Annotated in this window: 47 protein-coding genes (1 of these 47 running past the window's edge); 22 read left to right on the top strand and 25 right to left on the bottom strand. The window is 71.3% G+C overall.

The window, feature by feature from the left end; translation table 11 throughout:
* Together AB0I32_RS14900 and AB0I32_RS14895 are read right to left on the bottom strand one after the other, a co-directional pair.
* A protein-coding gene (locus tag AB0I32_RS14900) for a DUF1972 domain-containing protein (protein WP_357507215.1) crosses the window boundary here: on the bottom strand, positions 1–441 show its 5' end (the start). Its footprint begins 768 nt before the window's first position; only the first 441 of its 1,209 coding nucleotides appear in the window; it begins with the start codon at positions 439–441; its stop codon lies off the left edge, out of view.
* 62 nt (positions 442–503) lie between these two features.
* Positions 504–1,676, bottom strand: coding sequence for a glycosyltransferase family 4 protein (locus AB0I32_RS14895; RefSeq protein ID WP_357507213.1), 1,173 nt, complete (start codon positions 1,674–1,676; stop codon positions 504–506).
* 398 nt (positions 1,677–2,074) lie between these two features.
* Between AB0I32_RS14895 and AB0I32_RS14890 the strand changes: the two genes are divergently transcribed.
* Positions 2,075–3,571, top strand: coding sequence for a sugar transferase (locus AB0I32_RS14890; RefSeq protein WP_357507211.1), 1,497 nt, complete (start codon positions 2,075–2,077; stop codon positions 3,569–3,571).
* 10 nt (positions 3,572–3,581) lie between these two features.
* On the opposite strand, the gene AB0I32_RS14885 is transcribed toward AB0I32_RS14890, so the two are convergent.
* Positions 3,582–4,055, bottom strand: a complete 474-nt coding sequence (locus tag AB0I32_RS14885) for a GNAT family N-acetyltransferase (protein WP_357507209.1) — start codon at positions 4,053–4,055, stop codon at positions 3,582–3,584.
* Between the two features lie 13 nt (positions 4,056–4,068).
* Entirely contained in the window at positions 4,069–6,141 is a 2,073-nt protein-coding gene (locus tag AB0I32_RS14880) for a S9 family peptidase (RefSeq protein ID WP_357507207.1), read from the bottom strand.
* A gap of 24 nt (positions 6,142–6,165) precedes the next feature.
* Here AB0I32_RS14880 and AB0I32_RS14875 point away from each other — a divergent pair, with 24 nt between their 5' ends.
* On the top strand, positions 6,166–6,714 hold the full coding sequence (locus AB0I32_RS14875) for a PaaI family thioesterase (RefSeq protein WP_357507205.1): 549 nt from the start codon (positions 6,166–6,168) through the stop codon (positions 6,712–6,714).
* Between the two features lie 110 nt (positions 6,715–6,824).
* On the opposite strand, the gene AB0I32_RS14870 is transcribed toward AB0I32_RS14875, so the two are convergent.
* A complete protein-coding gene (locus AB0I32_RS14870; RefSeq protein ID WP_357507203.1) occupies positions 6,825–7,307 on the bottom strand; it encodes a DUF456 domain-containing protein in 483 nt (160 codons plus the stop codon).
* Positions 7,308–7,399: 92 nt separating this feature from the next.
* Between AB0I32_RS14870 and AB0I32_RS14865 the strand changes: the two genes are divergently transcribed.
* Positions 7,400–8,251: an arylamine N-acetyltransferase gene (locus AB0I32_RS14865; RefSeq protein ID WP_357507202.1), complete on the top strand. Its 852-nt coding sequence runs from the start codon at positions 7,400–7,402 to the stop codon at positions 8,249–8,251.
* Positions 8,252–8,280: 29 nt separating this feature from the next.
* Here the strand turns inward: AB0I32_RS14865 and AB0I32_RS14860 are convergent, their stop codons facing one another.
* From AB0I32_RS14860 to AB0I32_RS14850, 3 genes are all read right to left on the bottom strand, one after another.
* On the bottom strand, positions 8,281–8,634 hold the full coding sequence (locus AB0I32_RS14860) for a hypothetical protein (protein ID WP_357507200.1): 354 nt from the start codon (positions 8,632–8,634) through the stop codon (positions 8,281–8,283).
* A gap of 227 nt (positions 8,635–8,861) precedes the next feature.
* Positions 8,862–9,353 (bottom strand): hypothetical protein, encoded by a 492-nt coding sequence (locus AB0I32_RS14855; protein ID WP_357507198.1) that lies wholly within the window; start codon positions 9,351–9,353, stop codon positions 8,862–8,864.
* Positions 9,354–9,932: 579 nt separating this feature from the next.
* The gene (locus tag AB0I32_RS14850) at positions 9,933–10,265 is read right to left on the bottom strand and encodes an immunity 53 family protein (RefSeq protein ID WP_357507196.1); all 333 of its coding nucleotides are present in this window, start codon (positions 10,263–10,265) and stop codon (positions 9,933–9,935) included.
* 473 nt (positions 10,266–10,738) lie between these two features.
* Between AB0I32_RS14850 and AB0I32_RS14845 the strand changes: the two genes are divergently transcribed.
* The 4 genes from AB0I32_RS14845 (at position 10,739) to AB0I32_RS14830 (ending at position 17,686) form a co-directional block, all read left to right on the top strand.
* Positions 10,739–12,454: a nitrite/sulfite reductase gene (locus AB0I32_RS14845; protein ID WP_357507194.1), complete on the top strand. Its 1,716-nt coding sequence runs from the start codon at positions 10,739–10,741 to the stop codon at positions 12,452–12,454.
* Positions 12,451–13,311 carry a phosphoadenylyl-sulfate reductase gene (locus tag AB0I32_RS14840; protein WP_357507192.1) on the top strand — a complete coding sequence of 287 codons (861 nt, stop codon included), beginning with the start codon at positions 12,451–12,453 and terminating at the stop codon, positions 13,309–13,311. Before AB0I32_RS14845 ends, AB0I32_RS14840 begins: the two co-directional genes overlap by 4 nt.
* Positions 13,304–14,590, top strand: a complete 1,287-nt coding sequence (gene cobA, locus AB0I32_RS14835; protein ID WP_357507190.1) for a uroporphyrinogen-III C-methyltransferase — start codon at positions 13,304–13,306, stop codon at positions 14,588–14,590. The genes AB0I32_RS14840 and cobA overlap by 8 nt, the downstream gene beginning before the upstream one ends.
* A 288-nt stretch (positions 14,591–14,878) precedes the next feature.
* On the top strand, positions 14,879–17,686 hold the full coding sequence (locus AB0I32_RS14830; protein ID WP_357507188.1) for an immune inhibitor A domain-containing protein: 2,808 nt from the start codon (positions 14,879–14,881) through the stop codon (positions 17,684–17,686).
* Between the two features lie 52 nt (positions 17,687–17,738).
* Here the strand turns inward: AB0I32_RS14830 and AB0I32_RS14825 are convergent, their stop codons facing one another.
* The 3 genes from AB0I32_RS14825 to AB0I32_RS14815 all read right to left on the bottom strand — a co-directional run bounded on the left by AB0I32_RS14825 (position 17,739) and on the right by AB0I32_RS14815 (position 20,822).
* Positions 17,739–18,515, bottom strand: a complete 777-nt coding sequence (locus AB0I32_RS14825) for a hypothetical protein (protein WP_357507186.1) — start codon at positions 18,513–18,515, stop codon at positions 17,739–17,741.
* Positions 18,516–18,720: 205 nt separating this feature from the next.
* Positions 18,721–19,416 carry a response regulator transcription factor gene (locus AB0I32_RS14820; protein WP_357443862.1) on the bottom strand — a complete coding sequence of 232 codons (696 nt, stop codon included), beginning with the start codon at positions 19,414–19,416 and terminating at the stop codon, positions 18,721–18,723.
* Positions 19,413–20,822 carry a PspC domain-containing protein gene (locus AB0I32_RS14815; RefSeq protein ID WP_357507185.1) on the bottom strand — a complete coding sequence of 470 codons (1,410 nt, stop codon included), beginning with the start codon at positions 20,820–20,822 and terminating at the stop codon, positions 19,413–19,415. Before AB0I32_RS14815 ends, AB0I32_RS14820 begins: the two co-directional genes overlap by 4 nt.
* 135 nt (positions 20,823–20,957) lie before the next feature.
* On the opposite strand from AB0I32_RS14815, the gene AB0I32_RS14810 reads away from it, so the two are divergent.
* Positions 20,958–22,694 carry a PspC domain-containing protein gene (locus AB0I32_RS14810; RefSeq protein ID WP_357507183.1) on the top strand — a complete coding sequence of 579 codons (1,737 nt, stop codon included), beginning with the start codon at positions 20,958–20,960 and terminating at the stop codon, positions 22,692–22,694.
* Between the two features lie 11 nt (positions 22,695–22,705).
* On the top strand, positions 22,706–23,335 hold the full coding sequence (locus tag AB0I32_RS14805) for a hypothetical protein (protein ID WP_357507181.1): 630 nt from the start codon (positions 22,706–22,708) through the stop codon (positions 23,333–23,335).
* On the opposite strand, the gene AB0I32_RS14800 is transcribed toward AB0I32_RS14805, so the two are convergent.
* Complete coding sequence (locus AB0I32_RS14800) at positions 23,332–23,781, bottom strand: aromatic ring-opening dioxygenase LigA (RefSeq protein ID WP_357507179.1); 450 nt, start codon at positions 23,779–23,781, stop codon at positions 23,332–23,334. The two genes, AB0I32_RS14805 and AB0I32_RS14800, sit on opposite strands and share 4 nt — an antisense overlap.
* Positions 23,782–23,862: 81 nt before the next feature.
* Here AB0I32_RS14800 and AB0I32_RS14795 point away from each other — a divergent pair, with 81 nt between their 5' ends.
* Complete coding sequence (locus AB0I32_RS14795) at positions 23,863–25,050, top strand: glycosyltransferase (RefSeq protein ID WP_357507177.1); 1,188 nt, start codon at positions 23,863–23,865, stop codon at positions 25,048–25,050.
* A gap of 129 nt (positions 25,051–25,179) precedes the next feature.
* Positions 25,180–25,806: an A24 family peptidase gene (locus AB0I32_RS14790; RefSeq protein WP_357507175.1), complete on the top strand. Its 627-nt coding sequence runs from the start codon at positions 25,180–25,182 to the stop codon at positions 25,804–25,806.
* A gap of 81 nt (positions 25,807–25,887) precedes the next feature.
* On the opposite strand, the gene guaA is transcribed toward AB0I32_RS14790, so the two are convergent.
* The 4 genes from guaA to AB0I32_RS14770 all read right to left on the bottom strand — a co-directional run bounded on the left by guaA (position 25,888) and on the right by AB0I32_RS14770 (position 30,455).
* Entirely contained in the window at positions 25,888–27,498 is a 1,611-nt protein-coding gene (gene guaA, locus AB0I32_RS14785; protein ID WP_357507173.1) for a glutamine-hydrolyzing GMP synthase, read from the bottom strand.
* 84 nt (positions 27,499–27,582) lie between these two features.
* Positions 27,583–28,731: a galactonate dehydratase gene (gene dgoD / locus AB0I32_RS14780; RefSeq protein ID WP_357507171.1), complete on the bottom strand. Its 1,149-nt coding sequence runs from the start codon at positions 28,729–28,731 to the stop codon at positions 27,583–27,585.
* A gap of 75 nt (positions 28,732–28,806) precedes the next feature.
* Entirely contained in the window at positions 28,807–29,421 is a 615-nt protein-coding gene (locus AB0I32_RS14775; protein WP_357507169.1) for a 2-dehydro-3-deoxy-6-phosphogalactonate aldolase, read from the bottom strand.
* Positions 29,418–30,455 (bottom strand): 2-dehydro-3-deoxygalactonokinase, encoded by a 1,038-nt coding sequence (locus tag AB0I32_RS14770; RefSeq protein WP_357507167.1) that lies wholly within the window; start codon positions 30,453–30,455, stop codon positions 29,418–29,420. Before AB0I32_RS14770 ends, AB0I32_RS14775 begins: the two co-directional genes overlap by 4 nt.
* Positions 30,456–30,524: 69 nt before the next feature.
* Here AB0I32_RS14770 and AB0I32_RS14765 point away from each other — a divergent pair, with 69 nt between their 5' ends.
* Positions 30,525–31,298, top strand: a complete 774-nt coding sequence (locus AB0I32_RS14765; RefSeq protein WP_357507165.1) for an IclR family transcriptional regulator — start codon at positions 30,525–30,527, stop codon at positions 31,296–31,298.
* Positions 31,299–31,420: 122 nt separating this feature from the next.
* Here the strand turns inward: AB0I32_RS14765 and AB0I32_RS14760 are convergent, their stop codons facing one another.
* On the bottom strand, positions 31,421–33,166 hold the full coding sequence (locus AB0I32_RS14760; RefSeq protein WP_357507163.1) for an ABC transporter ATP-binding protein: 1,746 nt from the start codon (positions 33,164–33,166) through the stop codon (positions 31,421–31,423).
* Complete coding sequence (locus AB0I32_RS14755) at positions 33,163–35,004, bottom strand: ABC transporter ATP-binding protein (protein WP_357507161.1); 1,842 nt, start codon at positions 35,002–35,004, stop codon at positions 33,163–33,165. Before AB0I32_RS14755 ends, AB0I32_RS14760 begins: the two co-directional genes overlap by 4 nt.
* A gap of 85 nt (positions 35,005–35,089) precedes the next feature.
* Between AB0I32_RS14755 and AB0I32_RS14750 the strand changes: the two genes are divergently transcribed.
* Positions 35,090–35,497, top strand: a complete 408-nt coding sequence (locus tag AB0I32_RS14750) for a DUF3817 domain-containing protein (protein WP_357507159.1) — start codon at positions 35,090–35,092, stop codon at positions 35,495–35,497.
* On the opposite strand, the gene AB0I32_RS14745 is transcribed toward AB0I32_RS14750, so the two are convergent.
* Complete coding sequence (locus AB0I32_RS14745; protein ID WP_357507157.1) at positions 35,485–36,303, bottom strand: hypothetical protein; 819 nt, start codon at positions 36,301–36,303, stop codon at positions 35,485–35,487. The two genes, AB0I32_RS14750 and AB0I32_RS14745, sit on opposite strands and share 13 nt — an antisense overlap.
* 97 nt (positions 36,304–36,400) lie before the next feature.
* Between AB0I32_RS14745 and AB0I32_RS14740 the strand changes: the two genes are divergently transcribed.
* Complete coding sequence (locus AB0I32_RS14740; RefSeq protein ID WP_357507155.1) at positions 36,401–37,570, top strand: aminotransferase class I/II-fold pyridoxal phosphate-dependent enzyme; 1,170 nt, start codon at positions 36,401–36,403, stop codon at positions 37,568–37,570.
* Between the two features lie 3 nt (positions 37,571–37,573).
* Here the strand turns inward: AB0I32_RS14740 and AB0I32_RS14735 are convergent, their stop codons facing one another.
* Positions 37,574–38,476, bottom strand: coding sequence for an SURF1 family protein (locus tag AB0I32_RS14735; RefSeq protein WP_357507153.1), 903 nt, complete (start codon positions 38,474–38,476; stop codon positions 37,574–37,576).
* 186 nt (positions 38,477–38,662) lie between these two features.
* Here AB0I32_RS14735 and AB0I32_RS14730 point away from each other — a divergent pair, with 186 nt between their 5' ends.
* The 6 genes from AB0I32_RS14730 to AB0I32_RS14705 all read left to right on the top strand — a co-directional run bounded on the left by AB0I32_RS14730 (position 38,663) and on the right by AB0I32_RS14705 (position 50,066).
* Positions 38,663–41,152, top strand: a complete 2,490-nt coding sequence (locus AB0I32_RS14730) for a phosphoketolase family protein (RefSeq protein WP_357507152.1) — start codon at positions 38,663–38,665, stop codon at positions 41,150–41,152.
* 66 nt (positions 41,153–41,218) lie between these two features.
* Positions 41,219–43,378 carry a phosphate acetyltransferase gene (gene pta / locus AB0I32_RS14725; protein ID WP_357507150.1) on the top strand — a complete coding sequence of 720 codons (2,160 nt, stop codon included), beginning with the start codon at positions 41,219–41,221 and terminating at the stop codon, positions 43,376–43,378.
* Positions 43,375–44,646, top strand: coding sequence for an acetate kinase (locus AB0I32_RS14720; protein ID WP_357507148.1), 1,272 nt, complete (start codon positions 43,375–43,377; stop codon positions 44,644–44,646). Before pta ends, AB0I32_RS14720 begins: the two co-directional genes overlap by 4 nt.
* A gap of 424 nt (positions 44,647–45,070) precedes the next feature.
* A complete protein-coding gene (locus AB0I32_RS14715; RefSeq protein ID WP_357507147.1) occupies positions 45,071–48,370 on the top strand; it encodes an Ig-like domain-containing protein in 3,300 nt (1,099 codons plus the stop codon).
* 105 nt (positions 48,371–48,475) lie between these two features.
* A complete protein-coding gene (locus AB0I32_RS14710) occupies positions 48,476–49,387 on the top strand; it encodes a DUF4031 domain-containing protein (protein WP_357507145.1) in 912 nt (303 codons plus the stop codon).
* A 55-nt stretch (positions 49,388–49,442) separates the two neighbouring features.
* Entirely contained in the window at positions 49,443–50,066 is a 624-nt protein-coding gene (locus AB0I32_RS14705; protein ID WP_357507143.1) for a YdcF family protein, read from the top strand.
* Between the two features lie 30 nt (positions 50,067–50,096).
* Here AB0I32_RS14705 and AB0I32_RS14700 read toward each other — a convergent pair whose 3' ends face one another.
* The 4 genes from AB0I32_RS14700 to AB0I32_RS14685 form a co-directional block, all read right to left on the bottom strand.
* Entirely contained in the window at positions 50,097–50,579 is a 483-nt protein-coding gene (locus AB0I32_RS14700; RefSeq protein WP_357507141.1) for a hotdog fold domain-containing protein, read from the bottom strand.
* 38 nt (positions 50,580–50,617) lie between these two features.
* The gene (locus tag AB0I32_RS14695; RefSeq protein ID WP_357507139.1) at positions 50,618–52,252 is read right to left on the bottom strand and encodes a succinic semialdehyde dehydrogenase; all 1,635 of its coding nucleotides are present in this window, start codon (positions 52,250–52,252) and stop codon (positions 50,618–50,620) included.
* A 105-nt stretch (positions 52,253–52,357) separates the two neighbouring features.
* Positions 52,358–52,837: a GNAT family acetyltransferase gene (locus AB0I32_RS14690; protein ID WP_357507137.1), complete on the bottom strand. Its 480-nt coding sequence runs from the start codon at positions 52,835–52,837 to the stop codon at positions 52,358–52,360.
* The gene (locus AB0I32_RS14685) at positions 52,834–53,958 is read right to left on the bottom strand and encodes a GuaB3 family IMP dehydrogenase-related protein (protein ID WP_116673649.1); all 1,125 of its coding nucleotides are present in this window, start codon (positions 53,956–53,958) and stop codon (positions 52,834–52,836) included. The genes AB0I32_RS14690 and AB0I32_RS14685 overlap by 4 nt, the downstream gene beginning before the upstream one ends.
* A 196-nt stretch (positions 53,959–54,154) precedes the next feature.
* On the opposite strand from AB0I32_RS14685, the gene AB0I32_RS14680 reads away from it, so the two are divergent.
* Positions 54,155–54,877 carry an exonuclease domain-containing protein gene (locus tag AB0I32_RS14680; protein WP_357507135.1) on the top strand — a complete coding sequence of 241 codons (723 nt, stop codon included), beginning with the start codon at positions 54,155–54,157 and terminating at the stop codon, positions 54,875–54,877.
* A 52-nt stretch (positions 54,878–54,929) separates the two neighbouring features.
* Here the strand turns inward: AB0I32_RS14680 and AB0I32_RS14675 are convergent, their stop codons facing one another.
* Complete coding sequence (locus AB0I32_RS14675; RefSeq protein ID WP_357507133.1) at positions 54,930–55,568, bottom strand: Rid family hydrolase; 639 nt, start codon at positions 55,566–55,568, stop codon at positions 54,930–54,932.
* A gap of 349 nt (positions 55,569–55,917) precedes the next feature.
* Between AB0I32_RS14675 and AB0I32_RS14670 the strand changes: the two genes are divergently transcribed.
* The gene (locus AB0I32_RS14670) at positions 55,918–57,531 is read left to right on the top strand and encodes an FAD-dependent oxidoreductase (protein WP_357507131.1); all 1,614 of its coding nucleotides are present in this window, start codon (positions 55,918–55,920) and stop codon (positions 57,529–57,531) included.
* The last annotated feature ends 140 nt before the right edge of the window (positions 57,532–57,671 follow it).

Genomic DNA, 57,671 nt, shown 5'->3' with positions numbered 1-57,671 from the left:
CGTCTCGGCCGCGCGGTAGTAGCGCTGACCGGTGGGGCCCCACTTGGCGCGCCGCCACTCCAGCCCGTCGACGTGCGTCGCGACCGGGATGCGGGCCGCGCGCAGCACGGGCAGCAGCGGCGCGTTGGCGGCGTTGAACACGAACGCCACGTCCGTGCGGTGCCGCGCCAGGTGCGCCACCGAGAGCGCGGTGTGGCTCAGCGTCTCCAGGGAGCGCCGGCGTGCCGCGGGCAGCGTGACGAGCTCCATGCCCAGGTACTCCGTGAGGGTGGGGCCGGCGTCGCCCTCCGTGTCGGGGCCGCGACGGCAGTAGGTCCTGACCCGGTGCCCGCGCGCGGCGAGGCGGGACCCGATCTCCTCGACGGCCGTCTCGAACCCCCCATAACGGGCCGGGACACCACGGGTGCCGACCATCGCGACGTGCAGGGGTTTGAGAGGCATGTCGGGAGCGTAGGTCGCGTCAGTTGCCTGGAACACCCTGGCGAGTGGGTGAACATGCCATTTCACCCCTCCGGTGCCATCCGGACTACAGCACGTCGGACAACCAGGAGACGCCCCATCTGCGCCCGGTACCGCTGCGCGCCGAACCGCTCGGCGGCGTCCTGCCGGCCTGCCTCCGCCAGCGCGGACGCGCGCGCCGGGTCGTCGAGCAGCTCGGCGATCGCGTCGGCGAGGGCCACCGGGTCGTCGGGCCGCACGAGCAGGCCGGTCTCCCCGTCCCGGACGATCTCCGCGAGCCCCTGCGTGCGGCTCACCACGACGGGCCGCCCGGCCAGCATCGCCTGCACCGCCACGTTCCCGAACGGCTCCACCCGGGACGGCACGACGACGACGTCGCCCCGGGCGAACCACTCCCACGGGTCCGCGTACCCCACGAGGTCGACGGCGCCGGCCAGGTCGTCCGCGGCGGCGCGGACCCGGAGCTGGTCCTCGAACCACTCGTAGCCCGCGAACACCGAGCCGCACAGCGTCAGCCGCACGTCCCGGCCGGTCCCCCGCAGGAGCGCCACCGCCTCGAGCGCCACGTCGGATCCCTTGCGCGGCGAGAGGCGCCCGACCAGCACCACGTGGGCCGATCCCGCACCGCCGTCCGCGCCGCTGTCCGCGCCGCTGTCCGCCACCGCGACCTCCGGCGGCCCTGGCACGCCGTTGTAGACCACCCGCGTGCGCCGCCTCAGCGCCGGGACGGCCGACACGACGACGTCGCGCGCCGCGGCCGAGTTCACGACGACGGCACGCGCGAGCAGGAGCGGAGCCGCGAGCCCCACCCGGACCACCCACCGCGCGTCGGCCTCTGCCTCGTGCACGTGGCACACGGGTGCGACCCCGGCGAGCCGGGCGGCGACCAGCCACGCGGGAATGGTCAGCGTGTTGACGAGGACGGTGTCCGGCCGCACGCGGCGGATCAGCCGCGTCATCGGACCGAGCGCCCGCAGCGTGGCGACTCCCAGCGCGGCGATGCCCCGCGGCGTCAGGTGCGCCTTGCGCAGCACCGGCACGTCGAGCGTCTCCACCCGTGCTCCGACGTCGCGCATCCGCTCGGCCAGCGGTCCGTCGCCGGGCAGCACGACGACGACGTCCGCGCCGGCGTCGACACATCCGGCCGCGGTCTCGACCAGCTGGAGGTCGGAGCCGTAGAGCTCCACGGACGCGTGCGCGAGAAGAACCGTCGTCATGATCGCCAACTGTGCCAGCCGGACACCAAACAGGAGATCCCGGACCGGGTGAACTCCGGATCGGAAGCAGGATGGGCGAAATGTTGTCGCTTCTGCCGGAATAGCCCGCCCGAGAGGTGAAATTTGAGAGCTACCGGGTGACTTCCGTCGGTTCACGCCGCGATGTCCGCCCTTTCGCCGTAACTTGTTCACAGCCACGGAGCGCGCACAGCAACCGACGGGCTACCACAAAACACCCCACGACGTCCTTGACGCCGCGAACCCATGTGTCCGGACGTCAGCCGCGCCAGCAGGAACCGAAGGGATCGGGAGTGACCGCACACTCGATTGACGGCGAGCCGCCGCTACTCTTTCCGGTACCGTCCGGACCGTCCGAGCCTGCCACGAGCCACGACCCGATGACCCGTGGCGTGCCGGTCGGTGCGCAGTCCGAGGGTGCCCGCGTCCGGCAGCTCCGGGCCGCAGCGCTGCCGCGTGCGCGGACCGGCTGGCAGGCCGGCTACCAGGCGCGGCTCCGCCTCACGGACGCCGTGGTGGTCGGCGCCACCCTGATCACTGCCTACGGTGTGCAGCTCGCGCTCAGCGGCACCTCGCAGTGGTCCGCCATCGGTCCGCTGCACGCAGGCGTCGGCCTACTGCTGGCCACTGCCTGGCTCGCCGCGCTCGCCACGAACCGCGCCTACGACGTGCGCTTCTTCGGCCGCGGCATGTCCGAGTACCAGCGCGTCCTCGACGCCACCTGGAAGTCGTTCAGCCTGATCGTCCTGATCGCGTGGGTGACCGCCTACTCCGAGGCGCGCACCCTGCTGCTGGTCGCCTTCCCGCTCGGCATGGTGGGCCTCGTCGCGTCGCGCTACCTCTGGCGGCAGCACCTGCTGCGGCAACGTCGCCGCGGTGACGGCGGCCTGACCATCCTCCTGGCGATCGGCGACCGCGAGCAGGCGACGCGGCTGATCCGGCTGCTGAACGGCGCCCCGGAGCAGGAGTTCGTGGTGGCAGGCGTCTGCCTCACGAACGGCGCCCAGCCGGGCGAGCGCCTGAGCGGCGTCCCGGTCCTCGGCGACCTCAGCGACGTCGGGCTGACCGCCCACGAGATGGGCGCGGGTGCCGTCGCCGTGTGCAGCTCGCACGAGATCACCGCCGACGTCGTGCGGCGGCTGGGCTGGGAGCTCGAGCGGTACGGCGTCGACCTGATGCTCACGGCCGAGCTGGCCGACGTCGCCGTCCCCCGGATCACCGTCTCGCCGGCCCCTGGAATGTCGCTGCTGCACGTGGACACGCCCCGGTTCGAGGGCCCCAAGTTCTCCGTGAAGCAGGTCATGGACTGGGGCCTGACCGCGGTGCTGACGGTCCTGGTCTCACCGATCCTGCTGGCCATCACGCTGGCCGTGGCCCTGACCAGCCGCGGCCCGGTGTTCTACCTCTCGCAGCGCGTGGGCCGCGGCGGGCGCCTCTTCCCGATGGTCAAGTTCCGCACCATGTACGTCGGCGCGGACCGGGACGTCGTCGCACTGGCCGCCGTCAACGATGCCGAGGGCCCGCTGTTCAAGATGCGCTCCGACCCCCGGGTCACGCGCGTCGGGCGGTTCCTGCGCCGTTACTCGCTCGACGAGCTGCCGCAGCTCTTCAACGTGCTGCGCGGACACATGAGCCTCGTCGGCCCGCGCCCGCCGCTGCCCCACGAGGTGGCGGCCTACGAGGAGCGGATGAAGCGCCGGCTGCTCGTCAAGCCCGGCATGACCGGCCTCTGGCAGGTCACCGGGCGTTCGGACCTGTCCTGGGAGGAGTCGGTCCGGCTCGACGTCTACTACGCCGAGAACTGGACGCCGTTCCTGGACCTGCTCATCCTGGCCCAGACGGCCCGCGCGGTGATCTCGGCCCGAGGCGCCTACTGACCTGGACGCGTCAGGCGCGGGTCAGGCGCATGGGGGTGTGCGGGATGCCGTCCTCCAGGAACTCCGCGCCGTCCTGCTCGAACCCGTGCTTGCCGTACCAGCGGGTCAGCGGGGACTGTGCGTCCAGCACGACGTCGCGGGTGTCGCCCGAGTCGTCGACGTACCGCAGCGCTGCACGCATCAGCTCGTCGGACAGCCCCTTGCCCCGCGCGCCCTTGACCAGGGCGACGCGGCCGATGCGCCAGACGTCGCCGTCGTCGAGCACGCGCGCGGTGCCGAGCACGCGGGTCCCGCCGTCGGACACCGAGTCGGGGGCCGCCTCCCCGAGTCCCACCAGGTGGACGGTGGTGGGCTCGAGGTCGCGCCCGTCCAGGTCCTCGTACGGGCAGTCCTGCTCGACGACGAACACGTCCTGGCGCAGCTTCCAGACCCCGTAGGCGATGGTCACGTCGAGCTGGTCAAGGGGGGCGGTGATGATCTGCACGGGGTCGATGCTCTCATCCCACCGGCAGGTGCCGCTTCCACCAGTCCAGGATCAGCTCGAAGCGCTGCTGCCGGTGCCGCGGGCGACCGGAGCGGGACAGCTCGTGGTTCTCGCCGGGGAAGACCACCAGCTCCGTCTCGACGCCGTGCAGCTTGAGCGTCGAGTAGTAGCGCTCCGCCTGGGACAGCGGGCAGCGCAGGTCGAGCTCGGAGTGCATGACGAGCGTGGGCGTACGCACCTGCCCTGCGACCGCCTGCGGCGACTGCGCGGCGATCTGCTCAGGGGTCTCACCCACGTACTCCGAGCCGAAGAACGAGCCGATGTCGCTCGTCCCGAAGAACACCTCCGGGTCGAGGAACCCGCGCTCCACTATCGCGCCGGCGAACCGGTGGTCGTGAGCGATGGTCCACGCCGTGAGGTACCCGCCGTACGAACCGCCGAGCACACCCACGCGCGACCCGTCGAGCCGCCCGTCCTCAGCCGCCGCGCCGTCGAGGAAGTCCAGCACGTCGTGCAGGTCGACGGTGCCCATCGCCTGGCGGATCGCCCGGCCGTGGGCCTGCCCGTAGCCCGCTGAGCCGCGCGGGTTGCAGTACACGACCGCGTAACCGGCGTCGACCAGCACCTGCACCTCGTCGAACAGGCCCACCCCGTAGGAGGCGTAGGGGCCGCCGTGGATCATCAGCAGGGTGGGGAACCGGCCGGTGCCCTCGGGAACCGCGATCCAGCCGTGCACCGGGTACCCGTCGCGGCCGGTGACCGTCAGCTCCTTCGGGGTCACGATGCCGGTCGCGCGCAGCGGCGCGGAGAAGTCCGTCCGACGCCGGGGCGCGCCGCCCTCGGCGTCCGCCAGGTCCACCACGCCCACCTCGCCGTAGGTGCCGGGGTCCCCGTACGAGACGGCGAGGGTGCCGCCCGCGGCGTCGAACTCCGAGACGACTACGTCGCCGCTGGTCAGCTGGGTTGTGACCCCGTCGTCGGAGATGCGGACGACCTGCTGGGTGCCGCGGCTCGCGAGGGCGAGCAGCACGCCGCCGTCGGGCAGGGGCAGGGGCTCGCCCCCGACCTCCTGGGTCTCCGGATCGGTGAGCCGGCGCGGCGCGGGGTCGACCCAGGCGGACAGCACGTACAGCGCGGCGTTCCGCGCGACGAAGTCCTTGCCGTCCGCGCCGACGTCCTGCGCGACGACGTACAGCTCGCCGCCGGAGCCGAACGCGATCGCCTGCGGGGCGAGCGTGCCGAGGTCGACCTCGGAGCCGCCACCGGTCGCGGGGGCGCCCAGCGGCAGCACGCGCAGGGTGCCCCTCGGTACCTGCCCCGCGCCCTGCTCGCGTTCGGCGATGACGGCGATCGAGCCGCCGTCCGGGGTGAAGGCGATACCGCTGTGGTCGACGTCGTCGGTGGTCAGCCGCCGCGGCTCCGGCACGGTGGGCCGCGGCTCGGGCTCGCCCTCAGCGGTCGGTACCGGCTGTACCACCGGCTCTGCGGCGACGTCGGGCACGTCGACCAGGAAGGCGTGCTGTGGGCGGTCCCTGTGGTAGCCGAGGCCGTTGCGGGTCCAGCTCCACTCGGTGATGCGGCGCGGCGGCTCGGCTCCCGGCGCGATGCCCTCGACGGAGCCGTACCGGCCCGGCTGGGGCTCACGGCTCAGGAAGGCGATGCGCGTGCCGTCCGGCGACCAGCGGAAGTCGGTGACGCCCAGCTTGCGGTCCGTGACCTGCACGGCCTCGCCGCCGCCGGTCGGCAGCACCCATAGCTGGGGCGCCGACTGCGGCTGGGCGCGCAGGAAGGCGATCAGGGCACCGTCGGGCGAGATGCGCGGGGCGGTGTCCCGGAAGCCGCGGGTGAGGCGCCGCGACTCGTCGCCGCTGACCGAGCCCTCAGCGTTGGCCGAGCCGGTCGAGACCCCGTTGGCCGAGCCTTCCGAGACCCCGCCCGCCGACCCCAGCGGCACCCGCCAGAGCTGCCCCACGGTGGCATCGGCGTCGAGATCGGGACGGGTCACCGACACGACTGCCCAGGTGCCGTCCGGATGGACGTCGGGCCGGGAGACGGTGCGGATCAGCGGGAGATCAGTGGCCTGCATGAGCCGGACATTACCCTTACCGACATGTCCGAAACACAGCAGACCGACGCCCCCGCGAGCGCTCACGAGGCCTGGGGCGAGCCGCGTACCCGCGAGCTGACCTGGTTCGACCCGATGCAGATCGCCGCGCAGGCGCCGCTGATGTCGGGTGTCGAGTTCCTGACCCGGATGCGCGAGGGCGTCATCCCGCCGCCGCCGATCGCCGCGCACTTCGGCCTCGACATCGACGTCGTGGAGGAGGGGCGGGTCACGTTCACGTGCACGCCCGACGAGTCCGGCTACAACCCGATCGGCACCATCCACGGCGGCGTCCTCTGCACGCTCCTTGACACCGTGTGCGGCTGCGCGATGCAGTCGGTGCTGCCCCAGGGCAAGGGCTACACGTCGGTCGAGATCAAGGTCAACTACCTCAAGGCCGTGCGCGGCAACAGCGGCCCGCTCACCGCGGAGGGCACGGTGGTCAAGGCGGGTTCGCGCGTCGGGTTCACCGAGGCGGTGGTGCGGGACGCGACCGGCGCGGTGGTGGCGACGGCGTCGAGCACACTGCTGGTCTTCGACCTCCCGACCCCCTGACCCGCCGCTGTCCTCAAAAGTCCGCCTCGAGAACGCGATCAGGCACGGTTTCGGCGTCGAAACCGTGCCTGATCGCGTTCTCGAGGCGGACTTTCCCGCACCCGGTCAGGTCATGTGATGAACAGACCGATCACCCAGGCGGCCGTCGCGACGAGCGAGCCCACGAGCTGCACGCCGATCGTGATCAGCGTGGCCTGGAGGGCAGCCTTGGTGGCGCCCCAGGCGGCTGACACGTCCTTGCGGCGCGCCCACTCCAGCAGGAAGATCGCGCCGACGAAGAACAGGAACAGGCCGAGCACGGGGATCACGAAGAACCCGATGATGCCCGCGATGCCGCCCACGGCAAGGGTCAGCACGGGTACCTCGGCCTTGCGCATGTGCTTGCCGGCAAGGATCCACTGGAGCACCTCGGCGATGGCGATGGCGACCGCCGCGACGCCGAAGACCACCCAGGCCTGTGTGCCGCCCGTCATGATCGCCCACACGAGGATGCCGCCCAGCACGAGCACGGCGCCAGGCAACACCTGGACGACTATGCCGATGAGTCCGGCGAAGATTGCAACGCCGACGAGTACTTCTCCCCAAATCTCCACGGCCGAACCTTAGCGGTCCCACGACGTCGGCTCGGCCAAACCCGGCCGGACGGCCGAGCCGGGTTGCGCGCCGCCCGTCTACCCTGCTCACCATGATGCGTGACGTGGTCGGCTACCTGGCCCGGCTGGGTCTCGACGAGCGTCCTCCGGCAACCGTCGAGACCCTGTTCGAGATCCACCGGCGGCATGCCGAGCGGCTCCCGTACGAGAACCTGCACACCATGCTCGGTAGCCCGCCGGCCATCGACGCACGCACCACGCTCGCCCGGGTGGCCGCGGGCGGCAACGCCGGCTACTGCTTCCACCACAACGGCATCCTGACCCTGGTGCTCCGGGAGCTCGGCTACGACGTCGTGCCCGCGTGGGGCCACAACTGGGAGGATGACGCCGAGCGCCGGGACGTGCACGTCGGGCACTTGGCGCTGCACGTCCGCGGGCTCCCCACCGACGACAACCCCGGCGGCCTCTGGTGGCCCGACGTCGGCTGCGGCGACGGCCTCCACGACCCGCTGCCGCTGCTCGCGGGCGAGTACCGGCAGGGCCCGTTCACCTACCGGCTCGAGCTGCGCGACGGCGGTTGGTCGTTCCACCACGACACCCAGGGCAGCTTCGGCGCCGTGGACCTCTTCGACGAGGAGCTGACCCCCGAACGGGAGGAGGCGGCACACCGCCGCCTCACAGCCCCGGCGGACGGCGCGTACGCGCGCAAGCTCGTCGTCCAACGGCGCCTGCCCGACGCCGCGGAGACCCTGCGCGGCTGCCTGTTCACCCGCACCGGATCACGCACGGAGCGGGTCGAGCTCACGGCGTACGACGACTGGCGGGACGGGCTCCTGGCGCTGGGCGTCACGCTGCAGGGCATCGACGGCGATGCCCTGCGCAGCCTGTTCGACCGCAGCCTGGCCGCCCACCGGGAGTGGCTGGCGACCAGGGCGACCGGCTAGCGGTCAGCCGGTCGGGTCGGGAGGACCGATCAGTTCCAAAAGACGGCGACCAGGATGTTCACGAGGGTCAGGCCCAGCACCGCGCCCTTGAGGCCCTTGGAGACGTCCTCACCCTTGCGGACGGCGATCACGGCAAGCACGGCGACGGCGAGCGCGATGACCAGCTTGACGCCGATCTTCGCCATCGACGGACCGCCGTCGTCCCAGAGGCCGCCCATCTCGGCGATGCCGACCATGATGACGCCCGCGACGACGGCTCCCATGGCACCGTGCGAGACACCCTTGTAGAGGGCCTTGGTCCGCATCGAGGCGATCGAGCCGCCGAAGACGAGAGCCCAGCTCGCGAAGTGCAGGAACACGAAGACGTTATAGAGGAACTCCATGGCCGCCAGCCTATCGGCGACGGAGGTCCCCAGGGCACGGAAATTGCGTGTTCAGCGGCGGCGTGGCGAGTGCCACGTTGAGGAAGATGGGACCGGTCAGCGGCGCTCAGTCTCCCGAGCTAGAAGCCGGCGTGTGCGGCTCCCAGTCGCAACCAGTCGTCCGCTGATGCTGCCATCAGGCTGCCGAAAAGTCCCGCTCACAGACAGTTGCCGAGGCTTTCTCGCCGCTAGATGGTGGATAGAAGGCCTGTCCCGCCTGGCAGGCGAGGAAGCCGATCCCTTCCAGAAGTTAAAGCGCCAGAACTTGGGCCCGGCCCCTTCAGGACGCCTGGATCATCGCTGTCGATGGCGACAACCAGCGAGCCCGACCCCTCCGCCAGATAGTCGTGTTCCGGAAAATGGTCCACATGAAGGTGGTCGCCCTGATCCGCCTCCAGAGCGAACCCTTCAATGTTCTCGGCAAGGAGAGAAAGCGACTCCAGCCTGCCGACAACCTCCAGAGATTCGCCATCCCCGGAAGAAGACACCCTAATCTTCCCACTCGCTTGCTGAATTACGATCCGCAACAAAGATCTCGTGTACGGGAACGGCCTGGAGACCTTGTCAAGGAGGATCACCCCCCTGCCACTCCGCAATTTCCGCCCCAACGTCAGCAGTTCGACGCAGGTTCCAGACAGCTCCAATTCCCCGGTCGAATCGCCGCGCAGTACTTTCAACATCGTTCCTCCTCCAGCGACCCAGAGCCCGTAGTTGCCGCGCCGGGTCATGGAGGACTGATTGCAGCGTGCGGATCCTTGAGCGGGCCACTAGCAACCGTCTTTCGTTGATCTGAATTCCAGACTAGTGGGATTACCAGCCAGCTTCTCAAGCAAACAAGCCCCCACCTGCTACCAACATGTCGCCCGGCCACGCCTAGCCTTGGTCCAACGGTACGTGCTCCTGCCTCACGATCAAGGTACGCACCAGTTCGGTCGTCTCGACCCAAGAAATCGTTGGGAGGCGAGAGAAATCTGCGTCGGACACACCAATCGAGAACTGAATCATCGACCCGTCCGTTAGATATGGGGCAGCAAGGCATCTCAACCAGCCGGGCCGCTCGACGGATATCGCCGTCAAGTAGATTCGGTCGATCTGGCTCAGATTCTGGGCCACCCACAGAGGCCGACCTATTGCGCTCACTCCTGGCTCCTGGGACGCGACATCCTGAAGTCTTTCCATGTCGTTGATGGGCAGACGCTTGACCTCGCCAGGGATTCGATACACTCCCACCTCAGCGGACGGCCACCGGCGCGCGAACATCAGGAGCCCTCCTCGACGAGGGTCGGTGCGCCCGCCGTCGACTCCGATCCCGCGCCGGCGAACCGGGCGAAGGCCCTGATGGCGCGGTCCAGGGAACGCGGACCGCAGGCGATCTTGAACTTCTTTCCGTCAGATGTCATTCGGATCCATTCTCCATCAGCGAACTCCGCGTCAAGGTCGCACTCATGGCCGTCCAGCGGCGTGCCCTCAAGGTCGATCGAGACGACCCATCCCGGGTTGTCGAGAGTTTCTATGGAGATTCCGAACTCGTGCTCCCAGTCGCCGTCCGACATCTGGGCATACCACTCCTGCAGGGCCTTCAACTCAGACATCAGCCCCTCCGTCCTTGGTGAACCGAGCCTCAAGGTACAAGCGTGGCCGCTCGGCGGACAGAGTCAGGAGCGGCCACTGCGATGCCGCACGCCGGGAGTTCCCTACTGATTTAGTAGGGAAATACATAGGCAACGTCGATGCACCCGATAGACATCCACTATGTGGACGACCCCTTCCGCCCTTTACCACCGGCGGTTAACGTCATCGCCATGACCAAGGCAGCGCGCATCCTCCTCGTGACCACCCGTCACGAGATGCACATGTGTGCCATGCCGACCTGTGCCTGCGACTGCTGTCGCAGCTGTCAGCTCTGACGCGCCCCTCGCCCCTGCAAGGTCAGCGCGCGCCGCCGGCGCGCAGCACTGAGTCCCTGGTCACCCCGGGAATCAGTCGCCTGTGCCCGTACGACGCGCACAACTCCCCCAGCCACAGCTTCCATGCCCGCGCGCACCGCACGAACAGGACCCCCTACATGGTCAACACGGCCCCTGCCCAGCCCCGAACGACCAAGCGCCCAGCTCGTCCGAACGGCCAGTGGAAGATCGACGGCACAGCTCCCCTGAACCACAACGAGGAGTTCAAGGCGGAGTCCGACCCGCTGAAGGTTCGCGAGCGCATCGAGGAGGTCTACGCCAAGGAGGGCTTCGACTCCATCCCCGGCGACGACCTGCACGGCCGCTTCCGCTGGTGGGGTCTGTACACGCAGCGCAAGCCCGGGATCGACGGCGGCAAGACCGCAACGCTCGAGCCGCACGAGCTCGAGGACAAGTACTTCATGCTCCGCGTCCGGATCGACGGCGGGGCGCTCACCACCGAGCAGCTGCGCGTCATCGCGGGCATCAGCACCGATTTCGGCCGCGGCTCCGCCGACATCACCGATCGCCAGAACCTCCAGCTGCACTGGATAGAGGTCGAGGCGATGCCGGAGATCTGGCGCCGGCTGGAGGCCGTGGGGCTGAGCACGACCGAGGCCTGCGGCGACGTGCCCCGCGTGATCCTCGGCAGCCCGGTCGCGGGTGTGGCCAAGGACGAGCTCATCGACCCCACGCCGGTGATCGAGGAGATCCAGGAGCGCTTCATCGGGGACCCCGCGCTGGCGAACCTGCCGCGCAAGTTCAAGTCGGCGATCACCGGCCACCCGAGCCTCGACGTGGTGCACCAGATCAACGACATCTCGTTCGTCGCCGTCGACCACCCGGAGCTGGGCATCGGGTACGACGTGTGGGTCGGCGGCGCGCTGTCCACGGCGCCGCGCCTCGCGGAGCGCCTGAACGCCTTCGTCTCCCCCGAGGAGGCCCCAGAGGTCTGGCACGGCGTGGTCCGCATCTTCCGCGACTACGGCTACCGCCGGCTGCGCAACAAGGCCCGCCTCAAGTTCCTGCTCGCCGACTGGGGTGTGGAGAAGTTCCGCCAGGTCCTGGAGGACGAGTACCTGGGCTACAAGCTGCGCGACAGCATCGAGCCGCCGTCGCCCGCGTCGCTGGGACTGGACGAGCGCGGTGACCACATCGGCATCCACGAGCAGCACGACGGCCGCTTCTACATCGGCGCCGCACCCACGGTGGGCCGCGTCTCGGGCGAGATCCTGGCGCGGCTCGCCGACCTCGCCGAGGCGCACGGCAGCAGCCGGGTCCGCCTGACGCCGCAGCAGAAGCTGCTGGTGCTCGACGTCGCCGAGGACGAGGTGGAGCCCGTCGTCGCCGGTCTCGCCGAGCTCGGGCTGCAGGCCCGGCCGAGCAACTTCCGCCGGAACACGATCGCCTGCACCGGCATCGAGTACTGCAAGCTCGCGATCGTCGAGACCAAGGCGACGTCGGACCAGGCGATCACGCAGCTCGAGGAGCGGCTCGGGGACCTGAAGAACCTCAAGCCGCTGAGCCTGCACGTCAACGGCTGCCCCAACTCCTGCGCGCGCATCCAGACCGCCGACATCGGCCTCAAGGGTCAGCTCGTGCTGGACGACGACGGCAACCAGGTCCCCGGCTTCCAGGTCCACCTGGGCGGCGGCCTCACCTCGCTGGACCGGGACGACGCCGGGCTCGGACGCACCGTGCGCGGGCTCAAGGTGACCGCCGACGGGATCGGCGACTACGTGGAGCGCGTCGTGCGCAGGTACGACGCCGACCACGACGGTGAAGAGACGTTCGCAGAGTGGGCACACCGCGCCGACGAGGAGGCTCTTCGATGACCACGACGGAAGCTGCACCGATTTCCTCTCTCTCGCTCTCCGGGCCGGGTTCGGGGGTGAACCCGCGCCTCGCACGGGTCCGCGCCCGGGCCGCCGCCCGCGAGAGCATCCGTGCCATGCGCCCGGCCGCGCGGGCCAAGCGGCGCCGTCGGACCCCTGAGGAGCTGCGCGCCGTGGTGGAGCGCGGGCAGGCGCAGCTCAACGCCTGCGCGGACTCGCCGGAGGCGGACGCCCAGGCGGTCATCGCGTGGGCCGTGCGTGAGTTCGGGCCGTACATGGCGGTGGCCTCCTCGATGCAGGACACCGTGCTGTCGCACCTCGTGTCCGAGCAGTTCCCGTTCGTGGACGTGCTGTTCGGCGACACGGGCTACCACTTCGCCGAGACGCTGGGCACGCGCGGCGCCGTCGAGATCGAGCTGGACGTGAATGTCGTCGACGTGCGCCCCGAGCTCACCGTGGCCGAGCAGGACGCCCGGTACGGGCCCCAGCTGCACGACCGTGACCCCGGGGCCTGCTGCGCCATGCGCAAGGTCGCGCCGATGAAGAAGGCTCTGGAGAGCTACGAGGCGTGGGCCACCGGCGTACGCCGCGAGGAGACCGCCGCACGCGCCAACGCCCAGCTGGTGTCCTGGGACGAGCGCAACGGCGTGGTGAAGATCAACCCGATCGCCGCGTGGACCGAGGATCAGGTCGCTGACTACGCCAACCGGCACGGCCTCGTGATCAACCCGCTGCTCACCGACGGCTACCCGTCGGTCGGCTGCGAGCCGTGCACGGCTCGGCCGCTGCCGGGCGAGGACGCACGCTCCGGCCGGTGGGCCGGGCTCGACAAGGACGAGTGCGGTCTCCATGTCTGACGCCGCGCCGTTGCCCACCGCCGGGGCGCAAGATGGAGGGGTGGCGCACGAGATCTACCCGCTGGGGCTGAAGGTCGCCGGGCGGCTCGTCGTGGTGGTCGGCGGCGGGCCGGTCGCCGCGCGCCGCGCCCGTGCGCTCGTCGAGGCGGGCGCGCGGGTGCGCGTCGTCGCGCCCGACGTCTGCGAGGAGCTGTCGGTGCTGGCCCGGGTCTCGGCGCCCGGCGCGGTAGAGCTCGTCGCCCGCGCCTACCGGACGGGCGACCTCGACGGGTCCTGGCTCGTGCACACGGCGACGGGTTCTCCTGCGGTGGACCAGGAGGTGTCCGACGACGCCGAGCGCGCCCGGGTCTTCTGCGTCACCGCTGGCGACGCCTCGGTGGGCAGCGCGTGGGTTCCCGCGGTGGCCCGTACCGCCCTGACCGACGACGCCGAGGTGACCGTCGCAGTCACCGCCGGCCGCGACCCGCGACGCGCTACCGCGATCCGGGACGGGATCGCCGCGGCGCTCCAGACCGGCACACTGCCGCTGCGCCGCCGCCGTCGGTCGTCAACCACCGGAGCGGGCCGGGTCTGGCTCGTCGGCGGCGGGCCCGGCGACACCGGCCTCATCACCGCGCGCGGCCGCACGGTGCTCGCGCAGGCCGACGTCGTGGTCGTCGACCGGCTCGGCCCGCGCGCGCTGCTGCACGAGCTCTCGCCCGACGTCGAGGTCATCGACGTGGGCAAGACGAGCGGCAACCACCCGGTGCCGCAGCACGAGATCAACGCGCTGCTGGTCCAGCACGCGCAGGCCGGGCGCGACGTCGTTCGCCTCAAGGGCGGCGACCCGTACGTATTCGGCCGTGGCGGCGAGGAGCTCGCCGCGTGCCACGCGGCGGGCATCGAGGTGGAGGTAGTGCCTGGCGTGACCAGCGCCGTCTCCGTCCCCGCGGCAGCCGGCATCCCGGTCACGCACCGCGGCGTCGCGCGCGGCTTCAGCGTCCTGACCGGGCACGACGGTGCCGGCGACGTGCCCGGCGGAGCCGACCACACGCTCGTGCTGCTCATGGGCGTCACCCGCCTCGCCGAGACGGCGGACGCCCTCGTGACCGCCGAACGCCCCGCGGACACCCCGGTCGCCCTCGTCGAGGACGGCTTCGGGCCCCGGCAGCGCGTCACGGTCGGCACGCTGGCGGACATCGCCGAGCGAGCCGCCGCCGTCGGCGTCCGACCGCCCGCCGTGATCGTGGTGGGCGACGTCGTCCGCCTCTCGCCCGCCTGGGCGACCCCAGCTCGTTGAGTGCTGGGTATCTGCGGGCGCGAAGGCCATCAACCCCGCAGATACCCAGCACTCAACGGATCTCTCCCCCGCTCTCCTCGAAAGAAAGAGTGCGGGTGATTTCGGCCGCCGATGGGGGAAAAGACCCCAACTCCCCTTTTGCGGCAGGTCAAGTTCCGGTAGGCATGCAGACGCCGCCATACTCGGCGGCCTTCTGCCCTGCCGTCACACGACCAATGCCGACGGCCTGATCTGGGAGAACGTATGAGAACAAGGACACGACGTGCGCTGCGGTGCACGGTAGCCGCGATGCCGGCCATCGCGCTCGCCGTCGCCGGGCTCGCCGCGACCGGAGGAGCGACGACGGCATCGGCCACCGGCAGCGGTGCGCCGGCCATCCAGAGCTCGGAGCACTACATCAACTACGCGGACGTCGCCGCACAGCCCGAGATCGACGACGACGTCGAGGTCACGCCGAGCGGCCGCACCGTCCTCCACAAGGCCGAGGGCGAGACCGGCGTCGGCGTCGATGCCTCCGTCCAGGCCGCCTCGGACGAGATCGACAAGAAGTTCGCCGCGGGCAACCCGACGGCGGCACGGAAGCTGGCCGAGCTCGAGAACGAGGCGGTCGTCACGGGTTCGAGCCCCAAGGAGATCAAGCAGTCGCGCTACAAGCGTGCCCCGCAGACGCAGGAGGCCAAGCTCCTGACGATCCTGGTCGAGTTCGACGAGAACGCGAACGACGACTTCACCGACCAGATGGTGCCCACCTACTGGGGCTCGTCGGAGTGCATGCCGGGCAACGTCCAGAACGGCCCGCTGCACAACAACATCCCGAACCCGGCCAACGCCTCGCAGCCGGACAACAACTCGATGTGGGTCAAGGACTTCTCGTCCGACCACTTCAACAAGATGCTCTTCAGCGAGAAGGGCATCACCCAGCGGGTCCGCCCGGACCTCACGGGGCCGGACGGCAAGCGGGGCATCGACATCTCCGGCTACACCATGAAGAACATGTACGAGGAGATGTCGCGGGGCGCCTACACCGTCTCGGGCGAGGCCACCCCGTGGGTCAAGGTGCCGCACTCCGAGGGCTACTACGGCGCACAGCGCTGCTTCAAGAACGACGCGGGTGAGTGGGAGGCCGGCGCCTACCAGTCCATGAACGGCCACCCCGACAACCCGCTCGGCGCGGGCCAGCTCCCCATCGACGCCGTCGCGGCGCTCGCCGAGCTGCAGCCCGACTTCCCGTGGGCGGACTACGACATCGAGGACCAGGGCGACCGCGACGACGACGGCAACGTCCTCGAGCCGGACGGCGTCATCGACCACGTGGTGCTCGTCCACGCGGGTGAGGACAAGTCGGGCGGCGGCGGCGCACAGGGCACCTACGCCCTCTGGGCCCACTCCTCGGCCGTCGCGGGCGGCGCCGACATCCCCGGCACCGACCTGAAGCTCTCCAACTACATCGTGCAGCCGGAGGACTCCGGCGTCGGCGTGTTCGCCCACGAGTACGGCCACGACCTCGGCCTGCCCGACCTGTACGACACGGGCAGCGGCGGCGACTCCGACGTCGGCTTCTGGGACCTGATGAGCTCCGGCTCGCACTCGGGCCCGATCTTCCAGTCGATGCCCACGCACATGGGCATCTGGGACAAGTGGGTCCTGGGCTGGGTGGACCCGGTCGAGGTGAACCCGGGAGACGACCGGACCAGCGTCAAGGTGGGCCAGGCGTCCCGCCCGCTGAAGGGCACGGCGGACGGCGTCAAGGTCAACCTGCCGGACAAGGCGATCACGCTGGGCACGCCGCACAGCGGCGAGAGCATGTGGTACTCCGGTGCCGACCAGAGCTGGGCCGACGTGCGGCTGTCGCGCACCGTCGAGGTGCCGGCCGACGCCACGTTCTCCTTCTGGGCCGACTACGTCATCGAGGCGGACTGGGACTTCGGCTTCGTCGAGGTCTCGACCGACGGCGGCGCCACCTGGGCGGAGCAGAAGGTCCTCGACGACGACGGCAACGAGATCACCACACCGGACGGGTACGCGGACCCGAACGGCCGCATGGCCGACTTCGGCGACAAGAAGTACGGCCTGACCGGCACCACCGACGGCTGGGGCCACCTCAACGTGGACCTGTCCGCGTTCGCCGGGACCACGGTGGACATCCGGCTGCGCTACGCGACGGACGCCGCCTTCCAGGAGCGCGGCTGGTTCTCCGACGACTTCGAGCTCACCAGCGGTGACACGGTCGTGTGGAGCGACGACGTCGAGACGACGGACCCGGGCTGGACCACCGAGGTGTCGACGTTCGTCGACACCACCGGCGCCGGCTGGCACACCACCTCCGGCTCGTCGGTCCAGGCGCAGTACTACCTGGTCGAGTGGCGGAACCTGGACGGCTTCGACAAGGGCCTGAAGTACGGGTACGACTCCACCTACGCTGCGCCGCAGAGCGACGCGTGGAAGGTCGAGAAGGTCGCGTACAACGCGCCCGGCATGCTCGTCTGGTACCGGGACACCACGTACGGCAGCGCCAACCTGGTGCTGAGCAACCTGTCGGCGCTCCCGAGCACCGGGCCGAAGGGTGGTCTGCTGCTGGTGGACAGCCACTTCGACCCGCTGCGCCGCGACGACTCGGCCACGCCGGACACGTCGGTGCTGAAGAACGTCCCGTCCCGTGCGCAGTCCTCGAACGTGGCGTTCGGCCTCCGGCCGACCTACCCGTTCACCGAGTGCATCACGGGCACGGACACCACGGTGGAGTTCTGCACGGACTTCGAGGCACAGGCACCGGTGCGCACGTTCAGGGACGACGCCGGCTGGTACCCCGGGCTCGAGCTGAACGACAACGGCAGCCTGTACTACCGCGACAACGACGCATCCACGGTCGTGCCGTCCGTCGGCAACGCGCCCTACTCGGTGCGGATGGTCGACGAGCGCGGACAGCTCCTGCCGGAGCTGTTCGGGGAGGACTTCGGCGTCGGCGCCATCACGGGCACCGGAGACCCCGAGGACGACGGCGTCGGCTACGGCACCGTGATCCACCTCAAGAAGGCGTTCAAGGGCAACACCGCTGCCCTGATCCAAATCACGCCGCCCCTCTCGTCGGGGTCGTGATCCTCACCTAGTCGCAGCACAGGGCGGGGCCACCAGCCAGGTGGTCCCGCCCTCAGCGAACCTCTTCCGCTCGCGCGAGGACGTACCGGAGCAGGTCGACGTCGGCCGTCGGGACGGCGATGCTCCAGGCGCCGGCGCCGGACGCGCCGTCCACCTGCGTGAACGCGGACCGTGCGAACAGCCCGCGCGTGGGTTGCTGCGTACCGAACACCCGGTGCGGGGCCGCGCCCAGCACCGACTCCACGGAATCGACCGACGCCGCGTCGAGCCCGACCCGCACCACGACCCGCCGCACCTTGCGCTCCATCAGGTACGCGACGACCAGCACGGCCCCGCCGGCCGCGACGGCAGCCAGGTCCTGGGCCGGCGAGCGGCGGCGGCCGAACACCGACAGGAGCTTGTCGGCCATGGTTCCGGATCCGGCGCTGCGCCGCACCGCGGCCGTACGGCTCGGCACGACCGGCTCGGGACGCGGCGCCACCGGCTCCGGGCCGGGCGGCGCGGGCTCGGGACTCGGCGCCGCCGGCTCCGGACTGTGCGCCACCAGCTCCGGACCGGGCGCCGCTTGCACGCCGTGTCGGGCCTTCCCCCGGGAACCACCCGCGTGGACGCCCGTCGTCCGACCGTCGCGGAACCTCTCCCGCCGGCTCTCTCGAACACTCAGCACCAGCCACTCGGCCGCGGCCGCGATGGTCACGGCCCCCGCCGCGATCCGTAGGACGAAGTTCAGGGGGTCCCAGGAGTTAGATGCGTTCGCATAGGTGCTCACCACCCAGATGATGGCGGCGACCAGCGCGATCATGAGGCTGACTAGTCGACTGGTCCGCATGGAGGTTGGTTTCTTCGTCTCGAATCGGTCGGGTCAGCCGTCATCAGCTCGGCACGAGCAGCAGACCACCCCGCCGAAGCCCCCTCCGACAAACGCTCCCCCGCTGGGGCACAGCAGCGTACCAACGCGAACTAGCAGCTAGATCGCGTTCCAGCCATCTTCATCCCCTCAGGATTTCACAGGAAGATCCGGCCTCGTTGAGGGGTCAGAGGAGGCGGCGGGCGACCGCCCAGCGGGTCAGCTCGTATCTCGAGGACAGCTGCAGCTTGCGGAGGACCGCACTGACGTGGGTCTCCACCGTCTTGATCGAGATGAACAGCTCGCTCGCGACCTCGCGGTAGGAGTAGCCGCGCGCGATGAGGCGCATGACCTCCTGCTCGCGCTTCGAGAGCCGGTCGAGCTCGTCGTCGGCGACGGCGATGTCGTTCGCGGACGCGCCGAACGCGTCCAGCACGAAGCCGGCCAGCCGCGGCGAGAAGACGGCGTCTCCGCCCGCTACCTGCACCACCGCCGACGACAGCTCCGACGGCGCGATGTTCTTCGTGACGTAGCCACGGGCGCCGGCGCGGATGACGGAGACGACGTCCTCTGCCGCGTCCGAGACGGACAGCGCGAGGAACCGCACGCCCTCCGCCAGCAGGTCGGTGCAGCGCTGCACCACCTCGGCACCGCCACCGCCGTTACCGCCGGGGAGGTGCACGTCGAGCAGCACGACGGGCGGCCGGTGCTCGTGCACCTTGGCCACAGCGGAGTCGACGTCGAACGCCTCGCCCACCACGGTCACCCGGTCGTCCAGCGAGGCGCGCACGCCGGTGCGGAACAGGTGGTGGTCGTCCACGAGCACCACGGGCACCGGGAGCGGCACCAGTCCCCCGCCCGACGCCGTCGCCTGGGTTGTCATCTCGTCGCACCTTCCGCAGTGGTGGGCACAGTGCTGGGGGCCGTCGCGGCCCGCGCCCTGCCGTTCTTCTCGGTCTTCTTGTCGCCGTTCGCGGGCTTGTCGAGCGGCATCCGCAGCCGCACCTCGGTCCCCCAGCCGGGCCGGCTGACCACCTCGGCGGTACCGCCACGACGGCGGACCCGGCCGAGGATCGACTCCCGGACACCGAACCGGTCCTGCGCGATCTCATCGAGGTCGAAGCCCTCGCCCCGGTCGCGGACGAACACCTCCGCCACGGCGTCGGTGACCTCAAGGTATACGGACACGGGCGGGGCGCCGTGCTTGAAGGCGTTGAGCAGCGCCTCGCGCGCCGCCTGCAGCAGTGCCGAGGTGCACTCGGTGGGCGGGCAGTCGCCCACCACCACGGTCTCCACGGTGAGGGGCGCCACGGCGTCCTCGATCTCGGCGACCAGCTCCTTCAGCTCGGCGGCCACCGACGTGCCGGGTTCCTGCCGGTCGTCGTAGAGCCAGCCGCGCAGCTCGCGCTCCTGGGCGCGAGCCATGCGGGACACGGCCTCCGGGTCGGACGCCTGCGCGCGGATCAGGGCCAGGGTCTGGAGCACCGAGTCGTGCAGGTGGGCGGCGATGTCGGCGCGCTCGGCCTCCCTGGCGTGAGCGGCACGCTCGTCGCCGAGCTGGCGCACGAGCCGGAACCACCAGGGCAGCGAGACGAGCGCGATACCGGCGACCATCGCCACCGACGCGATGGCGACCTGCATGAGCACGCTCACCGGGGTGTCCTGCCCGACCAGCATGAGGACACCGAGCATGGTCAGCACGACGCCGCCGGCGAGCCGCAGCAGCGCCGTCCGCGACCGGAGGCCCCTGCCCGAGCCGCCTACCCAGCGGTCCCGCTCCGTCACGTCGACCTGGCTCCAGGCCAGGGCGACGCCGCCGAGCCCGATGAGCGCGGGCAGCACCCACGATGCGACCGGGTCCCAGTCGGCGCGGAGCGCGATCAGGAGCGCGGCACTGGACAGCAGGACCACGCCGATCCAGATGTCGCGGGCCGCGAGCCGCGACACCGGCCCGGAGAGGCGGACGCGCTCGACGAGGGACGCCGCCCGGTCGGCGGCACCGGCGTCGGCGTTCGCGTCGGTGGTCAGCCGCGGCGCGAGCCGACGGCGCTCGGTGGGCACGGTGTCGGCGGCGACCGCCGGGACCCCCGCGGGGACGGTGACCCACCAGAAGACGTAGGCCACCACTCCGGCCCCGGCGAACCAGACGAGGATCAGGAACGCGAGCCGGACCAGCCACACGGGCACGCCCATGTGCGCCGCCAGGCCTGCGGCGACACCGGCCACCCAGCGGCCGCTGTATCCCGGGCCCGCGGTGCTGGGCCGGCGGAGGGTGAGTCTCTGGTTCACACCCCGATCGTCACATGCCCGGACTCCCCTGAACACGCCTGAGCCTGGATCTCAGGGTCCAGCGCGGGGCTAACCAGGGTTGGTTCAGGGCAGGTCCCGATGCCGCACGGGGCGCCCGGCGCGCAGCATTGAGGCATGAGCACCGACGAGACGCGTCCAGAGGGCGCCACGCCTGAGCCGGAGGTGAGCGCCGGCGGAGCGCCGAGGAACGAGGCGCACCGCCCGGAGCGAACCGCAGACTCAGGCGTCAGACAGACAAGGCCCGAGCCGGGCGGTTCGGCCGACGCCAGGCCGGTCGGCCCGGACGCCGAGCGCGCCGGCCCGGCCTTCGAGCCAGCAGTCGATCCAGCGACCGACCCGATGGTCGATCCTGCACCTGTCGCACCCGGGCAGAAGCCCTACCCGGAGTCCGGCTTCTTCGCATCCATCCGCCGCGGGCTGTTCCCGCGCTCCGAGCAGCGCTGGGTGGGCGGCGTCGCGGGCGGCGTCGCCGAGCGCATCGGCTGGGACCCGCTGCTGGTCCGCGGCATCCTGGTCGTGAGCTTCTTCCTCGGCGGCCTCGGCCTCATCCTGTACGGCATCGGCTGGGCGCTGCTGCCCGAGCGCGACGGCCGGATCCACCTGCAGGAGGCGACGCGCGGCAACTTCGACGTGGCGATGCTCGGCTCGGTGGCCGTGTTCCTCACGGGCTTCGCCTGGGGCGGACCGTCCGGCTGGTGGGACGACAACGGCTGGGAGTGGCTCGCCTTCCTCTTCTGGCTGGCCGTCCTGGGTGTGGTGTTCTACCTGATCGTGCAGGGTGTGCAGCGGCGCAGGGACAACGCCGCCCTCCGTACCGGCGCGGTCGCGGGGAACCCCGGTGTGCCCACCCCGGGCACTCCTGCCGCAGGCGTGCACACCCCCGGTGTGCAGGCTCCGGGTGCGCCCACCGGTTCCGCCCCGCAGCGTCCCGGCGAGCCCGGCACGTCCGCCCACTTCACCCCCGCACCGCCGGTCGAGTACCGGCGGCCCGACGGTCTGGTCTACGCCACCGGCGCCGGCCCGGCGCCCTACCGCCAGACGCAGGCGCCGTACCGGTCGAACCCGACCCAGACGATGCCGCCGCAGCCGGTCTACACACCGCCCCCTGCTCGCGTGCACCGTGGTCCGGGCGGCGCCACCGTCGGGGTCACGATGGGAGTGATCCTGCTGGCCGGCGCCCTGCTCCTGGGCCTCCAGCGGATGGACGCGTCCGGCCTGCCCGACGGCATCGGCGAGCTCGGCTCCGTCTGGCTGGGCATCGGGACCGTGACGCTCGGCATCGCGATCCTCGTCTCGGCCATGCGTGGCCGCACCAGCGGTGTGCTCGGGTTCTTCGCGATAGTCGCCATGCTGTTCGGCGTCGCCTACGTGGCGGTCGCCGATGCCGTGGGCCCGCGCTGGGTGGACGACGCCATGTCGAGCAGCCGGGAGATCGAGGGCTACGTGTCGGGCCCCAACAACCCGGACGCGGCCACCATCACGGAGGGCACCGTCATGGTGCAGACCGTGCGGGAGGCGGAGAACGGCTTCTACGTCCAGTGGGGTGACCCCACCATCGACCTCACCGAGCTCGACCTGTCCAAGGTCGAGCCGGGCGACCCGGTGGTCGTGCCGATCCAGCTCGGCGCGGGCCAGACCGTCGTGAACGTGCCGGCGGACATCGCCGTGGACGCGAACGCCTACGTCGCCGCCGGGCACGTCCAGTGGAACGTGGACGAGCACGACCGGGCCGCGAGCGGCGTCGGATCGGACACCTACTTCGCCAGCGACGAGGTGGGAGAGGACGGCGCGGTGCTGACCCTCGACATCGAGGCCGGCGCAGGCGAAGTCATCGTGAGCGAGATCAAGTGAGGGAGCGCGCCATGACCGAGCACACGAGCGACCACGAGAACCCGAGCAAGACCCCGAGCCGGCCCGAGGGCCAGGACACGAGCGAAACCATGGACAACAAGAACCCGCAGGACCCGGGCACCACCGAGGTGCTGCCCGCGGCGGAGACCCCGCCGACGCAGGAGATCGCCCAGGCCACCCAGCGCCTGCCCGAGGGCCCAGCGCCCGAGGGTGAGGTGCACCCGGCCTACGGCGTCGCCGCGGCACGGGTACAGGAGCAGGAAGCGGCGGCTACCGCCGTCCGGGATGCCCCGGCGCGCGACGACTCCGACCCGCTCGCCGCGCTGCGTGACCCTGCGCCCGAGGTGGGGGCCACGACCGGGGCGACCGCTCCGGCGTCCGGCCCGGCGCAGCCGACACAGGCGCAGCCGGCTCAGCAGGCGCGGCCCGCCCCGGAGGAGCCGACCAAGGCGGCCACGCGGCGCGGCCCGCGTGTCGGGACGGCGGTATGGGGGCTGATAGTGATCGCCGTCGGCCTGGGCATCCTCGCGGTGTCCGCCGGTGTGATGTTCGACGTGGGCGTCGCCCTCATCCTGCTGCTGGGCGCGGCGGGCGTGATCCTGGTCGTGGGGTCGGTGGTCTCCAGCATCCGGCGCCGCTAGACCGCGGGAGCGCTGCCCAGCCTGCGCAGCGCTCCCCCGATCACACCCAGGACGATCCCGAGCCCGATCACGAGGGCGCAGATCCCGAACGCGACCACCGATGTGAAGAGCGACGCCCGCAGGAAGGACGCGTTCATCATGGTGTCGCGGACGGGATCGTCCTGTGCCAGCTCCGCGTAGGTGGACCCGCCGGACGCCTCCAGCGCGTGGTGGTTGATGATGTCGGCCTGGGCGTAGGCCGTGAGCGGACCCTGCACCTGCTGACCCGCGAAGACTCCGCCGAGGAACTCGGAGTCGTCGGCCACCGTGATGTTCTCGGCCGAGAGCTGGGTCGCCACGAGGATCCACACCGCGATCCCGGCCAGGACCATGACGATCCCGGCGAGGATCGTGAACGAACCGGCGCCCCTGACGCCTCTGACGGGGACGTTCGAGTAGTTGGACATGCGTTCAACGCTAAGTTCGCTCCGCGCGCACCGCGCGGCGTAGCCCTGAGGGCGGCGACCCACGGTGCGAGGATGACGAGCGTGCGTATCACTCACGTGTCCGACACCTACCTACCGCTGCTCGGCGGGATCGAGGCCCAGGTGAGCCGCCTCGCCGGCCAGCAGGCGGCAGCAGGTCACGAGGTGGAGGTCATCACCACCACCCCCGCCACCCCCGGTGCGCACGGGGTGAGCACCACCGTCCAGGACGGCGTCACCGTGCACCGCATCGCCGCCCGCATCCCGGGCAGCTGGCCCATACACCCGCGGTCCACGGCCCACGTGACCGCCCGCCTGCGGGCGGCGATCGCGCGGGGCGAGCGGCCCGACGTCGTGCACCTGCACATGGGTGTGCTCGCCCCGACCGCGCAGGCCGCGCTGAAGCCCGTGACCCGGCTGGGGCTGCCTGCCGTGCTGACCGTGCACAGCGTGTGGGGCGCGGCCTGGCGCCTGTTCGCCGCCGCCGACGTCGTGGTCCGCTGGTCGCGTCTGCCCGTGCGCTGGTCGGCGGTGAGCGAGCTGACGGCGGAGCCGCTGCGGCGGCTCGTTGGCCCGGGAGCCGGCACCGGAGCCGGTGCGGCCGACGTCGCGATCCTGCCCAACGGCCTCGACCTGGACGCCTGGCGGGTGCCGCGCACGGAACGCGCCGCCCGGCCCGAGGGCTCGGCGGTGCACGTGGTGTCCGCAGCCCGGTTCGCGCCGCGCAAGCGGATGCTCCCGCTGCTCACCGCAGCCGCGGACGCCGCGTCCCGGCTTCCAGAGGGCGCACTGTTCGTGACCCTCGCCGGTGACGGCCCCGAACGTGCGGCGGCGCGGCGGTTCGTCGCGGAGCACGGGCTACGCGACGTCGTCTCCCTGCCCGGGCGGCTCTCCGGCACCGAGCTCAAGCGGCTCTACGCGCGCGCCGACGTCTTCGCCGCGCCCGCTGTCGCCGAGGCGTTCGGCCTCGCCGCGCTCGAGGCGCAGGCCGCGGGGCTGACGGTGGTCACCCGCGCGGGCTCCGGCGTGGCCGAGCGGGTGGTCGACGGCGCCACGGGCCTCGTCGTGCCCGACGACGCCGGGCTCACCGCAGCCCTCGTCCGGCTCGCGACCGAACCCGGTCTCCTCGACGGGCTGCTGGTGCGGGCGGCGACCCCGCCGGCAGGTGTGGCCTGGCCGGAGGTCCTGGCCGCGACGGAGCGGGCGTACAAGGAGGCCGCGGCGCTGGCCCTTCCGAGCCGCCGACCGTAGGCCCGGTCACGCTGTCTCGCCGAACGTAGGGCTGGTCGCTTCGCGCAGGCGCATGCGGCTACCGCTCCTACGCTCGGCTCATCGCTCCGCTCTGGTGCGGCGCCTTGGGGCGCCCGATAGCCTCGCTCGGTGAGCCCCACCGAGCCTGCCGCGACGAGCCCCGCCGCGCCCTTCGCCGTCCGGCTGTACCGGCGGGCACGGGCCGAGGTGACGCCGTACCCGCGGGCCATCGTGGTGGCCGCCGTGCCGGCCGTGGCCTGGGCTCTCTGGGCGAGCGGCCCGGGCTGGCTCACGCCGGCGTACCTCGTGCTGGCCGTCACCGGCGCGGCGCTCGGCGTCATCGACGCGCACACCCACCGGCTGCCGAACGCGCTGGTTTTCCCCCTGACCTGGGCGACGGCGGCGCTGCTCGCCCTCGCCGCGCTCGGCACCGGCGACTGGGGTTCGCTCGGGCAGGCGGCGCTGGGCGGTCTGGCGTTCTTCGCCGTCTATCAGGTGCTCTACCTCGTCGCGCCGCGCGGCGGCATCGGGTACGGCGACGTCAAGCTCGCCCTGAGCCTCGGCGCGGTCCTCACGTGGCACTCGTGGACCACGCTCCTGGTCGGCGTCTTCGCCGCGCATCTCCTGGCCGGCGTGGTCGCGATCGTCCTGCTCCTCGGGCGGCGCGCGGGCTGGAAGACCGGGATCGCGTTCGGCCCGTACATGCTGCTGGGAGCCATGGTCGGGCTGACGTGGGCCCGCCTCACCGGCTGGTAGCCAGTGGCGCGAACGAGAACGGGGTCGTGTACCGCCTGATGGCTCAGCGGTACACAACCCCGTTCTCGATGCGCGTGAGCGCTACTCCCACTCGATGGTGCCCGGCGGCTTGCTCGTCACGTCGAGCACCACGCGGTTGACCTCACGCACCTCGTTGGTGATGCGCGTCGAGATGGTCGACAGCACGTCGTACGGCAGTCGGGTCCAGTCCGCCGTCATCGCGTCCTCGGACGAGACCGGGCGCAGCACGATCGGGTGACCGTAGGTCCGGCCGTCGCCCTGGACGCCCACCGAGCGGACGTCGGCGAGCAGCACGACCGGGCACTGCCAGATCTCGTTGTCCAGGCCGGCCTTCGTCAGCTCCTCGCGGGCGATCGCGTCGGCGCGGCGCAGGATCTCCAGGCGTTCGGCGGTGATCTCGCCGACGATCCGGATACCCAGCCCCGGACCCGGGAACGGCTGGCGCGAGACGATCTCCTCTGGCACGCCGAGCTCGCGGCCCACCGCACGAACCTCGTCCTTGAACAGGGTGCGCAGCGGCTCGACGAGGTCGAAGTCCAGGTCGTCGGGCAGGCCGCCCACGTTGTGGTGGCTCTTGATGTTGGCGGCGCCCTCACCGCCGCCGGACTCCACGACGTCCGGGTACAGGGTGCCCTGCACCAGGAACTTCACGTCCTCGCCGTGCTCGCCGGCCTCGGCGACGATGTCCCGCTGCGCGTCCTCGAACACGCGGATGAACTCGCGGCCGATGATCTTGCGCTTGGTCTCCGGGTCGCTGACGCCCGCGAGCGCCGTCAGGAAGCGCTCCTTCTCGTCACGGACGATGAGGCGGACGCCGGTCGAGGCGACGAAGTCGTTCTCGATCTGCTCGACCTCGCCGGCCCGCATGAGGCCGTGGTCCACGTGCACGCAGGTGAGCTGGTCTCCGACGGCCCGCTGCACGAGCGCGGCGGCGACGGCGGAGTCGACACCGCCGGACAGCGCGCAGATGACGCGGGAGGTGCCGATCTGCGCCTTGATGGCTGCGACCTGGTCGGCGATGACGTTGCCGGGGGTCCAGTCGGGCTTCAGCCCGGCGCCCTCGTAGAGGAAGTGCTCCAGCACGGTCTGGCCGTGCGCCGAGTGCTTCACCTCGGGGTGCCACTGCACGCCGTAGAGGCGGCGGCGGGTGTCCTCGAAGGCGGCGACGGGTGAGCCGCTCGACGTCGCGAGCACCTCGAACCCGACGGGCGCCGTGTGCACGGCGTCGCCGTGGCTCATCCAGGCGGTCTGGTGCTCGGGGGTGCCGGCGAGCAGCACGCCGGAGGCGCAGACCTCGACCTCGGTGCCGCCGTACTCGCTCAGACCGGTCTGGGCGACCTCGCCGCCGAGCGCCTGCGCCATGGCCTGGAACCCGTAGCAGATGCCCATGACCGGCACGCCGGCCTCGAACAGCTTGGGGTCGACGAACGGGGCGCCCGCCGCGTACACGGACGAGGGACCGCCGGACAGGATGATGGCCGCCGGGTCCTTGGCGAGCATCTGCTCGACCGTGAACGTGTGGGGCACGATCTCCGAGTACACCTTCGCCTCGCGCACCCGGCGCGCGATCAGCTGGGCGTACTGCGCGCCGAAGTCGACGACGATGACCGGACGGGGGGTCTGGGGCTGATTCTCTGGCTGACCGGAGGTAGCGGTGGCGGGTGACGTCACGAGCACAAGTCTATGTGCCGGGCGGCGGCCCGGCGTCTCGCACGTGTGTTACGTCCCGCACCTCGCCGTCGGCCCGGTCGCGTGTCACCACTCCGCGAACGAGCCGTCGGCGTGCCGCCAGACGGGGTTGCGCCAGCGGTGGCCCTCCGCCGCGCGCTCGCGCACGTAGTCCTCGTCCACCTCGATCCCGAGGCCCGGCCCCTGCGGGATCGCCACGGACCCCGCCTCGTACGCGAAGACCGTCGGGTCGACCAGATAGTCGAGCAGGTCGTTCGAGGTGTTGTAGTGGATGCCGAGGCTCTGCTCCTGGATCACCGCGTTGTAGGCGACGGCGTCGAGCTGCAGGCAGGCGGCGAGCGCGATCGGGCCGAGCGGGCAGTGCGGGGCGACGGCGATGTCGTAGGCCTCGGCCATGGCCGCGATCTTGCGGACCTCGGTGATGCCGCCGGCGTGGGACAGGTCCGGCTGGATGACGTCGACCACCCCCGACGTGATGACGTCCTTGAAGTCCCACCGCGAGTAGAGCCGCTCGCCGAGGGCGATCGGCGTGGCCGAGCCGCGCAGCACGTCGGCGATCCCGTCCACGTGCTCGCTGAGCACCGGTTCCTCGACGAACATCAGGTGGTACGGCGCCAGCGCATCGAGCAGGACGCGGGCCATCGGCCGGTGCACCCGTCCGTGGAAGTCGACGCCGATGCCGATGTCCGGACCGACGGCCTCCCGCACCGCCGCGACGTTGGCGACGACCCTCTCCACCTTGTCGCGTGAGTCGAGGTACTGCAGCTCCTCCGGGCCGTTCATCTTGATCGCCGAGAAGCCGCGCTCGACCGCGGCCTTGGCCTGGGCCGCCGTCTCGGCGGGCCGGTCGCCGCCGATCCAGGAGTAGACCTTGATGCGGTCGCGGACCCGGCCGCCGAGCAGGTCGTGCACCGGGACGCCGAGCGCCTTGCCCTTGATGTCCCAGAGCGCCTGGTCGATACCGGCGAGCGCGCTCATGTGGATACCGCCGCCTCGATAGAACCCGGAGCGGTACAGGACCGTCCAGTGCTCCTCGATGCGCCGGGGGTCCTGGCCGATCAGGTAGTCGGACAGCTCCTCGACGGCGGCCGCGACGGTCGCGGCGCGCCCCTCGAGCACCGGTTCGCCCCAGCCCACCACGCCTTCGTCGGTCTCGATCTTGAGGAAGAGCCAGCGGGGCGGGACGGCGTAGGTCGTCATCGACGTGATCTTCACTGCATGCCTCTTTGCTGTGTTGTCGGTTGTGCTGCGGGCCTGTGCCGCGGGCCTGTGCCGCGGGGCTGGGCTCGGCTAGGCGATGGCGGCGGACCAGATCCGGACCAGCTCGCCCGCCCGCACGCCGACCACGTCCGGTGGATCGCCCGGACGGTAGAGGGACGTGCCGATGCCCGCGCCCGCGGCGCCCGCGCGCGCCCAGTCCGCGAGGTTGCCCGCGTCCACGCCGCCGACGGGCACGAGTGCGGTGCCCGCCGGCAGGACGCTCGCCCACGCGCGCATGCCGTCGATGCCTACCGCCGAGCTGGGGAAGAGCTTGATGGCGCGCGCCCCGGCCTCGAGCGCGGCGAACGCCTCGGTAGGCGTCGCCGCCCCGGGGTAGCTCTCGAGGCCGAGCCGGACGGTCTCCGCGACGACGTCGGGCCGGGTGTTCGGCGAGACGATGAGGGAGGCGCCGGCGTCGGCGGCCCGGCGTGCCTCGTCCGGGGTGAGCACCGTGCCTGCCCCGACCCGGCGGCCTGCCGGGCCTGCCGCCCGGATCCGGCGGATCGACTCGAGCGGGTCCGGGGAGTTGTACGGCACCTCGACGGCGTCGAACCCCGCGGCGAAGATCGCCTCCGCCACGGCGACGGCCTCGCCGGGCGTCACCCCGCGCAGGATGGCCACGAGGCCTGTGGGGCGGGAGGTCATGCGGGTTGGTCCTTCCCTGTCTGGCCGCCTGGTGGGCTGCTCGCCGAGGTGGCTGCCGACGTCGCCGGAGGGCGTACGACCAGGCCCGCGTCGAGGGCGATGCCCCACAGCCCCCGGGCCGCGGCGTCCTCTCCGACGGTACGGACGGAGGCTCCGCCTCGCTCCAGCGCGAAGCGGTAGCGGCGCTCGGTCGCCGGTGGCCCGCAGAGCGCGACGACGCCGGCGGGGGTGCCGCGCAGCATGTGCCGCACCTCGGAGCCGACCAGCAGGCCGGAGACGTAGTCGGCGATCTCGGTGGGGTCGAGCCGGCCGGCGAGGGCGAGCGGCCGCGCCGTGAAGAGCAGGGCGGCCAGGCCGCGCTCCTCGCCGCGGGCGTCCTCGGCGTCGAGCCCGCGGGTGAACGCCTCGGTGACCTCGGTCCCCGGTGCCCCCGTCGCGAGCCGCGCGAGGATGCTGTCCCGCATCAGCAGGCCGTAGAGCTCCCCGGTCATGGCGGTGGTGAAGCCCGTGACGCGGGTGCCGTCGAGGCGCACCCACTTGGAGTGCGTGCCGGGAAGGACGACCGTCGCCGGGCCCTCCGCGACCTCGGCCAGCGCTCCGACGAGCTGTACCTCCTCGCCCCGCAGCACGTCCGGGTCGGGGCGGTCGACCCGCAGGCCGGGGACCAGGTGGACCACCGACTCCCCGGCGGGCACCACCGTCAGGTGCTCCGCCAGGTCGCCGAGGTCCGCCGGGACGTCGAGGTAGCCGGCCTCGGCCCAGCCGTGGTTGGAACCCGCCATCCCCGCACACAGCACAGGCACCCCGGGGTGCTCGTCGAGCCAGGACCGGCACAGCCGCCGGAATGTGTCCTCGAACGCGAGGGCCCGCACCCGTGCCGATTCGGAGCGCCCGGAGATCGTGAGGGCGCCGTCGGTGGTCCGGACGCTGTCGAGCACCGCACCCGTGCCATCCAGGAGCCAGGCGCGGAACGTGGTGGTTCCCCAGTCGAGTGCGACCAGCGCGGCGTCGCGCCCAGGTCCGTCGTCAGCCATGTTCCGGACGGTAGGAGCAACGTCCCGACTGTGCGAACCACGTCCCTATTATCGGGATACGGTGGCCGGGTGACCGCTGCCGCTCCCCCGGGCACCCAGACGCTCGCCCGCGGTATCGCCGTCGTCGACGCGGTGGCCCGCGGCAGGACCCGGCTGCGCGAGATCACGGAGGAGACCGGGATCGGCCGCAGCACCACACACCGCCTGCTGCAGCTGCTCCTCGCCACGGGCTACCTCCGCCAGCTCGACGACGGCGCGTACGCGCTGGGCCCCGCCCTGATCGAGCTCGGCTACCAGGCGCTGCAGGAGAACCCGGTGACCTCCATCGCCGCACCCGTGCTGCGCACGCTGGCCGAGCGGGTCCACGACACCGTCCACCTCGCGATCGAGGACCGGAACCAGGTGCTCTACCTGGACAAGATCCCCGGTACCCGCGGGGCGGTCATGCGGTCGCAGATCGGGCACCGCATGCCGCTGACCCGGACCGGCATCGGCAAGGCGCTGCTCCTGGACAGCCCGGACCGCTGGAGCGAGCAGTTCCTCGCCGAGCGGCCCGCGGGCGCCGGGCACGGCCTGGACCACGACGTGCTCACCGCCGAGGCGTTCGTGCAGGTCATGACGGCTTCGGCTGGTCGAGGGGTGGCCTTTGACCTCGAGGAGAACGAGCCAGGCATCCTCTGCGTCGCAGCCCCGGTCCGGGACACGTCCGGCTCGATCGTCGCGGCCATCAGCGTCACGGCGACCCGGCCCTACATGCCGCCGGAACGCCTCGAGACACTGGCGCCCATCGTGCACGACGCCGCCGCCCGGATCTCGGTGGGCCTGGGCTGGCGGTCGGGCTGAACGCCCGCACCAGCACCACGTCGAACGTCGTTGAACGTAGAGGTAGTGGCCGTCTGAGTGGTCAGAGGGCCACTACCTCTACGTTCGGCGTCCGAGCGTCGGCGGGTACTGGTCGGCAGGTACTACTCGTGCTGCCAGCTGTGCCAGAGCTTCGCGTACTCGCCGCCCGCGGCGACCAGCTCGTCGTGCGGGCCGATCTCGGTGATGCGGCCGCCGTCGAGCACCGCCACGCGGTCCGCGTCGTGCGCGGTGTGCAGGCGGTGCGCGATGGCCACCACCGTGCGCCCGTCGAGCACCGCGTTGAGCGAGCGCTCGAGGTGCCGGGCAGCGCGCGGGTCCAGCAGCGACGTCGCCTCGTCGAGCACGAGCGTGTGCGGGTCGAGCAGCACCAGCCGAGCGAGCGCGATCTGCTGCGCCTGCGCCGGGGTGAGCTTGTACCCGCCCGAGCCGACCTCCGTCGCGAGACCGTCGTCGAGCGACTCGACCCACCCGTGCGCGTCGACCGCCCGCAGCGCGTCCATCAGCTCGTCGTCGCCGGCGTCGATCTTCGCGAGCCGCAGGTTCTCCGCCAGCGACCCCACGAACACGTGGTGCTCCTGGGTCACGAGCGCCACATGCTTGCGCAGGTCCTCCAGCGGCAGGTCCACGAGCGGGACGCCCCCGACCTTCACCGTGCCGCCGGTGGGCGGGTGGATGCCGGCCAGCATGCGGCCGAGCGTCGACTTGCCCGAGCCCGAAGGCCCGACGATCGCCAGCCGCTCCCCCACCCGCAGGTCGAGGTCGATGCCGTGCAGCACGTCGGTGCCCGCCCGGTAGGCATAGCGGACGTCGGCGCCACGCACCTCCTCGTCGACCGGTACCGCGTCGCCCGCCGTACGGTCGGCCGGCACCAGGCGGACGCCGATGATCCGCGACAGGGACGTCGCGGCCACCTGGATCTCGTCGAGCCAGAAGATGAGCTCCCAGATCGGCCCCTGCAGCTGGTAGGCGTACATGACGATCGTGGCGACCATGCCGATGGTCACCGTGCCCTCGGACGCCAGGAACGCGCCCCAGACGAGCACCGTGATGGGCGCGAGCATGAACGCGAAGTCCACCCCCGGGAACAGCACGGTCCGCAGGTTGAGGGTGCCGAGCTCCGCCTCGAACGCCTCGTGCAGATCCTCGTCGCCGCGCGTCGTCCGCCGGCGGCCGATCCTGAGCGCGTCGATGGTGCGCGCGCCCTCCACCGACTCGGTGACCGTGCCGTCGAGCCGCGCGTACGCGGCGGACTCGCGCTGGTAGGCAGGCGTCGCCCGCTTGAGGTACCAGCGCGCCACCGTGACGAGCACCGGGACGCCCACGAACATGCCGAGCGCGACCAGCGGCGACACGAACATGCTCATCAGTACCGTCAGCACGAGCGTGACCACGGCGATCACCAGGCGCGGCACGCCGAATCGCACCGCGTTCTGGATACGGCCGACGTCGCGCGTCGTGCGGGCGATGAGGTCGCCGGTGCCCGCGGTCTCGACGGTGGACAGCGGCAGCGCGGTGACGGTCTCGACGAACTCCTCGCGCATGTCGGCGAACACCGTCTCGCCGAACACCATGGCGCGCCGCTGCGCGAACCGGGTGATCAGCGCCTGCAGCACCACGGCGGCGGCCGCGACGAGCACCAGGTTGCGCGCCACCTCGACGGTGGTCCCGCCGATGACCGCGTCGACGAGCTTCCCCAGCATCAGGGGGCCGACCAGCCCGGCCACGGCGGCCACCGTGTTCGCCACGGTGATGACGACCAGCGGCACCCGGTGCCGTGCGAGCAGCCCGCGGGTGTACCGCCAGGTCTCTGCGGCGTCCGCGATCGGCAGGATCTTTCCGGTGCTCATGCCGTGCCTCCTTCCTGTGCGTTGGCGGTGTCCAGCAGCTCGTCGAGCTCCAGATCGAGGTCGTCGTCCAGCGACCGGCCCACGACCCGGCGGTAGCGGGCCGCCTCACGCCCGCCCTCCGCGGTGGTGGGCAGGTCCAGCAGCTCGCGATGCGTCCCGTGCGTGACGACGCTCCCGTCCTCCAGGAAGATCACGTCGTCCACGTGGTCGAGCACCAGAGGGCTCGCCGTGACGATCAGGGTGGTCCTGCCACGACGCCAGTCGGTGAGCCGCTGCGCGATGCGCGCCTCGGTGTGGGCGTCGACCGCCGAGGTGGGCTCGATCAGCACCAGGATCTCGGGATCGGTGAGCAGCGCCCGGGCCAGCGCGACCCGCTGCCGCTGGCCGCCGGACAGCGAGCGCCCCTTCTCCGGGATCTCGCCCTCGATACCGTCGGGCAGCGAGTCCAGCACGTCGTGCGCGTCGGCGATGTACAGGGCACGAAGCAGGGCCTCGGCGGTCGCGGAGTCCCGCACGTCGAGCTCGCCCGCGAGCCTGCCCGAGAACAGCGCCGGCGTCGCGTCCGCGACGACGATGCGTTCCCGCAGCTCGTCCTTGTCGAGCTCGGCCAGCCGGACGCCACCGAGCGTGACCGGGGTGCCGGCCTCGCCCTCGTCGTCGAACCGGCCCATCCGGATCGCCACGTCGGCCGACTCGTCGGGGTCCGCACTCACCAGCGCGACCACCCGACCGGGCCGGAGCGTGACGCCGGACGTCTCGTCGACCAGCGGGACGTCGGCCGGCGGCATCTGAGCGGTCGAGGCGTCGGCGCCGGTGGCAGGGACGACCTGCAGCACCTTGATCACCTTGCCCGCCGCGACGTGCGCCTTGGTCACCACGTTCACCGACTGCACGAGCAGGTGGACGGGCCACGACAGGAAGGACGCGTACCCGTAGAACGCGACGAGCTGCCCCGTCGTGATCCGCCCCGCGATGGCCTCGACCGCGCCGAGGTACACGACGAGCGCGATGAAGAGCCCGGGCAGCAGGATCTGCAGGGCGTCGAGCACCGACTGGGTGCCCGCGACGTCGACACCGGCCTGGCGCACCTTCTGCGACTGCGTCCGGTACCGGCCCGTGAAGACCTTCTCGCCGCCGATGCCGCGCAGGACCCGGAGGCCGGAGACGGTGTCGGCGCCGAGCGTGGTGAGCCGACCCTGTGCGTCGCGCTGCTGCTTCTGGCGCTTCTGCAGCGGCTTGACCAGCAGGGCGAGGATCGCGGCGACCACCGGCAGCCCGAGCGCGATGACGAGGCCAAGGGTGAGCGACTGGTTGAGCATCAGCACCACGACGATGCCGTAGGTGGCGATGCTGCCGATGGTCTGCGCGGCGATACCGAAGATCTCGCCGATGCGCATCGTGTCGTTGGCGACCGACGACACCACCTCGCCGGTGGGCAGCTCCTTGGTGATGTTGTGCCCTGACCGGGACACGGTGCGCGTCACCAGCTGGGACGTGCGGAACGCCGCCTGCATCCACGCCGCGATGTCCCACCGGTGCCCGATCGCGTTGGCCGCGATCCAGACCAGGCCGACGCCGAGCATCAGACCGGCCCAGCTCCACGTGGTCCGGTCGAGTCCCGATGCGGAGGCGCTGTCGATGATCCGCCCCAGGAAGAACGGCTGGAAGGCGCTGCAGGTGAAGCCCACGACGCCGAACAGCATCGCGACGAGCAGCACCCGGACCTGCTTCCGGGCGAGCCACAGGAGCAGGGTGAGCGGTCCGCGCAGCGGCGGGGTGCCGGGATCGGCAAAGGGGAGGGAGCGCACGACCAACACCGTACGGAGGACCACTGACATTGATCCACGCTTTATCCGGACGGCAGAGCAGGCGGCAGAGGCGGCGGCAGGGAGCACCCCCGGAAGAGGCATATCCTCGATGGTTGTGAGTACCCCTCAGACCACTCCCGACATCTCCGCCGAGGCCGCCGCCGTCGCGATCCGCAAGGCCCGCGGCGCGATGGCCCGCTACCGCTTCATGGCGCTCGTCACCGGTGTCATGCTGCTGATCCTCTGCGTCGAGCTGGGCATCAAGTACGGCCTGGGTGCGCTGACGGACGTCGAGGGCGTCATGCCGTTCATCGCCTGGGTGCCGTTCGCGCACGGCTGGATCTACGTCGTGTACCTGGTCACCGTCGCGGACCTCTGGTCGAAGATGCGCTGGGGCTTCGGCCGCCTGGTCACGATGGTGATCGCGGGCGTCGTCCCGGTCATGTCGTTCGTGCTCGAGAAGAAGATCCACACCGAGGCCGAGACGAAGCTCGTCGCGCTGGAGAAGCGCTACCTGGCCTGACGCAGCTCGGTGCGCAGGCGGGGCCCGAGCAGCCCGAGGATCTCGGCGCCCGGCTCGTCCTCGTCCGGCAGCATGCCGACGAACGCCGCGGCGACGAGCTCGTCGACCTCGGGGACGGACCCGAGCTCGGCCTCGAAGAAGTCGAGCACCGCCCGCACCTCCGCCACGGGGTCCGGAGCCGCGGAGGTGAACAGCCGGAGCGCCTCGGCCCGCTCCTGGTCGGTCCAGTCGTCGTCGATCTCGAGGGACTCCCCGCCGGTGAGCAGCGCGACCGCCCGCTCGGCGACATCGCTGAGGAACGGGTGCGCCAGCACCTCATCGTGGTAGCCGTAGCGCTCGGCGTCGGCGAGCGGCCGGAGCGCGGGCACCGCCTGGAGCAGCCGGTCGAGGAACGCGGCGACCGCCGGCTCGTTCCGGTGGTCGCGGTCCTGGTCGAGCGCGGCACGCACCCGCGGGCCCAGCCCGTCGGCGATCTCCCCGCCCGGCTGACCGGGCGACGGGACGTGGATCAGGTAGGCGCTGACGATGTCCTCGCCGACGACGGGCGGGCCGGCCTCCAGCGACGCGCCCAGCGCGACCATCGCCTCGCGAGCCGCCAGGTCGCCGGCCTGTACCCGCGCCATGAGCTCGGCCGAGACAAGCTCCATCACGAACCCGTCGGTCATCAGGTCGACGTCGAGGCCTGCGTCCAGCCCGGCCCGGACCTCGCTCCCCGCGACCTCCCGGGCGAGCGGTACGGCGAGCATCGTGTGCTCCAACCAGCCAGACCCCGTCCAGGGTCCGGTCCACGATCCGGTGCCGCTCATCGTCGTCCTCCAGCTTCGGCGCCTGTCACAGGTAGCCATCCTTGCGCACCCCTGGGCACCCGGACGGCGAGCACGGCGCACCTGGTTCAATGCGAAGGTGAACGCCTACGACTTCGACGCCCTCACCGCCGAGCGTCTACGCGACAACGGCAGCCTCAAGTGGACGGCCTTTCCCGACAAGATCGGGGCCTGGGTCGCGGAGATGGACTTCCCGGTCGCGCCGCCGATCGCCGCCGCGCTGCACGACGCCGTGGACCGCAGCATGTTCGGCTATCTCCCGCCGCACCTGGTGACGGGCACCGCCGAGGCGTACGCGGCGTTCGCCGCCGACCGGTACTCCTGGACGGTGGACCCGGCACGGGTGCGCCCGGTGTCCGACGTGCTGACCGCGCTGGTGCACGCCGTCATGCACTTCTCGCGCCCTCATTCGCCGGTCATCGTGCCCTCTCCTTCGTACATGCCGTTCCAGACCCTGCCGGGCGAGCTGGGCCGCGAGCTGATCCAGGTCCCGATGCCGCGCGACGCCGACGGCCGGTACGCGTACGACCTGGACGCGCTCGACGAAGCGTTCCGCGCGGGCGGACACCTGCTGGTGCTGTGCAACCCGCACAACCCGATCGGCCGGGTCCTGGAGCCCGACGAGATGCTGGCCATCGCCGAGGTCGTCGACCGCCACGGCGGGCGCGTCTTCGCCGACGAGATCCACGCGCCGCTGGTCTACCCGGGCCGCAGGCACGTCCCGTACGCATCCCTGAACGAGACGACGGCGGGTCACACCCTCACCGCGACCTCGGCCTCGAAGGCCTGGAACCTGCCGGGCCTCAAGTGCGCGCAGGTCGTGCTGTCCAACGACACGGACGTGAAGCTCTGGAACGAGGCAGGTGCCGAACGGATCGAGGAGGGCGCGTCGACGCCGGGCATGCTGGCCAACCGGGTCGCCTACACCGAGGGGCGGGACTGGCTGGACGACCTCGTCGCCTACCTGCACGGCAACGTCACGCGGCTGGGCGAGCTGCTCGACGGGACCGGGATCGGCTACCGCGCGCCCGAGGGGACGTACCTGACCTGGCTGGACTGCCGTGGCCTGGACCTCCCGGGCGGGCCGGCGAGCGCGGCCGCGCACTTCCGCGAGCGGGCGGGCGTCGTCCTGGTCGACGGAAGTGAGTGCGGCGATGCCGGCCGGGGGTTCGTGCGGCTGAACGCGGCGATGCCCCGCCCGATCCTGGAGCAGGCGGTCGAACGGATGCTGGAGAGCGTCAGGGGCTGACGGTCACGCGGACGGCAGTCCGGCGATGCCCGTGTCGGCGTCGGTGGGCTCGCCGCCGCGGCGTCCGCCGGCCATCTCGTCCCGCACCAGACGGATCCACAAGAGCACGGCGAACCCGCCGAACACCCACCACTGGAGCGCGTAGAACACGTTCTGCAGGTTGGCGCCCGACCCACCGTCGATGGTGGGTCGCGGCAGGGCCGCGACTCCCCCGCTCTCGGGAGAGCCCGGCCCTCCGTTCGCCACGAGGTAGCCCGTGTAGATCGGCCCGCCCCACTCGTTGACGAGCGCGCTGAGCGCGATCTGCTCGGTCTGCCCGTCCACCACGGCGGCGCTGCCCGACGTCGACTCGCCCACCTGGAGCCAGCCCGTCAGCGTGACCTCGTCCTCGGGAAGGGTCAGCGTCTCGGCGTCGGCGGGTGCTGCCACCCAGCCCTGGACCACGGCGAGCACCGGCGCACCGGAGAGACCGGCCCAGGAGGCGCCGTCCGTCCCGTCGTCCGTCACGCGGAAGGGGGTCAGGACGAGATAGCCGGTGTGCCCCTCCAGGACGCGGCCGGGGACGAGCAGCGAGCCGGAACCCTCGAACTCGCCGGCCACCCGGACCTCGCGTCCCACGAGCTCGCCGGGAAAGCTCTCCTGCGGCGCCAGCACGTCACCCAGCCACGACGGCCCAGCTGCCACGGCCTCCGCGGCCTGCTGCTGCGCGGCCAGCTCCGCACGCTCGTACGCGCGGTCCAGCTGCCATGCGCCGAGCCTGCCGCACACGAGGGCCGCCAGCACGAAGACCAGCAGCAGACCGATCATGCGGGGCTGCCGGGCGACCTGGAGGAAGGTGCGGCGCTCGGGGTGCGCATCGGCGTCGGACGCCGTCTGCGTGGGTGTGCTGGAGGCACTGACAGGCATGACGTCAACGGTAACCGCCCACCAAGGTCTCAGAAGCACAGGTCGCACCTGTGAGCTCGACGTCTCACATCTCACACACGAACCTCCGGATGGTCGTCTCGCGTGCCGAGCAGTTCTGCGTTCGAATGAACGAGCAGACAACTCCGGCACAGATCCCCGCACGTCACTCCCGTAGGAGCAGATGCGATGACCACGACAGCAGTCCCCGACTCCACCACCTCCGGATGGCGCGCCACCGGCGTCGCCGAGCTGGAGCCCGCCGACCTGGAGCGCATCGACGCGTGGTGGCGGGCCGCGAACTTCCTCTCGGTCGGCCAGATCTACCTGCTCGACAACCCGCTCCTCCGCGAACCCCTCGTCCCGGAGCACGTGAAGCCGCGCCTGCTGGGCCACTGGGGCACCACGCCCGGCCTGAACTTTCTGTACGCGCACCTGAACCGCGCCATCAAGGAGCGGCAGCAGAAGACCATCTACATCACGGGTCCCGGCCACGGCGGTCCTGGCCTGGTCGCCTCGGCCTACCTGGACGGCACCTACTCCGAGGTCTACAGCGACATCACGCAGGACACCGAGGGTGTGAAGCGCCTGTTCCGGCAGTTCTCCTTCCCCGGTGGCATCCCCAGCCACGTCGCGCCGGAGACACCGGGCTCGATCCACGAGGGTGGCGAGCTGGGCTACTCCCTGAGCCACGCCTACGGCGCGGCCTTCGACAACCCGGACCTGCTCGTCGCGGCGGTCGTGGGCGACGGCGAGGCCGAGACCGGACCGCTCGCCACCTCCTGGCACTCGAACAAGTTCCTCAACCCTGCGCAGGACGGCGCGGTGCTGCCGATCCTGCACCTCAACGGCTACAAGATCGCCAACCCCACGGTCCTCGCGCGCATCCCGGAGCAGGAGCTCCGCGACCTCATGGCCGGGTACGGGCACAAGCCCTACTTCTTCGAGGGCGGGTACGACCAGGACGAGCCGCCACTCGAGACGCACCGCCGGTTCGCGGCCCTGCTCGACGAGGTGCTCGACGAGATCGCCGCGATCAAGGCGCGTGCCGCGCAGGGCGACCTGAGCCGCCCCGCCTGGCCGATGATCGTGTTCCGCACCCCCAAGGGGTGGAGCGGCCCGGCCGAGATCGACGGCAAGAAGACGACGGGGTCGTGGCGCGCGCACCAGGTGCCGCTCGCGAACGCCCGCGACACCGACGAGCACCTGCGTGTGCTCGAGTCGTGGCTGAGGTCCTACCGGCCGGAGGATCTGTTCGACGACGACGGCAGGGTGCTGGCCGAGATCAGCGAGCTGGCGCCGGAGGGCGACCTGCGGATGAGCGCGACCCCGCACGCGAACGGCGGCCTGCTGCTCAAGGATCTCCGGCTGCCCGACTTCCGCGACTACGCGGTGGACGTGCCGGTGCCCGGCGGGTCGTCGTCCGAGGCGCCGCGCGTGCTGGGCGAGTGGCTCACCGACGTGATCCGGCTGAACCCCGACAACTTCCGCATCTTCGGCCCGGACGAGGTCGCGTCGAACCGCCTGCAGGCCGTGTACGACACGACCGACAAGCAGTGGAACGCGCAGTACATCGGGCCGGAGGTGGACGACCACATGGCTCGCGCGGGCCGCGTCATGGAGATGCTGAGCGAGCACCAGGTGCAGGGCTGGCTGGAGGGCTACCTCCTGACCGGCAGGCACGGTCTGCTGACGAGCTACGAGGCGTTCATCCACATCATCGACTCGATGTTCAACCAGCACGCCAAGTGGCTCAAGGTCACGAACGACATCCCGTGGCGGCGGCCCGTCGCGTCCCTGAACTACCTGCTGTCCAGCCACGTGTGGCGGCAGGACCACAACGGGTTCAGCCACCAGGACCCCGGCTTCATCGACCACGTCGTGAACAAGAAGGCCGAGATCGTGCGGGTCTACCTCCCGCCGGACGCCAACACCCTGCTCAGCACCTATGACCACTGCCTGCGCAGCCGCCAGTACGTGAACGTCGTGGTCGCCGGCAAGCAGCCGGCGCCCAACTTCCTCGACATGGAGTCCGCGATCGAGCACTGCACGCGCGGTCTCGGCATCTGGGAGTGGGCGGGCACCGAGAAGGCGGGCGAGAAGCCCGACGTCGTCCTGGGCTGCGCGGGCGACGTGCCGACCATGGAGGTGCTCGCCGCGGCCGACATCCTGCGGCGCGAGCTGCCCGACCTCAAGGTGCGCGTCGTCAACGTCGTGGACCTGATGCGGCTGCAGGACGCCTCCGAGCACCCGCACGGTCTCAAGGACTCCGAGTTCGACGGCCTGTTCACCAGTGACCGGCCGGTCATCTTCGCGTACCACGGCTACCCGTGGCTCATCCACCGCCTCACCTACCGCCGCACGGGCCACCCGAACATCCACGTGCGCGGGTACAAGGAGGAGGGCACCACGACCACGCCGTTCGACATGGTCATGCTCAACGACCTGGACCGGTACCACCTTGTGATCGATGTCATCGACCGGGTTCCGTCGCTCGGCAGCGCCCAGGCCGGACTGCGTCAGCGCATGGAGGACGCGCGGATCCGCGCCCGTGCCTGGACGCGCGAGCACGGAGACGACATTCCCGAGGTGCGCGACTGGGTCTGGCCGGACGCCCAGGACCTGGCGGACGGCGGCCAGGTTGGCGCTACGCTCGGCACCGGTGGAGACAACGAGTAGCAGCAGATCTCGCCATGCGAGATCCGGTGCCACGCGAGATCGAACAGAGTGAACACGGAGCCACATGTGACCGGCGCAACCCGCAGCATCGTCATTGCGAGCCCAGAGGGCGAGAGCGGGAAGTCGACGGTCGCCCTGGGCGTCCTCGACCTCCTGGTCCGGAAGGGCCAGCGGGTCGGGGTCTTCCGGCCGGTCTCACGGGCGAGCGAGACGGACGACTCGAGCGGCCGGCGCGACCACGTGCTGGAGCTCCTCCTGGAGCACGACGGCGTCGACATCGCCTACGACGACGCCGTCGGCGTGACCTACGCGGACCTGCACGCCGACCCCGAGGCCGCGCTGAGCCGCATCGTGTCCCGGTTCCACGACCTGGCCGGGCGCTGCGACTCGGTGGTGGTGCTCGGCACCGACTACACCGACGTCGCCGGCCCCACCGAGCTCTCGTTCAACGCGCGGATCGCCGCGAACCTCGGGGCGCCGGTGCTGCTCGTGGTCTCGGGCCGCGAGCGCACCCCCGAGGGCATCCGCGCCCTGGCCGACGTGAGCCTCGCCGAGCTGGCGGCCCACCACGCGCAGGCGATCGGGCTGGTCGTCAACCGTGCGGACACCCACAGCGCCCTGGACGTGCGGACCCTGCTGGCCGAGGCACAGCCCGACCTGCCCGTCTGGACGATTCCCGAGGAGCCGTTCCTGCAGGCCCCGACCGTCGGCCAGCTCCTGGAGGCAGTGGACGGCACGCTCGTCCTGGGCGACCCCGAGCTGCTGGGCCGCGAGGCGCTCGAGCTGCAGGTCGGCGCCATGAGCTTCGAGCACCTCCTCGAACGGCTGACCGACGGCGCGGTGGTCATCACCCCGGGCGACCGGATCGACCTGCTGATCGGGCTGCTCGCCACCCACCTGACGCCGTCGTTCCCGTCGCTGGCCGGGATCATCCTCAACGGCGGGTTCTACCCGCAGGGCCGCCCGGCCGAGCTGCTGGAGGCGATGCGCCCCAAGCTGCCGATCATCACCACCCAGCTCGGCACCTACCGTGCGGCCCGCGCCGCGGCGGAGACCCGCGGCCGCGTGGACAAGGGTTCGGTGCGCAAGGTCGAGACGGCCCGCGCCCTGTTCGAGCGGAACGTCGACTCGGCGGCGCTCGCCGCCCGGCTCGACCTGCCGCGGCCCGAGGTGGTCACGCCGCTCATGTTCGAGTACCAGCTGATCGAGCGGGCGCGCGCCGACCGCCGGCACATCGTGCTGCCGGAGGGCGGCGACGACCGGATCCTGCGCGCGGCGTCGACGGTGCTGGCCCGCCACATCGCGGACCTCACGATCCTGGGCTCCGACGAGTCGGTCCGGGCCCGCGCCGCCGAGCTGGGCCTCGACATCGAGGCCGCCCGCGTGCTGTCGCCGCACGACCCCGAGCACGTGGAGAAGTTCGCGGCGGAGTACACCCGGCTGCGCGCCCACAAGGGCATGACCGTCGAGCGCGCGCGGGAGATCGTCACCGACGTCTCCTACTTCGGCACGATGATGGTGCACCTCGGACTCGCCGACGGCATGGTCTCGGGCGCCGCCCACTCGACCGCCCACACGATCCGGCCGTCGTTCGAGATCATCAAGACGAAGCCCGGCACGTCGTCGGTGTCCTCGGTCTTCCTGATGTGCCTCGAGGACCGGGTGCTCGTGTACGGCGACTGCGCGGTCATCCCCGATCCGACGTCGGCCGAGCTCGCCGACATCGCCATCTCGTCGGCGGCCACCGCCCGGCAGTTCGGCGTCGACCCGCGCATCGCGATGCTCTCCTACTCCACCGGCACGTCCGGCACGGGGGCCGACGTCGACAAGGTGCGCACCGCCACCGAGCTGGTCCGGGAGCGCATCACCCAGGCCGACATGGAGCTCGACGTGGAGGGCCCCATCCAGTACGACGCAGCGGTGGACGCCTCGGTCGCCGCGTCCAAGCTGCCCGGGTCCGACGTCGCCGGCCGCGCCACCGTGTTCGTCTTCCCCGACCTGAACACCGGCAACAACACCTACAAGGCGGTGCAGCGGTCGGCGGGCGCTGTCGCCGTCGGTCCGGTGCTGCAGGGCCTGAACAAGCCTGTGAACGACCTGTCCCGCGGCGCGCTCGTCCAGGACATCGTGAACACGGTGGCGATCACGGCGATCCAGGCCCAGACCACCCCGCGGGTCGAGCCCACCTCGCGGGTCGAGCCTGTCGAGACCAAGGAGTCCGCATGACCACCGTCCTCGTCCTCAACTCCGGCTCCTCCTCGCTGAAGTACCAGCTGGTCGACCCCGCCTCGGGCGAGGCTCTCGCCGGAGGCATCGTCGAACGCATCGGCGAGGCCGACGGGAGGGTCAAGCACGAGGCAAAGGGCGAGGAGCTGGTACGCGACCTCCCGGTACCCGACCACGGCGAGGCGCTCCGGATCGTCATGGGCCTGTTCGACGAGGTGGGTCCGTCCCTGGCGGAGGCGGGCATCGCCGCCGTCGGGCACCGGGTGGTGCACGGCGGCGAGGTGTTCAGCGCCCCCACCCTGATCGACGACGACGTCGTCGCCGGCGTCCGCGATCTCGTCCCGCTGGCGCCGCTGCACAACCCGGCCAACGTGACAGGCATCGAGGTGGCGCGCGAGCTGCTGCACGTGCCGCACGTCGCCGTGTTCGACACGGCGTTCTTCTCGACGCTCCCCCAGGCGGCCACGACGTACGCGCTGGACCGCAAGGTCGCCGCCGAGCACGGCGTGCGCCGCTACGGCTTCCACGGGACGTCGCACCAGTTCGTGTCGGCGGCGGTCGCCGAGCATCCGGCCGTCCTCGCCAAGCTGGCGGCCGAGGGCCGTGGCCCCGAGACGCTGCGCCAGGTGGTGCTGCACCTGGGCAACGGCGCGTCGGCGTCGGCGGTGCTGGGTGGCGCGCCGGTGGACACCTCGATGGGCCTGACGCCGCTCGAGGGCCTCGTCATGGGTACCCGCTCGGGCGACCTGGACGCGGGCATCATCTTCCACCTGGTGCGCGGCGGGATGTCCGGCGACGAGGTCGACACCCTGCTCAACAAGCGTTCCGGCCTGCTGGGCATGTCCGGGGTGGGCGACATGCGCGAGCTGCAGAAGCTCGTCGCGAGCGGTGATGGAGACGCACGCCTCGCGCTGGACGTCTACCTGCACCGGCTGCGCAAGTACGTGGGCGCGTACGCGGCGGTGCTCGGCGGGATCGACGTGCTGACGTTCACCGCCGGCGTCGGCGAGAACGACCACCGGATCCGTTCGGGAGTCGTGCGCGGGCTGAAGTTCCTGGGCCTGACCGTGGACCCGGCGGCCAACGAGAGCCGGTCGGACGAGGCGCGCGTGATCTCGGTGCGAAAGTCGGGCTCGCTGGTCGGGGACGACTCGCCGGCCGAGCCGCACCCGCTGGTCGAGCCCACCGAGACCCCCCTCGTCATGGTCGTCCCGACCAACGAGGAGCTGGCGATCGCACGCCAGACGATGGCCCTGGTCGAGGGCTGACTCGCGCCGAACCGCAAGTTTCTTGTGCAACGCCGCGTCCGGCGGCGCCGAACCGCACGTTGCGTGTCTTCCCGTGCGTCGAATCGATGGCTACGGGTCCATCGGGCCGTCGGTGGACTCACAACGTTCGGTTGGACGCCCACGAGAACGCGCACGTTGCGGTTCGACACCGAGGACCACGCGCACGTTGCGGTTCGACGCCGAAAACCACTCGTAGGTTGCGGTTCGATGCACGAACCGCAGCCTGAGAACCCGCCGTCGCAGGTATCCGGACGGCGCGAGGCTTGACGTCCGCGGCCTCGCCGAGGAGGATCACCACATCCATGATGACGTCAACATCGGTTCGGACACGACCAGATGTTTGCGTGAACATCCACCCGGAACGTCCCGAATCGTCGCACTGACGCGAGAGGAGGGCTCAACGATGAGCTCGAAGAGAAAGAACGTAGGGCGACGGCGCGCAGGCGCCGTCCTGACGGCGAGCGCGCTGCTGGCGGCGGGGCTGGCCCCGGCGACGGCGAACGCACAGCCCGACGCACCCCAGACCGCCACCGCCGCGGCTGCCACCGGCGCGGCCGCGAGCGCAGCGGCGGTGACGGTGCGACCCGACCCGTCGTACGCGGGCGAACCCTTCGAGGGCTGGGGCACGAGCCTCGTCTGGTTCGCCAACGCCACCGGCGGCTACCCGGACGAGATCCGGAACGAGCTCGCCGACATGCTGTTCGGCGAGGACGGCATGAACCTGAACATCGCCCGGTACAACATCGGCGGCGGCAACGCCCCCGACGTCCCGGACTACCTGCGCGCCGGTGCCGACGTCGAGGGCTGGTGGAAGGCGCCGGAGGGCACCACCCGTGAGGACGTCGACTGGTGGGACCCGGCGAACCCGGACCACTGGAACCCGGACGCCGACGCCACGCAGCGCTGGTGGGTGGACCGCATCAAGGACGACATCACGCACTGGGAGACGTTCAGCAACTCCCCGCCGTGGTTCCAGACGGTCAGCGGCTACGTCTCCGGCGGTTTCGACTCCAACGCCGACCAGCTCAAGCCCGAGAGCATCGAGGAGTTCGCCGCCTACGCCGTCGGCGCGACCGAACGCCTCGAGGACGCGCACGGCATCGACGTCGACACCATCGACGTGTTCAACGAGCCGAACACGAACTACTGGGGCACCAAGCTCGGTGCGGACGGCAACCCGACGGGTGGCCGCCAGGAGGGCGCCCACATGGGGCCCGAGCTGCAGCAGCAGGTGATCCCGGCCCTCGCCGACGCCATCGACGGCTCGACGACGGACGCCCGGATCTCCGCGATGGACGAGACGAACCCGGGCAAGTTCGCCACCAACTGGAATGCGTACCCCGACGCGGTGCGCGACCAGGTGTCCCAGCTGAACGTGCACACCTACGGCACCGGGCAGCGCACCACGGTGCGCGACATCGCCAAGGGCGAGGACAAGCCCCTGTGGATGAGCGAGGTCGGCGGCTCCTGGTCCACGACCGGACAGGACTTCGAGTCGATGGAGTCCGGCCTGGGCAGCGCGCACCAGATCGTGGACGACCTGCGTGAGCTGGAACCGTCCGCGTGGGTGTTCTGGCAGCCCGTCGAGGACTACGACAACATGGCGCCCGGCGGCGAGAGCCCCGAGGGCGGCAACTGGGGCGAGATCCAGATCCCGTTCTCCTGCACCGCCGAGGACACGCTGGAGACCTGCCCCATCTACACGAACACCAAGTACTGGGTCACCCAGAACTTCACGCACTACATCACGCCCGGTGACCGGCTGATCGGCGTGGACGACACTGACAGCACCGCAGCCGTGTCCGCCTCGGGCGACGCCGCGACCGTCGTGCACATCAACGACACGACGGCGGAGCGCGACGTCACCGTCGACCTCTCCGGTTTCGGGAACGTCGCGCCCGGCGCGACCGTCACGCCTGTCGTGACCAGCGTCGACGGCTACCTCGTCGAGGGCACGCCGGTGGCTGTGCAGGACGCCGCCGCGACGCTCACCGTGCCCGCGGAGTCCGTCATGACGTTCCTGGTCGACGGCGTCTCCGGCGTCGCGGACGCCGCCCCGCTGGCGCAGGACGGCCACGTGTACCGGATCGACGGTGTCCAGTCCGACCTGTCGCTGGCGCCCGACGGCGACGGCGGCGTGCAGATCTCCACCGACGACCCGGGAGCGGCCGAACAGCTGTGGACGCTCACCGACCTGGGCGCTCCCGAGGGCTCCGGAACCCACCGGACGCGGTACGCGGTGACCAACGTCGGCACCGGCGAACAGCTCGCGGTCACCGCGGACGGTTCCGCGGTGCTCGTCGACTCCCCCGCTGACCCCGCCGACACCCCGGACACCGCACGCTGGGTGCTCTCCACCACCGGTGACGGGACGTACACGCTGGTCAACGTGGTTGCGCGCACGGTGCTCGAGGTGGGCGGCGAGGCACGGGCCGACGGTTCGCCCGTCGGCACCTACCTCGCCAACTCGAACGCGAACCAGCGCTGGGCGGTCGTCGACGAGACGGTGCTCGGCACCACGGCTGTCGACGCGTTCACCCGCCCGGGCACCACACCCGAGCTGCCGGAGACCGTCACTCCCGTCTACCCCGACGGGGCGCGCGGCGCGCTGCCCGTCACCTGGGACATGCCCGGCGACGACGCGTGGGCGCAGGCTGGGATCGTCGAGGTCACCGGCACCGTGGCCATCCCCGCGGGCGGCACGGTCGAGGCCACCGCGACGGTGGTCGTCGACATCCTGAAGCGGACCCTGCCCGCCCAGGGCGCCGCCTACATCGGCGGCTCCGCCGAGCTGCCCGCGACGGTCACCGCGATCGCCGCCGGTGGCGCTTCGGTGGAGCGCCCGGTGACCTGGGAAGAGGCGCCCGACGGCGCGTTCGACGAGCGCGGCGCCGTCGAGCTGCAGGGCGTCGCCGACGCCGGCGACTCGAACACCCTGCCCGCCATCGTCCGGGTACTGGTCGCCGAGCCCGGTGAGGCGAACGTGGCCCTGGCGGAGGGCACCACGGCGTCGGCCACCTACACCGAGCCCGGCTACCCGGCCGAGAACGTCGTCAACGGCGACCTGGACGACAAGGGCTGGTCCAACTGGCGTTCCGGCACGAAGAACGCGCAGGACACGCTGACCGTCACGCTGCCGACGGAGCGCGACGTGACGCGTGTCGTCACCCGCTTCTTCCGCGACGGCGGCCACCTCAGCTGGGCGCGCACGGTGGCGCTCGAGGCCCAGGTCGACGGCGTGTGGCAGGCCGTGGGTGACCCGGTCCCGGTGACGTCCGACGGCGCCGCACCGGTCGTCGACCTCCCCGCGGACGTGCGCGCGGACGCCGTCCGGGTGGTCATGACCGCCCAGGAGAACGTGCACATGATCGTCAGCGAGATCGAGGTCATGGCGAAGGTGCCCGGTGAGGCCGCACCGCTCTGGATGGCATCGAAGAAGTACTCCGCCGGAGCCGAGGTCTTCCACGACGGGTCCTACTACCGGGCCACGTGGCGTACCAAGCAGGAGCCGGGCGTCTCGGCGCACGGTTCGTGGCAGGAGATCGTCCGGGCCGGGGACGGCACCGCCGTCTGGACCGCGTCGCGTATCTTCAAGGCGCGTGACGTGGTCGTGCACGACGGGGACACGTACCGGGCGACGCGGATCACGCGTGGCGAGGAGCCCGGGAACCGGCACAGCCCGTGGCGGCTCGTGCGGAGCTGACCCGACCGGTGCGAGCACCGCGGCCCTGACTCGACGTACCTGGTACGTCGAGTCAGGGCCGCAGGCCTGTCTGATCACCCATCGGACCGCGCGTAGGCTCGCCCCGTGACCGTCTTCATCGACCCACCCGCCTGGCCCGCGCACGGAACTCTGTTCTCCCACCTGGTCTCGGACGGGTCGCTGCAGGAGCTCCGCCTCTTCGCCCGCGCGGCCGGCGTGCCGGACCGCGCGTTCGACCTGGACCACTACGACGTTCCAGCGGAGCGGTACGACGCACTCGTCGCCGCCGGCGCGGTGCCCGTCGAGGGCGGCGACCTCGCCCGGCGGCTGGCGACCTCCGGCCTGCGGGTCTCGGGCGCCGAACGGAACCGCGCCAAGCGGGCGGCGCTCCTGATCCGCTGGGCCGACCTGTGGGCCGACCCGGGCCTGGCGTACCAGGCCGGCGAGGACCTGGTGGACCGCTGGCGCGAGCCGCACCGGGTCTACCACTCGACGCTGCACCTGGCGACGGCCCTCGACGCGCTGGACTCGATAGCCCCCGACAGCGGGCTCTCCGAGCGTGCCCTCTGGCGCGCGCGCCTGGCCCTGTGGTTCCACGACGCGGTGCACGACGGCGTCGCGCGGCAGGACGAGGAACGGTCGGCGGACCTGGTCGCCGAGCTGCTCGGCCCGCTCTCCGGATCAGGTGTCACGGCCGGAGACGTCGACGAGGTCGCACGCCTGGTCATGGTCACGGCGGACCACGATCCCGCGCCGGACGACGTCGCAGGCGGCCTGGTCAGCGACGCCGACCTCGCGGTGCTCGGCGCCTCCCCCGCCGACTACGCGCGCTATACGCACCAGGTCCGCGCGGAGTACTGCGACGTACCCGACACGCTGTTTCGCGCGGGCAGGTCACAGGTGCTCCGCACGCTCCTGGACGGCGGCCCGCTGTTCCGCACCGCCCCCGGCGTCGCCCGCTGGCAGGCCGCGGCAGAGGCGAACCTCCGCGACGAGCTGACGGCCCTCGCGGCCTGACACATGGCCCGAGGCGGGGACCTGACTCGCAGCCGGACACGGTAGCGTTCCGGTCGTGACTCCCCTCAAGGTCGCCGCCGTCGTCGCGGGTGTGCTCGCCGTCGCCTTCACGGTCCCCGTCGCCATCGTGCAGGGCACCGGGCACGTCAGGGTGCGGCACGACCCGGGCGAGATCAAGAAGACGGACGCCGTCATCGTGCTCGGCGCCGGGCTCCGAGCCGACGGGACGCCGTCGACCTACCTGCGTCGTCGCGTCGAGGGCGGCGCCGAGCTCTACCGCGCCGGCATCGCGCCCACGGTGATCCTGAGCGGCGACGCGCACGACAACGCCGACGGCACCCGGTACGACGAGCCCGGCTCGATGCGCGCCTGGCTCCTGGACAACGACCTCGGCGTCCCCGACGACGCGATAGTGCTGGACCGTGAGGGTTTCAACACCACAGCCACGTGCCGGCGCGCCCACGACCTGTTCGACGTGCGCACCGCCGTCGTCGTCACCCAGGACTACCACCTGCGCCGCACCCTCTACTCCTGCGTAGAGGCCGGGCTGGACGCCGTCGGGGTGGGCGTGAGCGCCGAGAGCGTGCAGCCGGCGCAGTGGGCCTGGTGGCACGTGCGGGAGCTGCCCGCGAGCTGGAAGGCGGCGGTCCGCTCCCTGGCCCGCCGTCGGCCACGCTGACCGGTCAGTCCCGGACCCGTCAGCGCCGGGTCACTTCTTCTTCGGCGTGACCCAGAGGTGGATGGTGCCCTCGACCACCACCGTCCCGTCGGCGAGGACGCCCCGGACGCGCACCGGCAGGTCCCTGTCGTCACCATCCCAGTGCGCCTGCTCGGTCTCGGCCACGCACCTGACGTCGCCCGTCGACTTCGCGAGGTAGGACACCTCCATACCCTTCGGCAGCCAGCGCTTGTCGTCGGGCACGGTGGCCTCGGCGAGCGAGCCCATCGCCATCTCGAGCCCGTTGCAGACCGCGATGGCGTGCACGGTGCCGATGTGGTTGCGGTTACGCCACCGGTTGGGCACCACCACCTCGCCGTAGTTCGGCCGCATGTCGACCACCCGCGGGGCGAAGCTGCCGAAGTACGGCGCCTTGAAGGAGTAGACCAGGGAGAAGATCCGCTTGCCGAACAGCCCGCCGATGACCGGCAGTGCGTTGGCGGACTTCCAGAAGGCATGGAGCTGCGTCGTCATGCGCGCGAGCGTACCGGGCGCGGTGACGACCGTTCACCTCACGGCATGCGCAGCCTGCGCATCGCGTCCAGGGCAGTGGTCAGCACCCGGCTGGGGGTGTCGCCGCCCAGGCCGTACAGGCTGTCGAGAGTGGCTCCGAACCTGGCGCCCCGCGAGGTCACGACGGTCTGCTGTCGCGTGAGGCCGTCGATCGACGCCACCCCGTGCCTGGCGCCCAGACCGGAGGCCTTCCAGCCGCCGATCGGCGCGGAGACCGAGCCCCAGGTCATCGTGTACCCGTCGTTGATCGCCACCGAGCCCGCCTCGACCCGTGCGGCGACGCGGCGTGCCCGGCCGACGTCCCGGGACCAGATCGCGGAGTGCAGGCCGTACTCGGTGTCGTTCATGACGGCGATGGCTTCCTCGTCGCAGTCGACGCGGGAGATCGTCACGACCGGCCCGAAGGTCTCCTCACGGGCGACCACTGCCTGCGCCGGCACGTCGTCGAGCACGGTCGGGGCATAGAAGTACGGGCCGACGTCGGCGCGGTGCACGCCGCCCGCGAGCACCCGGGCGCCCCGCGCGAGTGCGTCGTCGACGTGCGCCGTCACCTTGTCGAGCTGCGCGGCGGAGGTGAGCGACCCGACGTCCGCCGAGTAGTCGAGCGCCGGGCTGAGCCGCAGGTTCCGCACGGCACGCACGAACTTCGCGACGAACTCCTCCGCGACGGCGTCGTGGACCACCAGGCGCTCGATGGACACGCAGAGCTGGCCGGAGTTCGAGAAGCAGGCCCGCACGATGCCCGGGACGGCCGCGTCGACGTCGACGGCGTCGGTCACGTAGAGCGCGTTCTTGCCACCCAGCTCGAGCGTGGCGCCGATGAGACGCTCGCCCGCTCGAGCAGCGACCTTGCGGCCGGTGGCGGTGGAACCGGTGAAAGCTATGTGGTCCACGTTCTCGATCAGTGCCTGACCCACCTCTGGGCCACCGGCGACGACCTGGAAGAGACCTGCCGGGAGGCCGGCGTCGTCCAGGGCCTCCGCGGCCCACAGAGCGGTCAGCGTGGTCTGCGGGTCCGGCTTGAGCACCACTGCGTTGCCGGCCAGGAGCGCGGGCAGCGCCTCCGAGAGCGCGAGCACCAGCGGGTAGTTCCACGGCGAGATCGCACCGACCACACCGACGGGCCTGCGGTGCACCTGCGCGCCGACGAGCACCGGAACCATGCCGGGGACCCTGCGGGACGCGAGGTAGCGCGCGCCGCGCACGGCGTAGTGCCTGGCGACCTGCGCGATGTCCGCGATCTCCTCGAAGGCGGCGCGGCGCGACTTGCCGGTCTCGAGCTGGATCAGGTCGAGCGCCTCGGACTGCCGCTCCAGGACGATCCGGCCGAGCCGCTGGAGCACGCCGGCCCGGTCGCGCACCGGCAGGCGGGCCCAACTTCGCTGCGCCACGCGCGCCCGGACGACGCACGCGGCGACGTCCTCGGCGGAGGAGACCGGGAACGTCACGAGCGGAGCGCCCGTGAAAGGGCACATGGACCGGTGCGTACCCGATCCCTCGGAGGTTGCGATCCGAGCCACCAGCGGGGCCATGACCCCTGGCTCGAGGACAAAAGTCCCCTGCGGGTGCTCTGGGTCGAGCACACCGCCGACCGCACCACTAGCCGCTGCGTCGGCTGCTGCGTCGTCGATCATGGCGCCCACCCTACGCACAAAACCCTGCACCATGTATTGATGGGTGTGTGAAACTGACTTTCACAGCAGGGTCGTCATAGCGCGTTCACCTCGCACGACGCACCTTCAGTCGGACTCGACCCAACGCCCCAGAACAGTGCATTCCTGGTCGGTGTAGCCCAGCCGACCATAAAAATCGAGCACATCGGTGTTGGTGGTCCGCACCATGAGCTGGATCTTGCGTGCGCCGTGCGCGACCAGCCACGCCTCGGCGGCGACGACTGCCGCTCGGCCCAGGCCCGTGCTCCGCAGCTCCGGTGCGACCGCCACGTAGTAGAGCCAGCCGCGGTGCCCGTCGTGGCCTGCCATCGCCGTGGCGGCCACCCTGCCGTCGGCGCGCGCGACCAGGACCGTCGAACCGCCGCTCGCACGAGCGTCGGCGATGTCGACGTACGGGTCGTTCCACGGCCTGGTCAGCCCGCACGTCTTCCACAGCTCGACCACCTGGTCGACGTCGGCGTCCGTGATCTCGACGAACTCGCCATCGGCGGCGGGTGCCGCGGCGAGGACGGGCGCGAGCGGCTCGCCGTCGGGGAGCACGCTCACCGGGGCTGGTACGGCGACACGACGACCTCGACCCGCTGGAACTCCTTGAGGTCGGAGTAGCCGGTGGTGGCCATGGCGCGGCGGAGCGCACCGACGAGGTTCAGGGTGCCGTCGGCCTGCTTGCCCGGCCCGAAGAGGATCTCCTCGAGCGTGCCCACCGAGCCGACCTCGACCCGCTCGCCGCGCGGGAGCTGCGGGTGGTGCGCCTCGGGGCCCCAGTGGAAGCCCTGGCCCGGAGCCTCTGCCGCGCGCGCGAGCGCGGCACCGAGCATGACGGCGTCCGCACCGCAGGCGACCGCCTTGACGACGTCGCCGGAGTGCCCCACGCCGCCGTCGGCGATGACGTGCACGTACCGGCCGCCGGACTCGTCGAGGTAGTCGCGGCGCGCCGCCGCGACGTCGGCCACCGAGGTGGCCATGGGTGCGTGGATGCCCAGGCTGACGCGCGTGGTGTGCGCGGCGCCGCCGCCGAACCCGACGAGCACGCCCGCCGCACCGGTACGCATGAGGTGCAGCGCCGCCGTGTAGGTGGAGGCCCCGCCGACGACGACGGGCACGTCCAGCTCGTAGATGAACCGCTTGAGGTTGAGCGGCTCGGCGTTGCCGGAGACGTGCTCCGCCGAGACCGTGGTCCCGCGGATGATGAACAGGTCGACGCCCGCGTCGACCACCGTCTTGTAGAACTCCTGCGTGCGCTGCGGGGTGAGCGCACCCGCCACCGTCACGCCGGCCGCCCGGATCTCCTTGAGGCGCTGCGTGATGAGCTCTGGCTTGATCGGCTCCGAGTAGATCGCCTGCATGCGCCGCGTCGCCTCGTCCCCTGGCAGCGCCGCGATCTCGGCGAGCAGCGGCTCGGGCGACTCGTAGCGCGTCCACAGGCCCTCGAGGTCGAGCACGCCGAGGCCACCGAACCGGCCCAGTGCGACGGCGCTGCTCGGGCTCATCACGGAGTCCATCGGGGCCGCGACGATCGGGAGGTCGAAGTGGTAGGCGTCGATCTGCCAGCCGACCGAGACGTCCTTCGGGTCCCTGGTGCGCCGGGAAGGCACCACCGCGATGTCGTCGAAGGAATAGGCGCGCCGCCCACGCTTGCCGCGTCCGATCTCGATCTCGTTGCTCACCCGGCAAGCCTACCCATCGCACCGGACACGGCGCGCAGGTTCCGGTGATGTGCGGCCGTGGGGCGAGCCACAGTGCCGGACCAGAGTGTCAGTGACCGGTGGCAAGGTTCTCCATGGACGCACCGGACGACCGGGCAGAGCTGGACAACAGCTGGACGACACGGCCCGGAAACCCCGGACGAGCAGGGAGGACACCATGAACGAGAGCTGGATCAAGAGGCCGCTGCTGGGCTTCGACACGGAGACCACAGGGGTCGACGTCGCAGGCGACCGGATCGTCACGGCAGCTCTCGTGCTGCGCTCGCCCGGAGTGGGCACCGAGGTCCACACCTGGCTCATGGATCCGGGCGTGGAGATCCCCGAGGAGGCCGCGGCGATCCACGGCATCTCCACCGAGCACGCCCGGGCCTACGGCGTCCAGCCGAGGGAGGCGCTGGAGGAGATGGCGACCGAGCTCGCCACCCACCTGGCCGAGGGCGTGCCCGTGGTCGCCTACAACGCGGCCTTCGACCTCTCGCTGCTCGACTCGGAGCTGTTGCGGCACGGGCTCAAGACCCTCCCCCAGCGGCTGGGCCGTCCGGTGGAGCCGGTGATCGACCCGCTCGTCATCGACCGCTGGCTGGACCGGTACCGCCCCGGCAAGCGCCGCCTCGGCGACCTGACGCAGTGGTACGGCGTCACCTCTGACGGCGACCTGCACACCGCCGAGGTGGACGTGCTCGCCACGCTCGACGTCCTGGAGGCGCTGGCCCGCCGGTTCCCGCAGCTGGAGCGGATGCCCCTGGCCGACCTGCATCAGCAGCAGATCGGCGCGCACCGCCAGTGGGCGGTGAGCTTCAACGAGTGGCGTCGGGAGCAGGGCCTCGTCGGCCCTGGCGCGTCCGGCGTCTGGCCGGTGCAGTACTCGGCCGGCTTCTGACCCGGCACCCGGCGTAGCGGCCACGCCCCGGGTACCCGGGGCGTGGCCCGGCTCAGCGGGAGTACACGGCGTCGACCTCTACCTCGACGAGCCAGCCGTCCACCGGGAGGTTCTCGACCTCGAGGGCGAAGCGCGACGGGCGAGCCCTGTTGACGACCATCGGCTCGGTCGTCGCCGATCCGAGCTGCACGTCGAGGACCTCGCCCGTGGCCAGGTTCGTGTTGGCGAAGAACTGCCGGTAGGCCCGGTTCCACCCGGCGAAGTCCATCTCCTCCTCGCCCTCGGGGTTCTGCAGGAACACGCGCATGGAGACGACGTCGTCGTAGGACAGGCCGGCTCGCTCCAGGTTCGTGCCGATGCGGGTGAGGGCATTGATGCCCTGGGCCTCGGTGAGGGTCACGCCGTCGGGCAGCTCGGCACCCGGGAAGACGTCGGTCGGGATGTAGCGCTCCTCGGCGGACGCACCGGGTGCGGTGTTGCTCGCCGCCGGGCCGAGGCCCGAGGACTTGTACCAGGAGACGTTCTTGCCGATCGCCACGCCGTCGGCGATGAGCGGGGTGTCGCCGGTGACGAAGGAGTGGGCGCGGTACGGGTCCGGCCGGAAGACGTGCCCGGCGGCGAACGCGGTGCCGGGGACCGCCACGGCGGCGGTGACGACGACGGCGGCGATGAGCTTGGTGCGGTTCTTCATGGTGCTCCTCCAGCTGGCCGGCCGGGCGCCCTGACGGAGCCCAGGTGCGGTGGCCCGGCGGTCGACACCGGGTGGCGCGTGACGCTAGCGACGGGGAGTTTCCGGGGGATGACCGTCGCGGGTCGCGTCGGGAACGGCCGCGTGCTCGATGCTCGGCTCCTCCTGGGAAAACGCCGGAATATGCGAAAGTACCGAAACAACTTGGTTACTGCGCGCAATTGCATAGAAACGGTGCAGACCCGCCACTGTGACCTGCCCTCCATAACGTCCGAAGCGGTGCTGACGGCGGCGTCCGGTCTCCAGGCCGGGTCCCGCTGCCGTCGGACCTTTCGAACGAGAGGTAGGGACCGTGGTCACCGAGAAGAACACCTCCGGCGTCTCCCGCCGCAACTTCCTTCAGGCCGTCGGCGCGGGCTCCAGCGCCGGTGTCATGTTCGCGACCATGGGGGCGATGGGGCTGGCGCCCACCGCAGCCGCCCAGCCGAGGGCAGAGACATGGGTGCCCCCGCGGGGCAGCGACTTCTCGCTGACCGGCCGCTCCGCGAAGAAGGTGGTGGTCGTCGGAGCGGGTCCCGCGGGCCTCGCGACCGCCTACGAGCTGCAGAAGGCCGGGTACCGGGTGACCGTGCTCGAGGCCCGGCACCGCCCTGGCGGGCGAACCCTCACGATCCGCGGCGGGGACTCCGAGACCGACCTCGACGGCGTCAGGCAGACCGCGAGGTTCTCCGACGGCATCTACCTGAACGCCGGCGCGGCCCGCATCGCCCAGTGGATGGTCACCATGGACTACATCCGCGAGCTCGGGGTGCCGTACGAGGTCTTCACGAACGCGAACGCCGACGCCTACCTGTACAACGAGAGGTCAGGTGCGACGCCGGGCAACCCGGTCCGCTACCGCACCGCCAAGGCGGACGTCTTCGGCTACACCTCCGAGCTGCTGCACCACGCCACCGACCAGGGTGCCCTCGACCAGAAGCTGACCGAGGAGGACAAGGAGAACCTGCGCTCCTTCCTGCGCAGCTGGGGCTCGCTCGGGCCTGACGGCACCTATGCCGGCGGGAGCAACCGCGGCTTCGAGACCTATCCGTCGGCGTGGAACGAGCACGGCACGCCGCTGCCCGGACCCGGCACGGTCTCGGAGGTGCTGGCCTCGAAGGTGGGCCAGTACTTCCCGTTCGAGATCAACTGGGAGCAGTCGATGCTCATGTTCCAGCCGAAGGGCGGCATGGACACGACCTACCAGTACCTGGTGCGGGCCATCGGCACGCAGAACGTCCACTTCAGCTCACCCGTGACGGGTGTGGAGAACACCAGCCGCGGGGTCAAGGTCACCTACAAGCCCGGGAACGGCAGGGACCGGCAGATCGAGGCGGACTTCGCGGTCGTCGCGGCGCCCGCAGGCATCATGCGGCGCTGGGACACCAACTGGGGACCGGAGGTCGACGCGGCGCTGGGCCAGTTCGCCGTGGGCTCTCCGGCCGGCAAGATCGGCCTGCAGTACCGGTCACGGTTCTGGGAGGACGACCACCGGATCTTCGGCGGGATCACCGAGACCGACATGGACCTCGCACACCTGTGGTACCCGTCCTACGGGTACGGCGAGCGGAAAGGGCTGATCGTCGGCTACTACAACACGGGCGCCAACGCCCGCGCGTACGCGGACATGGCGCCCCGGCAACGAGAACTGCGCGCCGTCGAGCAGGGTGTGAAGATCCACGGCGAGAAGTACCGCACCGAGCTGGACAGCTCGTTCTCCATCGCCTGGCACAAGGTCCCCCACATCGAGGGCGCCTGGGCCTTCCCGAACACCACCTCCGCCGGCTTCAAGCTGCTGCAGCAGGGGGCGGGCAACGTGTACTTCGCGGGCGACTGGATGTCGGAGATCTCCGCGTGGCAGCACGGCGCCTTCTGGTCGGCGCGCTACGCGGTCCAGACCCTGCACGAACGCGTCATGTCGACCTGACGGAGCCGGACTCCGCGAAGTAGAGCGCCTGTCCGAGTCTCCCAGGTTTCGCCAGGGAGACTCGGACAGGCGCAATAAATAGCGGAACCCCGGCGGGTCAGCTGTGGCGGGAGGTACGGCACACGAAGGGGATAAGCACG

The sequence above is a fragment of the Promicromonospora sp. NPDC050249 genome (assembly GCF_040656015.1).
Lineage (GTDB): Bacteria > Actinomycetota > Actinomycetes > Actinomycetales > Cellulomonadaceae > Promicromonospora.
The sequence above is the reverse complement of the archived record's forward strand: the minus strand, read 5'-3'. Positions and strand labels throughout refer to the sequence as shown.

What these genes read in the sequence shown, in the direction of transcription:
- AB0I32_RS14895 (WP_357507213.1), bottom strand. Translation starts at nt 1,676, where the DNA reads ATGACGACGGTTCTTCTCGCGCACGCGTCCGTGGAGCTCTACGGCTCC.
- AB0I32_RS14890 (WP_357507211.1), top strand. Translation starts at nt 2,075, where the DNA reads ATGACCCGTGGCGTGCCGGTCGGTGCGCAGTCCGAGGGTGCCCGCGTC.
- AB0I32_RS14880 (WP_357507207.1), bottom strand. Translation starts at nt 6,141, where the DNA reads ATGCAGGCCACTGATCTCCCGCTGATCCGCACCGTCTCCCGGCCCGAC.
- AB0I32_RS14875 (WP_357507205.1), top strand. Translation starts at nt 6,166, where the DNA reads ATGTCCGAAACACAGCAGACCGACGCCCCCGCGAGCGCTCACGAGGCC.
- AB0I32_RS14865 (WP_357507202.1), top strand. Translation starts at nt 7,400, where the DNA reads ATGATGCGTGACGTGGTCGGCTACCTGGCCCGGCTGGGTCTCGACGAG.
- AB0I32_RS14860 (WP_357507200.1), bottom strand. Translation starts at nt 8,634, where the DNA reads ATGGAGTTCCTCTATAACGTCTTCGTGTTCCTGCACTTCGCGAGCTGG.
- AB0I32_RS14855 (WP_357507198.1), bottom strand. Translation starts at nt 9,353, where the DNA reads ATGTTGAAAGTACTGCGCGGCGATTCGACCGGGGAATTGGAGCTGTCT.
- AB0I32_RS14850 (WP_357507196.1), bottom strand. Translation starts at nt 10,265, where the DNA reads ATGTCTGAGTTGAAGGCCCTGCAGGAGTGGTATGCCCAGATGTCGGAC.
- AB0I32_RS14845 (WP_357507194.1), top strand. Translation starts at nt 10,739, where the DNA reads ATGGTCAACACGGCCCCTGCCCAGCCCCGAACGACCAAGCGCCCAGCT.
- AB0I32_RS14840 (WP_357507192.1), top strand. Translation starts at nt 12,451, where the DNA reads ATGACCACGACGGAAGCTGCACCGATTTCCTCTCTCTCGCTCTCCGGG.
- cobA (WP_357507190.1), top strand. Translation starts at nt 13,304, where the DNA reads ATGTCTGACGCCGCGCCGTTGCCCACCGCCGGGGCGCAAGATGGAGGG.
- AB0I32_RS14830 (WP_357507188.1), top strand. Translation starts at nt 14,879, where the DNA reads ATGCCGGCCATCGCGCTCGCCGTCGCCGGGCTCGCCGCGACCGGAGGA.
- AB0I32_RS14825 (WP_357507186.1), bottom strand. Translation starts at nt 18,515, where the DNA reads ATGCGGACCAGTCGACTAGTCAGCCTCATGATCGCGCTGGTCGCCGCC.
- AB0I32_RS14820 (WP_357443862.1), bottom strand. Translation starts at nt 19,416, where the DNA reads ATGACAACCCAGGCGACGGCGTCGGGCGGGGGACTGGTGCCGCTCCCG.
- AB0I32_RS14810 (WP_357507183.1), top strand. Translation starts at nt 20,958, where the DNA reads ATGAGCACCGACGAGACGCGTCCAGAGGGCGCCACGCCTGAGCCGGAG.
- AB0I32_RS14805 (WP_357507181.1), top strand. Translation starts at nt 22,706, where the DNA reads ATGACCGAGCACACGAGCGACCACGAGAACCCGAGCAAGACCCCGAGC.
- AB0I32_RS14800 (WP_357507179.1), bottom strand. Translation starts at nt 23,781, where the DNA reads ATGTCCAACTACTCGAACGTCCCCGTCAGAGGCGTCAGGGGCGCCGGT.
- AB0I32_RS14775 (WP_357507169.1), bottom strand. Translation starts at nt 29,421, where the DNA reads ATGACCTCCCGCCCCACAGGCCTCGTGGCCATCCTGCGCGGGGTGACG.
- AB0I32_RS14770 (WP_357507167.1), bottom strand. Translation starts at nt 30,455, where the DNA reads ATGGCTGACGACGGACCTGGGCGCGACGCCGCGCTGGTCGCACTCGAC.
- AB0I32_RS14760 (WP_357507163.1), bottom strand. Translation starts at nt 33,166, where the DNA reads ATGAGCACCGGAAAGATCCTGCCGATCGCGGACGCCGCAGAGACCTGG.
- AB0I32_RS14755 (WP_357507161.1), bottom strand. Translation starts at nt 35,004, where the DNA reads ATGTCAGTGGTCCTCCGTACGGTGTTGGTCGTGCGCTCCCTCCCCTTT.
- AB0I32_RS14745 (WP_357507157.1), bottom strand. Translation starts at nt 36,303, where the DNA reads ATGAGCGGCACCGGATCGTGGACCGGACCCTGGACGGGGTCTGGCTGG.
- AB0I32_RS14735 (WP_357507153.1), bottom strand. Translation starts at nt 38,476, where the DNA reads ATGCCTGTCAGTGCCTCCAGCACACCCACGCAGACGGCGTCCGACGCC.
- AB0I32_RS14730 (WP_357507152.1), top strand. Translation starts at nt 38,663, where the DNA reads ATGACCACGACAGCAGTCCCCGACTCCACCACCTCCGGATGGCGCGCC.
- AB0I32_RS14720 (WP_357507148.1), top strand. Translation starts at nt 43,375, where the DNA reads ATGACCACCGTCCTCGTCCTCAACTCCGGCTCCTCCTCGCTGAAGTAC.
- AB0I32_RS14715 (WP_357507147.1), top strand. Translation starts at nt 45,071, where the DNA reads ATGAGCTCGAAGAGAAAGAACGTAGGGCGACGGCGCGCAGGCGCCGTC.
- AB0I32_RS14700 (WP_357507141.1), bottom strand. Translation starts at nt 50,579, where the DNA reads ATGACGACGCAGCTCCATGCCTTCTGGAAGTCCGCCAACGCACTGCCG.
- AB0I32_RS14695 (WP_357507139.1), bottom strand. Translation starts at nt 52,252, where the DNA reads ATGATCGACGACGCAGCAGCCGACGCAGCGGCTAGTGGTGCGGTCGGC.
- AB0I32_RS14680 (WP_357507135.1), top strand. Translation starts at nt 54,155, where the DNA reads ATGAACGAGAGCTGGATCAAGAGGCCGCTGCTGGGCTTCGACACGGAG.
- AB0I32_RS14675 (WP_357507133.1), bottom strand. Translation starts at nt 55,568, where the DNA reads ATGAAGAACCGCACCAAGCTCATCGCCGCCGTCGTCGTCACCGCCGCC.